Here is a 55,452-nt window from a genome sequence, read left to right as displayed (position 1 = left end):
AGCGGGGAGGCGTGGACCGTCTCGTCCAGTCCGGCCGCATCGACCGGGCCCATCAGGGACTCCGGGGCGCGCAGCCGGGTGGCGGCGACGGGCGTCGGGGCGCCGGTCTCGCTCAGCACGGTCACCACGGCCTCGCCGGTGCCCAGGCCGGTGAGCAGCTCCTCCAGGTCGTACGCCGACTTCGGGAAGGTCTGCACGGTCGCCCGCAGGGCCTTGTGGTCGTCGGGCGTGAAGGCGCGCAGGGCGTGCTGGACGCGGTTGCCGAGCTGGGCGAGGACGTCGCCGGGCACGTCCTCGGGGGTCTGGGTGACGAAGAAGACGCCGACGCCCTTGGAGCGGATCAGCCGGACGGTCTGGGTGATCGAGTCCAGGAACGCCCGGGAGGCGTCGTGGAACAGCAGGTGCGCCTCGTCGAAGAAGAACACCAGCCGGGGCTTGTCGGCGTCGCCGATCTCGGGCAGGTCGTGGAAGAGGTCGGCGAGCAGCCACATCAGGAACGTCGAGAACAGCAGGGGCCTGTCCTGGACGGCGGGGAGTTCCAGGACCGAGACGATCCCCCGGCCGTCCGGCGCCGTGCGCAGCAGATCCGCCGTGTCGAACTCCGGCTCGCCGAAGAAGTCCGCCGCGCCCTGCGCCTCGAAGGCCGTCAGCGAGCGCAGGATCACCCCGGCCGTGGCGCCGGACAGGCCGCCGATGTCCCGCAGTTCGGCCCTGCCCGCGTCGGAGGTGAGGAAGGCGACGACCGCGCGCAGGTCCTTGAGGTCGATCAGCTCCAGGCCCTTGGTGTCGGCGTAGTGGAAGATCAGGCCGAGGGACTGTTCCTGGGTGTGGTTCAGCTGGAGCACCTTGGCCAGCAGCACCGGGCCGAAGCTGGTGACGGTGGCCCGCACCGGGACGCCGTGGCCGAGGCCGCCGAGCGCGAGGAACTCCGCCGGGAAACCGGCCGGGGCCCACTCCTGGCCGACCTCCCCGGACCGCTTGCGCACCCGGTCGTCCGGCCGTCCCGGCCGCGCGATGCCGGAGAGGTCGCCCTTGACGTCCGCGAGGAACACCGGCACGCCCTGCGCCGACAGCTGTTCGGCGATCAGCTGGAGGGTCTTGGTCTTGCCGGTGCCGGTGGCGCCCGCGACCAGGCCGTGCCGGTTGAGCACCGGCAGCGGGACCCGGACCGACACGCCGGGGTGGCACGCGCCGTCCCACAGCAGGGCGCCGAGGTCGAGCGCGGGACCGGTGAAGGCGTAACCCGAGGCGATCTCCCGCGCCCCGGCGGGCAGCGCACCGGCCCCCTCGGGCCCGGCCGGCGGCACGGTCTCCCTGTCGCTCATCTCCGGCCCCCGTTCCCGTAGTAGCCCATTTGCCGGAATTGCTCCATCTTTTCAAGCGTTGCACTCCGCCGCCATGGCTGCGCCCGGAACGTCTTGACCGGTAGGCTTTCCGTGTGATCTTCAAGCGCATCGGAAACGGCCGGCCGTACCCCGACCACGGCCGGGAAAGCACCCGGCAGTGGGCGGACGTCGCGCCGCGCCCGGTCCGCCTCGATCAGCTCGTGACCACCAAGCAGCAGCTCGATCTGGAGACCCTGCTGGCGGAGGACTCGACGTTCTACGGCGACCTCTTCGCGCACGTCGTGAAGTGGCAGGGCGACCTGTACCTGGAGGACGGCCTGCACCGCGCGGTCCGCGCCGCCCTGCAGCAGCGCCAGGTGCTGCACGCGCGCGTGCTCGAACTCGACTGACCCCACACGGCGCGGCCGTTGCCCCTTTCGGGTTCCGCCGGGTGGCATCGACTGATCATCTGATAGGCATCGCACGCTCAGGCGCACTACGCTGCGCTCATGAGCATGCTGACTCCTCCCGGCATGGGCGGCCAGTACCGGATCACGGGGGACAAATACCCTCGGATGCGTCCCCCCCGGCGGCGCGGCAGGCTCGCGGCCGCCGTCGTGGCGTCCACCGCCGTGCTCGGCCTGGTCGGCTGGGGCACCCTGCAGCTCATCGACGTCTTCACGGGCGGCGGCGACACGTCCACCGCGGCCGGCGCCGGGACCCACTGCCGGACCAAGGCCGCGGCGGCCCCGGTGGCCCGGGTGAAGCCCCTGCCCGAGCCCGGCCGGATCACCGTGAACGTCTACAACGCCACCAAGCACTCCGGGCTGGCCAAGAGCACCGCGGACGAGCTGAAGAAGCGCGGCTTCAAAATCGGCAACGTGGGCAACGCGTCGAAGCAGTACGACAAGAAGGTGAAGGGCACCGGGATACTCCTCGGCGCCCCCGCCGCCCAGGACACCTCCCTGCGGGTCCTCGGCGCCCAGCTCGCCGGCGCGGAAGCACGCGCCGACGGCCGCAAGGGCGCCGACCTGGACCTGATCATCGGGGACGCCTTCAAGGGCCTGGCCGGCCGCGCGGCCGCCGACCGGACCATGACGGCCCTGACCGAACCGCAGCCCACGGCCACGCCGAAGAAGTCCTGCTGAACGGCGCCCCCGGCAGGGGCGGGCGGACTACTCCGCGGCCCCGTAGAGCCGGTCCCCCGCGTCGCCGAGGCCCGGCACGATGTACCCGAGCTCGTTGAGGTGGTCGTCCACGGCCGCCGTGACCACGGTGACCGGCGTACCCGCCAGCTCCCGCTCCATGACCTCGACGCCCTCCGGCGCGGCCAGCAGCACCACGGCGGTGACGTCGTCGGCGCCGCGCTTGATCAGCTCCTGGATCGCCGCGACCAGCGTGCCGCCCGTGGCCAGCATCGGGTCGAGGACGTACACCTGACGGCCCGAGAGGTCCTCCGGCATGCGCGAGGCGTACGTGGAAGCCTGCAGCGTCTCCTCGTTGCGGATCATGCCCAGGAAGCCCACCTCGGCGGTCGGCAGCAGCCGCACCATGCCGTCCAGCATGCCGAGGCCGGCCCGCAGGATCGGCACCACCAGCGGGCGGGGCCGGGCGAGCTTGACGCCCGTGGTCTGCGCGACCGGGGTATGGATGTCGACGGCCTCGGTGCGCACGTCCCGTGTCGCCTCGTAGGCGAGCAGGGTGACCAGTTCGTCGGCGAGCCGCCGGAAGGTCGCGGAGTCGGTGCGCCGGTCGCGCAGCGTGGTGAGCTTATGAGCGACCAGGGGGTGGTCGACGACATGGAGACGCATGCCCCTAACGGTACCTGCGCCACCGGCCACCCTCACGCTGGCGTCAAACCCGCCGTCGGGGGAAGGCGGTAGACGACGTGAGTGGGGTGGTGAGACGTGTCCGACCAGCCTGACCTGCCCGCGGACGCCTCCGGGACCGGCTACCCGACCGGCCCCGCCGTGCGGTCCGCGAGGACCGATCCCGACAAGCCCGAGAGCGAGGCCGAGCGCCGGCGGCGCCGCGCCCGGTTCCTGCGCGAACTCGCCGAGGCCCGCGCCCTGCGCGCCCGGGTGCAGCCCCGGCGCGCCAAGGCCGCCCGGCTGCGCCACGCGATGCGGATGCGAACGTTCCGCTGGTAGCCGTGCGGGACACCGCCGCACAGCGGAAGATCCACGCACGCGCCGGTGTTGGGGAGGCGGGCGTGCGTGAGCCCGGGCAAAGCCGCGTACGATCCGCAGGTGGCGGCAATGAGCGCGCTGGTGAGCCGATCACGGATCCGCGATCGAAACAGCCAGACACAGGGAGCCGAAGACGTCCCCTTGAGGCCTTGTTTCTGCCACGATTCCGAGTGGGTGGGGCTCGGAGCCCAGGCTCTCCCCGCCCAGTACCTCCGCCGGGGGGACCCCCAAACCGGCACGCCTATGACCAGTGGGAGAGTCACGGTGTACTTCGCCGCACTGCTCGCGCGCACCGAAGACGGGTGGGAAGCGAGCGACACAGAGCTGGACGATGTGGAGACCCTGTCGGATCTGGCCGACCTGGCCCGGGAAGCCTCTCCCGACGAGGACACGGTGCTCGTCCTGATCGAGCAGGAGGACTCCTGGTTCGGTGTCGTCCGCGTGGACGGCGAGGACGACCCTCGCATCTACGTCTCGGACGCCGCCGCCGCCCAGCGCAGCGCGTACGGGGAGCTGCTGCTCACCGACGAACTGCTCGGCCGGGAGCCCGGGACGGACGACGGCCCGGACCTGGACGCCCTGGACCTCGACGGCACGGAGGACGGGGAGTCCGACGAAGCCGACGAGGAGGAGGAGGGCGGCGTCGCCGCCGACGCCGTGCCGCACAGCCCGGTGGGCGACAGCGAGATCCTCGACGACCTGGGCATCAGCGAGAAGGAGCTGCGCGCCCTGGACGCCGACGACGCGCTGAACACGATCGCCGAGGCCCTGGGCGCCTCGGAGGTGCTGGAGACCGTCCGCTGACCACGCCACAGGACCCGCTGCCCACGGGGCGGATCCCGCGGGGCGCGCCCGATCCGGTACGGGACCGCTGGCGCGCCGCGATGCGGCACGCCCTGGCCGAGGCCGAACTGGCCGTCCGGGGCGGGGACGTCCCCGTCGGCGCCGTCGTGCTGTCCCCGGACGGTACGACGGTGCTCGGAACCGGGCACAACGAGCGGGAGGCCACCGGTGATCCGACGGCCCACGCGGAGGTCCTCGCGATCCGGCGGGCCGCGGCCCGGCTCGGCCAGTGGCGGCTGACCGGGTGCACGCTCGTCGTCACGCTGGAGCCGTGCACGATGTGCGCGGGCGCGCTCGTGCAGTCCCGGGTGGACCGGGTGGTCTACGGCGCCCGGGACGAGAAGGCGGGCGCGGCCGGCTCCCTGTGGGACGTGGTGCGCGACCGGCGGCTCAACCACCGCCCGGAGGTCATCGAGGGCGTGCTCGCGGCGGAGTGCGCCCGGCCTCTCACCGATTTCTTCCGGGACCGCTGACGGCGTCACCGACGGGGCGCCCGCCATCGATTTCAAACCTCGCCCCACCTTGCTGTAGGGTCTCCCTCGGTAGCGTGTCCGAGCGGCCGAAGGAGCTCGCCTCGAAAGCGAGTGTGGCGCAAGTCACCGAGGGTTCAAATCCCTCCGCTACCGCTTGCAGGAAGGCCCCGCCGACGCGCGGGGCCTTTCGCGTGTTCCGGGCACAACGCCCGCGCCCGGGCGGGCGGTTGGCCGTACGAGAAGGTCCGAAGGTTACACTCGCCGCCGGCAGGCAGGGGCCTTCGGGCACTGGCACAGGGGAGGCCGCGGTGGCGGTGAACGCCAAGAAGATCGCCGTGTACGTGCTCGTGGTCTTCGCGCTGTACGTGATCATCACGGACCCGGCCAAGGCGGCCGACTACGTCCAGATAGGGTTCGAGGGCATCTCGGACGCGGCCAAGGCCGTCGGCGACTTCATGACCTGGGTCGCCCACGGAGGAAAGAGCTGAGGTACCCCCATGATCCGCCACCTGGTCCTGTTCAAGCTGAACGAGGGCGTCGAGCGTGACGACCCGCGGGTCGTGGCGGGCGTGGAGGCCTTCCGGGCGCTCGGCGGCCTGATCGAGGAGCTGCGCTTCTGGGAGTGCGCCTGGAACATCAGCGACCGGCCGATCGCCTACGACTTCGCGATCAACTCGGCCGTCGAGGACGCCGACGCCCTCAAGCGCTACCTGGAGCACCCGGCCCACCAGGCGGGCGTCGCGCTGTGGCGCGAGTTCGCCACCTGGGTGATCGCCGACTACGAGATCGCCGGACAGTAACCCGGCCCCCGCACCCGCACCCGCCGCGCGCGACAAGCCCCCCGCCCTTTCCGGCGGGGGGCTTTTTCGGGCACTGCTTACCCCGAGTTGACGGAGTTTGAAACACAACACGGGGTTATCGGGTGCTTGCACACAGTGCACATGTCTTGTGATGCTATGACCGCTTTTGACGGATGATTGACCGATGAAGAGGTGGCGTTGACCTTGTCGGCCAGTACTGCGCCGCCCCAGGAAGAGGCGCCCACTCCGACCCCATGTGCCCCATCGGACCCACCGGACCCACCGGCCCCCGAGAAGCGCCGGGGCGCCGACACCCGCGCCCTGACCCAGGTCCTGTTCGCCGAGCTGAAGGAGCTCACCCCGGGCACGCCGGAGCACAACCGCGTGCGGGGCGCGCTGATCGAGGCGAACCTCCCGCTCGTACGCTACGCCGCCGCCCGCTTCCGCTCCCGCAACGAACCCATGGAGGACGTCGTCCAGGTCGGCACCATCGGGCTGATCAACGCCATCGACCGCTTCGACCCCGACCGGGGCGTGCAGTTCCCGACCTTCGCGATGCCCACCGTGGTCGGCGAGATCAAGCGGTACTTCCGGGACAACGTCCGCACCGTCCACGTCCCGCGCCGGCTGCACGAGCTGTGGGTGCAGGTCAACAGCGCCACCGAGGACCTGACCACGCTCCACGGCCGCTCCCCCTCCACCGCCGAGATCGCCGAGCGGCTCCGGATCAGCGAGGAGGAGGTGCTCAGCTGCATCGAGGCGGGACGCTCGTACCACGCCACCTCGCTGGAGGCCGCCCAGGAGGGCGACGGACTGCCCGGCCTGCTGGACCGGATCGGCTACGAGGACCCGGCCCTGGACGGCGTGGAACACCGCGACCTGGTCCGCCACCTCCTCGTCCAGCTCCCGGAGAGAGAACAGCGCATCCTCCTTCTGCGCTACTACAGCAATCTCACCCAGTCACAGATCAGCGCGGAACTCGGCGTCTCCCAGATGCATGTCTCCCGACTGCTCGCCCGTAGCTTCCAGCGACTGCGTTCCGCAAATCGGATCGACGCGTAGCGGCAGCAGAGTCCGTGGCGGCTGGTGCATAGCAGGCGCACGGAAGCACGGTTCGAACGGCACTGCATCGCAAACCCGATCGGGCCGTAACCGGCGCGAGCGAATCGCTCACCAGGGCAGTTGTGGCAGTTGGGCCCCGAAATACCGTCAGCACCCCTTTTTGCAGGGCCGATTCGGATCTGATGTGTCGACATGTCGGTACAGCGCGTTGCCGACATGTGACATTCTGCGGGAAGCGCGTTTGCCGTGGCTCCGGCTCCGGTATTCAGGTGAGGGCTGCGTTGCTCGTGAAGACAGCGCCGCCGCGACCGTCCCGCGACCCAAAGGGGGTGGCATGTCCGCAGACCAGGGCAGCTCGAAGGTGCTGACGCCCACGCTGAGCGAGGCAGCGCCCAAGGAGCTCGACGCTCTCGACGTCCTCGACGGCTTCGAGGGTGTCACGGCCCTCGAAGCCGTGCCGTCCCCGGCTGCCGACCCGGCCGCCGAAGCTGTCCCGGCCGCGCAGGCCACGGCGAACCTCGACACCCGCACCCTGTCCCGCTCGCTGTTCCTGCGCCTGGCCGCGCTGGACGAGAACAGCCCCGAGCGGGCCTACGTCCGGGACACCCTGATCGAGCTGAACCTGCCGCTGGTGCGCTACGCGGCGGCCCGGTTCCGCTCGCGCAACGAGCCGATGGAGGACATCGTCCAGGTCGGCACCATCGGCCTGATCAAGGCGATCGACCGGTTCGACTGCGAACGGGGCGTGGAGTTCCCGACGTTCGCGATGCCGACGGTCGTGGGCGAGATCAAGCGGTTCTTCCGCGACACCTCGTGGTCGGTGCGGGTCCCGCGCCGGCTGCAGGAGCTGCGCCTGGCGCTCACCAAGGCCAGCGACGAGCTGTCGCAGAAGCTGGACCGCTCGCCGACGGTGCCCGAGCTGGCCGCCGTGCTCGGTGTCTCCGAGGAGGACGTGGTCGACGGCCTCGCGGTCGGCAACGCCTACACCGCCTCCTCGCTCGACTCCCCGGCCCCCGAGGACGACGGCGGCGAGGGCTCCCTGGCCGACCGGCTCGGCTACGAGGACACGGCCCTGGAGGGCGTGGAGTACCGCGAGTCCCTCAAGCCGCTGCTGGCCAAGCTCCCGCCCCGGGAGCGGCGGATCATCATGCTGCGGTTCTTCGCCAACATGACCCAGTCGCAGATCGGCGAGGAGGTCGGCATCTCCCAGATGCACGTCTCCCGCCTGCTGACCCGGACGCTGGCCCAGCTCAGGGACGGCCTGATCTCGGACTGAGCCACGACAGCGGCTTCCGGTCTGACGATACGTCAGTCACCATGACCGGATGCTGCGTACCGGGATCCTTCGTACGACGACATGGACGCATGGCCGCCGAGGCGCCGTTACGGCAGCGTCGGCGGCCGTCGTCTGTCTGGGCGGGGCACTGGCCGCGTGCGGCGGCGGTCCGGGCGGCGGTTACACCGCGGTCGGCGCCGGCGGGGGCGGCCCGACCGCCGTACGGCCGTCGGGTTCGGTGACGCTGGTGCCGCTCGACGGGGGGACACCGCGCGCGGCGCGCTCCTCGCCGGCGGCGAGCGGTCCGGCCCGGCCCGGTGACACGGGCTCCGCCGCACCCGCGCGGCCCGGCCCGGCCGCGCCTGCCGGCCCGGTGGAGACGGCCACCCCCGGCACCCCGGCCCCCGCCGGTACCCGGAGCGGTCGTACGACACCGCCGGCGGCCTCGCCCGGCCCGGCCGGGAGCCGTACGCCGCCTCCCGCGACTCCCGCCGCCCTCTCCTGGGGCAGCCCGGAAACCGAGGACACCGGCCGGCGCTGGTGCCAGCGGGTGACCGTGGTCTTCCGGAACTCCGGCGGTACGGCGGTGCGTTCCGGCTCGGTGACGCTGGGGACGCACATCATCGGCGCGCTCGGCGTCGACTGGGGCACGGTCGGGTCGACCGTGGAGCTGCCCGTGCCGCTCGCGCCGGGGGCGCGCCGGGACCCCGCGTGGACGGTGTGCGTGGATGCCTGGCGGGTGCCGCTCGGCATGCACATCGAGACGCGGGACGTGTCCGTCGAGTGGAAGTGACCCCTGCGGGCCCTCGTTACATCGCCAGCCAGGCGACGCCGGCCACCACGGCGAGCGCCACGACGATGCCGATGATCAGCCCGATGCGGGGGCCGGAGGGAGCTGCCTGCTGCTGGCACCCCTGGGGGGCCTCGTCGACGAACGCGCGGAACATCTGGGTGCTGCCTGCGGGGTCGTAATTGCCCTGGGGGCCCTGGGTGTTAACCATGCCCCGAGACCCTAGCGAATCCGGGGGACCGACCCAAGTGCGGGGCCACCGGGACAGACGGGGGCACGCCACCCGCAGCCGCCTGCGTATTTACGTTCGCAATACTTGCCTTTGCCAAGTTTTTGCGCCGCCCCTCCCGGATTTGTTTGCCTGCAGCAACCAAGCACGTTTATGGTTGCCCTAAGCAACGATACGGGAGGTGTGATGGCCGGGCAGACGCAGTTCGAAGAGCTGGCGCGTCAGCTCAGCGCCGTCGGAGCCGTGAAACGGGACATGGGGCGGATCCTGCCCCACGACTGCCCGGCCGGCTCGGCCGCCGTGCTGACGCTGCTCGGCCGCCACGGCGGCATGCGCATGAGCAAGCTCGCGGAGCTGCTCGCCGTGGACATGTCGGTCACCAGCCGGCATGTCGCGCACGTCGCCGCACGCGGCTGGATCGAACGGCACCCGGACCCCGCGGACAAGCGCTCGCGCATCCTGCGCCTGACGCCCACGGGCCTGGAGCAGCTCGACGAGCTGTCCCGGCGGACCACGCATCTGCTCGCCGAGCGGCTGGCGGACTGGACCGACGAGGACGTCACCGAGCTGATCCGGCTGATGACGCGCCTGCGCGCGTCCTTCGGCGACTGCCGGTCCGCCCCGCTCCGGCTCCCCGAACCCGTATCGCACGAGACCACCCGTACACCCGCAAGCACATAAGAGAAGGAAGCCCATGGCAACGACCACACCAGCCGGTGTGCGGGCTCACGCCAAGCACGGGGGAGGCTCCCACGGCGATGCCCCGATGACGCACCGGCAGATCATGGAGGCCCTGTCCGGGCTGCTGCTCGGCATGTTCGTGGCGATCCTGTCGTCCACGATCGTCTCCAACGCCCTGCCGCACATCATCGGGGACCTCGGCGGCGGCCAGTCCGCCTACACCTGGGTGGTCACCGCCGCCCTGCTGTCCATGACCGCGGCCACTCCCCTGTGGGGCAAGCTCGCCGACCTGTACAGCAAGAAGGCTCTCGTCCAGATAGCCCTGATCATCTACGTGGTCGCCTCGATGGCGGCCGGCCTGTCGCAGAACCCCGGCATGCTCATCACCTTCCGGGTGTTCCAGGGCATCGGCGTCGGCGGTCTGTCCGCCCTGGCGCAGATCGTCATGGCCGCGATGATCTCCCCGCGCGAGCGCGGCCGGTACTCCGGCTACCTGGGTGCCACCTTCGCCGTCGCCACCGTCGGCGGCCCGCTGCTCGGCGGTGTCATCACCGACACCTCCTGGCTGGGCTGGCGCTGGTGCTTCTACGTCGGTGTGCCCTTCGCGATCATCGCGCTGATCGTGCTGCAGAAGACCCTGCACCTGCCCGTGGTCAAGCGGGAGGTCAAGGTCGACTGGGGCGGCGCGACCCTCATCTCCGCCGCCGTCTCCCTGCTGCTGGTCTGGGTCACCTTCGCCGGTGACAAGTACGACTGGCTGTCCTGGCAGACCTACGCGATGGTCGGCGGTTCGATCGTCCTCGGCGCGCTGTTCGTGCTCGTCGAGTCCAGGGCGAGCGAGCCGATCATCCCGCTGCGCCTGTTCCGGAACCGCACGATCACCCTGGCGTCGCTCGCCTCGCTGTTCGTCGGTGTCGCGATGTTCTCCGGCACCGTCTTCTTCAGCCAGTACTTCCAGCTGGCCCGCGACAAGTCCCCGACCATGTCGGGCGTCCTGACCATCCCGATGATCGGCGGTCTGTTCGTCTCCTCGACCGTCTCGGGCCAGTTCATCACCCGCACCGGCCGCTGGAAGGCGTGGCTGGTCAGCGGTGGCGTCCTGGTCACGGCCGGCCTGCTGCTGCTCGGCGGCATCCGGTACGACACCGACTACTGGAAGATGGCCATCTTCATGGCCCTGCTGGGTCTCGGCATCGGCATGATGATGCAGAACCTGGTGCTCGCCACGCAGAACCAGGTGGCGCCCTCCGACCTCGGCTCGGCCAGCTCCACGGTCACCTTCTTCCGCTCCCTCGGCGGTGCGGTCGGCGTCTCCGCGCTGGGTGCCGTGATGTCCCGCCGGATCACCCACTACGTCCAGGACGGCGTCGCCGACCTGAGCCCGAAGTACCAGAAGGCCCTGGCCGGCGGCTCCGGTTCGACCGACAGCATCCCGGACATGAACGCGCTCCCGAAGCCGATCCGGACGCTGCTGGAGAGCGCCTACGGCCACGGCATCGCCGACGTCTTCCTCATCGCCGGCTGCCTCGCCGCCGTCGCCTTCCTGATCACGCTGTTCATCAAGGAGGTCCCGCTGAAGACCCTGGGCGGGCTCGCCCAGGCCGCCGAGACCGACGCCCCCGTGACCGACCCGGCCGCCGCGCCGGCCGTCGCCGAGGCACAGGCTCCGGCCGCGGCTCCGGCCCCCGAGCGGGTGCCCGCCTGGGCCACCCCGGTCGTCGGCGAGAACGGCACCACGGCCACCACGGCCACCGTGCCGAGCGCCGTCGCCACGGTCGCCGAGCCCGGCACCGGTGGCGGCACCCCGGTGCACGGCTTCGTCCGCGGCGCCGAGAGCGCCCCGGTCCCGCAGGCCGCGGTCACCCTGATCTCGCTGTCCGGCCGCCAGCTGGGCCGCTCGGTCGCCCAGGCCGACGGCTCCTACGCGCTCGACGCCCCCGGCACCGGGTCGTACGTCCTGATCGCCTCCGCCGACGGCTACCAGCCGCAGGCCTCCACCGTCGTGGTGGGCGAGGAACCGCTGTCGTACGACATCCTGCTGAGCGGCACCAGCGGGCTGACCGGTGTGGTCCGGGCCGCCGGGAGCGCGCTGCCGGTCAAGGACGCCATGGTCATCGTCACCGATGTGCGCGGCGACCTGCTGGCCACCGCCGCCACCGGCGAGCAGGGCGACTTCGCCCTCACCGACCTGGTGCCCGGCACGGTCACCGTCGCGGTCAACGCGAGCGGCTTCCGGCCGCGCGCCCTGCCGGTCGAGGTCGGCGCCACCGGCGTCACCCGCGTCGAGGTCGACCTGGACGCCGGTGCCCGGCTCCAGGGTGTCGTCCGGGCCCCGCACGGTCCGCTGGCCGATGCCCGGGTGACCCTCGTCGACCAGGCGGGCAACGTGGTCGGCACCGCCACCACGGGCGCGGACGGCGCGTACGCCTTCACCGACCTGGACGGCGGCGACTACACCGTCATCGCGACCGGCTACCCGCCGGTGGCCACCGCGCTGACCGTGTCCGGCCCCGGCGTCGACGGTCACGAGATCGAACTCGCCCACCCCGGCGAGTAGTCCACACCCCGGCCCGTGGCGGTGCGCGCCCTGAGCGAAGGGCGCGCCCGCCGCGGGCCGGTCTCATACGACCATTTTTTGAGCTTTTTTCAGGGAGAAACGGGATGGGACTGACCGCGAAGATCCGTACGCGGGACGGGTGGGCCGTGTCGCACGCGGTCGTCACGGTGACCGACACGACCGGCACGCAGGTGCTGCGGGCCGAGGCGGACGCCGAGGGGGCCGTACGGGACACCACCGAGCTGGCGCCGGGCGCGTACACCGTGATCGTGACCGCCGTCGGCTACGCGCCCGCCGCGTGCAGCGCGATCGTCACCGCGAGCGGCCGGGCCGAGGTCGGCACGGTGACGCTGGCCCGGCAGGGCGGCACCGAGCTGCCGCCGCCCGGGCCCTGGACCATCGACCCGGTGCACTCCTCCGTCGCCGCGGTCGCCCAGCACCTCGGGATCTCCAGCGTGCACGGCCGGTTCACGGAGTTCGGCGGCACCATCGAGATCGCGCCCGACGACGTCGCCAAGTCCCGCGTGGAGGCGGTGATCCGGGCGGCCTCCGTCGACACCGGCAACGGCATGCGCGACACGCACCTGCGCTCCGCGGACTTCCTCGACGTCGAACGGCACCCGGAGATCACCTACCGCTCCACGGGAGTGACCCAGGCCGGCTCCGACCGCTGGACGGTCCACGGCGAACTGTTCCTGCACGGGGTCGTACGGCCGGTGGACCTGGACCTCGCCTACCTCGGCACCGGCGCCGACCCCTGGGGCGGCACCCGCGCCGCGTTCCGGGCCACCGCCGAACTGCACCGCGAGGACTTCGCCATGAACTACAACCAGGTCCTCCAGGCGGGCATCGCCGCGATCGGCACCACGCTGAAGGTGGAGCTGGACATCCAGGCCGTCCAGGGCGACTCGCTGCCCCAGGCGTAGACGTAGGCACAGCGGGGTCAGCCACCGGGGCACCCACTGCCCCTAGGCTGCCCCCATGGCACCGAACATCGCTACCAACACCCGTGTATCGCTGGACGAGCTGCTGGACTTCGTACGACCCCGCCACCGCGCCCTGCTGATCACCCGCCGGGCCGACGGCTCCCCGCAGGCGTCCCCGCTCACCTGCGGAGTGGACGACTCCGGCCGGATCGTCGTCTCCACCTACCCGGAGCGGGCCAAGACCCGCAACGCCCAGCGCGACCCCCGGGTCAGCCTGGTCGTGCTGAGCGACGAGTGGAACGGCCCCTGGGTCCAGATCGACGGCACGGCCGAGGTCGTCGACGCCCCCGACTCCGTGGAACCGCTGGTCGAGTACTACCGCAACATCGCCGGCGAACACCCCGACTGGGACGAGTACCGGCAGGCCATGCTGAGGCAGGGCAAGTCCGTCATCCGCGTCACCCCCCACCGCTGGGGCCCCGTGGCCACGGGCGGCTTCCCGGCCCGCCTGACCACCGACACCTGACCACCCCCGCTGGGGACCCGTGGCGACGGCCGGCTTCCGGGCGCGGCTGACCACCGACACCTGACCACCCCCACCGCTGGGGACCCGTGGCCACGGGCGGCTTCCCGGCCCGCCCTGACCACCGACACCTGACCACCCCCGGCACCCGGCCGACGGACGGAGTCCGGGTGCGGCTGGTAGCGGGGGCGTCGGGGGAGTGGTCAGCCGCGGGTGACCATCGCCTCGATGCCGGCGATCAGGAGGTCCAGGGCGAAGGTGAAGTCGCGGTCCAGCATCTCGCCCACCGTGTCACCGCCCCGTGCAGCCATCAGGTCCTTGGACTCCTTCATCACGTCGGCGGTGCCGGGGACCTCGTCCACCATGGACATGGCCTGCTCGAAGTACTCCTCCGGGGAGAGCCCGGTGTCCGCGATCCGGGCCTGGAAGTGCCCCTCGATCGTGCCGAAGCCGTACACGAACTGGAAGACGGCCGAGATCGCCCCGGTCACCCCGTGCGCCGGCAGCCCCGCCCGGCGGACGACCCGCTGGACCACGCGCGAGAACGCGAGCGCGTTCGGGCCGATGTTCAGGAAGCGCCCGGCCAGCGGGGACAGCCAGGGATGCCGGACCAGCAGCCCCCGGTACGCGACGGCCAGCGCCCGCAGCTGCTCGCGCCAGTCCCCGTCCGCCTGGTCCGCGTCCGGCAGCCGCAGCTCGGCGTACGTCGCGTCCAGGGCGAGTTCGAGCAGGTCGTCCTTGGTGTCGACGTACCAGTACAGGGACATCGCGGTGACGTTCAGCTCGGCCGCCAGCCGCCGCATGGAGAACTTGGCGAGCCCCTCCGCGTCCAGCAGCCGTACGGACGCCTCGGTGATCCGCTCCCGGTCGAGCCCGGACGGCTGCCCGCTGCGCCCGCCGCGCCGGACCCTGCCCTCCCGCCACACACTGTCCCGCGCCGACCGACCTGCCTGCTTCGTCACCGGCGGCCCTTCCTCGTTTGCGCTCACTGTCCCAACCTAGGGGCGCGAGGAACTGCGCGACCAGCCACAACGCACCCGCTCTCGCCCACTACCCCGTCCCCCGGGCCGCTAGGCGGACACCCGCTCCGCCCGCCGGAGCAATCCGGCCGCCAGGAACCCCCCGACGAGCACCGCGCCGGCCCCCACCAGCTGCCCCGCGCCCAGTGCGGCGGACAACGACTCCCCCGACGCCACGGAAGAGCTGAGCACAGCGCCCAGCACGGCGACACCCAGCCCGTTCCCGAACTCGGCCAGCGTTCCGCTGATACCGGCCCCCACCCCCGCCTTCTCCGGAGGGATCGCGCTCATGATGGCGTGCGCCATCGCCGGATTCGCCACCGCGCACCCCGCACCGATCAGCAGCAGCCCGAGCAGCGTCCCCGCATACCCCCCGCTGTCCACCTCGGCGATGGACACCAGACCCCCGGCCATGCAGATCATGCCGAGCGCGATCGACGCCGGCGTGCCCAGCCGCGCCGACCACTTCGCCGACAGCCCGCTGAAGTTGAGCACCACCACCGTCAGCGCCAGCGGGGCGGTGCGCAGCCCGGCCTCCAGCGGCGCGTAGCCGAGGACGAACTGCAGGTGCTGCGTCAGCAGGAACAGCGCGCCGCCCATGCCGAACACGATGAGCACGGCCCCGGCGACCGCACCCGTGAACCGCCGGTCCCGGAAGAAGTGGATGTCGAGCATCGGCTCCTCGGCCCTGCTCTCCCACCGGGCGAAGGCACCCAGCGCCAGCACCGCCACGGCCGCCGTGGCGAGCACCCGCGCCGACGTCCAGCCGTGGCCCGGTCCGGAGATGATCGCGTAGACGAGCGCGGCCATGCCGATGGTGGACAGCACCGCTCCCGGCAGGTCCGGGCGGTCGCCGCGCGGGTTCTTGGACTCGGGGACGAGGACCACCACGGCGACCAGGCCCAGCGCCGCGACCGGAAGGTTGATCAGGAAGATCGCGCCCCACCAGAAGTGGTCGAGCACGAAGCCCCCGATCAGCGGGCCGCCGGCGAAGCCGAGCGCGTTGACCGCGCTCCAGATGCCGATCGCCTTCGGCTGCTCCTCGGGGGAGAAGATCTGCATGGCCACGGCCAGCGTGGTGGTCATCAGCAGCGCGCCGCCGACGCCCATGCCGGCCCGCGCGGCGATCAGCTGGGAGGTGCCGCCGGCGAGTCCGGCGACGAGCGAGCCGACGCCGAACAGGGCGAGCCCGGTGATCAGCATCTTCTTGCGGCCGTAGCGGTCGGCGGCGCTGCCGGCGGTGAGCAGCAGACCGGACTGCACCAGGGAGTACGCGTTGATCATCCACTGGATGTCGGAGGTCCTCGCGTGCAGTTCGCGGGTGAGCGAGGGGATGGCCACGTTCAGGACGGTGTTGTCGAGCAGCACGGTGAGCTGCGCGAGACAGATGACGCCGAGGATCAGCCAGCGCTGGGGATGGCCTTGGGATGTCGACATGCCGTACACCGTATAGCGAACGCTATACGGTGTACAACGCGTTGCCCCGTCGCCTCAGTCGCTCGCCTTCCGTGTGAGGTCGTAGAACGTGGCCGATCCCACCGTCACCTTCGTGAAGGTGCTCTGGACCCAGGAGCTGATCCGGGAGGCCGTACCGCTGTTGCCGCCGCCGCCCATGCCGCCGCCGGCGATGAAGTAGTGGATCCTGCCCTCCGCGACGTACTTCTTGAACTGCGCCGGTGTCGGGGAGGGGTCGGTGCCGTTGAAGCCGCCGATCGCCATGACCGGGTCACCGGTGGCGAGCTGGTAACTGGCCGCGTTCTGGGAACCGACGGAAGCGGCGACCCAGGTGTACGACCCGGCGTCCTCCTCCAGCAGCTTCCTGGCCTCGGAGGTCACGCGGGCGCCGTTCAGCAGGCCGCCGGCGCCCCCGGCGCCACCGCGCTCGCCCATCGGGCCGCCACCGGGAAAGCCGTTGCCGGTGCCGGTGCCGTTCTGCTGCCCCGGCTGCCCCTGCCGGCCGTTCTGCCCGCCCGGCACGCCACCGCCGGGGAAACCTCCGCCCGGGAAACCGTTGCCCGGCTGGTTCTGCTGACCCTGCTGCCCCTGCCGGCCGTTCTGCCCGCCCGGCACGCCGCCGCCGAAGCCACCCCGCATACCGCCACCGCCACCGGGACCGCCGCCCCGGCCGCCCATGGCCCCGGCAACCGCCGGACCGGCCGTGACGATCGAACCGGTGTGGCCCTCCTGGAGCGTGCTCAGGGTGTACGCCGTCGGGCCGGCCAGCGCGGCCGCGAGGCCCACCGCCGCCGCCCCGAGGGCCAGTTGCCGGGCGAGCCGGCCGGCGAAGACCAGGCCGAGCGCCGCGACCAGCCCGCCGACCAGGACCAGCCACTTCAGCCAGGGCAGGTAGTCGGGGGTGCGGTTGAGCAGGACGTACCCCCAGGCCGCCGCCGCGACCACGGACCCGGCGAGCGTGATCGACGCCCACGGCTCGCGCCGCCGCTCCCACAGCAGCCCGGCGCCCATGCCGACGACGACCGCGAGGTAGGGGGCGAGGGCCACGGTGTAGTACTGGTGGAAGATCCCCGCCATGTAGCTGAAGACCGCCATGGTCGTCAGCAGCGAGCCGCCCCAGACCAGGAACGCGGCGCGGGTGACGGACGTCCTGCGCAGCCTGCGCGTGGCCACCAGGCCGGCGGCGAGCAGGATCAGCGCCGCCGGCAGCAGCCAGGAGATCTGGCCGCCGACCTCGGAGTCGAACATCCGGTTCCAGCCGGTCTCGCCCCACATGCCGGTGCCGCCACCGCCGCCACCGCCGCCCACGCTGCCGGTCTCCTCGCCGTTGAGCCGGCCGAGCCCGTTGTAGCCGAAGGTCAGCTCCAGGAAGCTGTTGTTCTGCGAACCGCCGATGTACGGCCGCGAGGAGGCCGGCCACAGTTCGACGACCGCGACCCACCAGCCGCCGGACACGACCAGCGCGAGCGTCGCCGCCGCCAGCTGCCCGAACCGCTTCCGCAACGACACCGGCGCGCACACCGCGTACACGATCGCCGGCGCCGGCAGGATCAGGAACGCCTGGAGCGTCTTGGCGAGGAACGCGAAACCGATCGCGACCCCGGCCCACACCAGCCACTTCGTCCGGCCGTCCTCCACGGCCCGGACGACGAGGTAGCAGGCCACGGACATCAGCAGGGCCAGCAGGGCGTCCGGGTTGTTGAACCGGAACATGAGCGCCGCGACGGGCGTGAGCGCGAGCACCGCACCCGCGATCAGACCGGCGGCGGGGCTGAACCGGCGGCGCACGGCCGCGTACACGACGGCGACGGTCGCCACGCCCATCAGCACCTCGGGCGCGAGGATCGCCCACGAGTGGAGGCCGAAGATCCGCACCGACAGCGCCATCGGCCACAGCGCGGCCGGCGGCTTGTCGACGGTGATGGCGTTGCCCGCGTCCAGCGAGCCGAAGAAGAACGCCTTCCAGGACGCGCTGCCCGCCTGGACGGCCGCCGAGTAGAAGGAGTTGGCGTAGCCGGAGGCGCTCAGGTCGTACAGGTAGAGCAGCAGGGTGGCGGCCAGCAGGCCGAGCAGGGCCGGGCGGGCCCAGCGTGGGTCCTCGGGCCGGCCCCGCCACATGCGGCGCGGGAACGGCAGCCCGGCCTCCCCGGCCCCGGGGGCGTGCGGGGGCGCGGTCGGGGGCGGCCCCCAGACGGTCGTACCGGTCATCGGGCGTCCTCCGGGTCGGTGTCGTGAGGGTGCACCGGCTGCAACCGCATGGTGGCGTCGGTGGTGCCCCTCCAGGTGTCGTCCGCGGCTTCACCGGCGCGGAAACGGGTGGTCGGGTACGGCTGTCCGGACGGCTCTCCGGACGGCCGCGCGGACGTCCGCTGCTGGTACGGCACCGGGCGGTGCGGCAGCGGGGCGTGCGGCGCCGTGGGCCGGTACGCCGGCGCGGACGGGGTGTGCGCGGCGGGCACCGGGGCCGGCGCGGCCTCCCCGCGGTCCGGGAAGACCCAGGCGCGGAAGAGCAGGAAGCGCAGCACGGTCGCCGCCAGGTTGGCCGCGATCAGCACCGCCAGCTCGGTCGAGTGGGCCGGGCTGCCGCCCGCCGCGTCCAGGGCGGCGAGCGAACCGCTGGTCAGGGCGAGGCCGATACCGAAGACGACCAGGCCCTGCGCCTGGTGCCGGACCGCGCCGCCCCGGCCGCGCACGCCGAAGGTGAGCCGGCGGTTGGCGGCCGTGTTGGCCACCGCGGAGACCAGCAGCGCGAGCGCGTTGGCGGGCTGCGAGCCGGCGAACTGCCGGAACGCGCTGTACAGCAGCAGGTAGAAGAGGGTGGACAGGGCGCCGACCACGCAGAAGCCGACCAGCTGGCGGGCGAGGCCCCCCGGCACGTCGGTCAGGTCGCGGTCGCGCGGATCGTCACCGAAGGGCCGGGTCAGCCGGTCCAGCGGCAGCGAGCCGGTGGCCAGTGCCCTGCCGACCCGCCACACGCCCCTGAGGTCGTCGGCGGCCGTCTTCACGATGTGCACGGTGGAGTCCGGGTCGTCCACCCAGTCGACCGGCACCTCGTGTATCCGCAGGCCCGCCCGCTCGGCCAGCACCAGCATCTCGGTGTCGAAGAACCAGCCGGTGTCCTCCACCAGCGGCAGCAGCACCTGCGCCACATCGCGCCGGATCGCCTTGAAGCCGCACTGCGCGTCCGAGAAGCGGGCCTGGAGCGAACCGCGCAGGATCAGGTTGTAGGCCCGGCTGATGAACTCCCGCTTGGGGCCGCGCACGACCCGGGAGGCGCGGGCCAGCCGGGAGCCGATCGCCAGGTCGGAGTGGCCGGATATCAGCGGCGCCACCAGCGGCAGCAGGGCGTTGAGGCCGGTGGACAGGTCGACGTCCATGTAGGCGAGGACCGGCGCCTCGGACGCGGACCACACCGTCCGCAGCGCCCGCCCCCGCCCCTTCTGCTCCAGGCGGACGTGGGCGACCTCGGGGATCTCCGCCTCCAGCCGCGCCGCCACCAGCGGGGTGGTGTCCGTTGAGGCGTTGTCCGCGATCGTGATGCGGAACGCGTACGGGAAGGTGCGCGTGAGGTGCTCGTGCAGTCTGCGGACGCACGGCTGGAGGTCTTTCTCCTCGTTGTACACGGGGATCACTACGTCCAGGACAGGCGTTCCGGCGTCTGTGGCCGGGAGGTGCTCCCGCGCCGGCAGGGTGCCGGGAGAAGAGTCGGTTCGCATGCCCCGACTCTCGTCAGGCGCCCTGTCGCACCCATGTGGTGGCCCTGTGCTGTGCCTGTGAGTCCGGCCGCCGGCTCATCCCCGGTTCCGGCCGGGGAGCCGCCGGGCCGGACGCGGGCAGGTGCACGGTGAACACCGTGCGGCCGGGCACGCTGTCCACGGTCACGGCACCGCCGTGCGCGGCGGCCACGGCCTGCACGATGGCGAGCCCGAGCCCCGTGGAACCGGTGGCCCGGGACCGCGCCGAGTCGCCCCGGGCGAACCGCTCGAAGACGTGCGGCAACAGCTCCGCCGGGATGCCCGGCCCGTCGTCCTCCACGTCCACGCACATCCACGGCCCGCGCCGCTGCACGCGCGCGGTGACGGTCGTACCGGGCGGGGTGTGGTTGCGCGCGTTGCCCAGCAGGTTGACCAGCACCTGCTGGAGCCGGGCCGCGTCCGCCGACACCGGCGCCGGCTCGTCGGGCAGATCGAGCCGCCAGATGTGGCCCATGCCGGCCGCGCGGGCGTCGCTGACGGTGTCCACGACCAGCGGGATGAGGTCGGTCTGCTCGAACTGCAACGGCCTTCCGGCGTCCAGCCGGGCGAGCAGCAGCAGGTCCTCCACGAGCAGGGTCATCCGCCCGGCCTCGGACTCGATCCGCCCGAGGGCGTGCCGGGTGTCCGGCCCGACCTGCTCGCGCCCGCGCCGGGTCAGCTCCGCGTACCCGCGGATGGAGGCGAGGGGCGTGCGCAGCTCATGGCTGGCGTCGGCGACGAACTGCCGTACCCGCGTCTCGCTCTGTTGCCGGGAGTGCAGGGCGCCGTGCACGTGGTCGAGCATGCGGTTGAGCGCGGCACCGACCCGGCCGACCTCGGTGTGCGGATCGCACTCCGCCTCCGGCACCCGCTCGCTGAGGTTCACCTCGCCGGTGTGCAGGGGGAGTTCGGAGACCCGGGTGGCGGTGGCGGCGACCTTGCGCAGGGGGCGGGTGGCGAGGCCGACCAGCACGTACCCGGCGATCCCGGCGGCGACGAGACCGGCGGCGGTGACGCTGACCTCGACGAGGATCAGGGTGCTGATCGTGTTGCCGACCGTCTCGGTCGGCAGGCCCACGTAGTAGGTGCCCCCGTCTCCGACGACATACCGCACGAGGTACTCGCCCAGGCCCGGGACGACGACGGTGTGCGTGCCCGTGGTGGGCACCTTGTCCAGGGCGGCCTTCTGCTCGTCGCCCAGGACGACGGCGTCGTTGCGCTGGAACGGGCCGTCGTCGGTGGAGGCCTGCCTCGCGATGACGGCCCGGGTGACCGTGCCGTCGGTGCCGACCTCGGCGGCGATGGTCTTCGGCTGCGTCGGCCCCCTGACGAAGCCCGTGAGCCGGTCCGTCAGCCCGGAGTCGTCCAGCCCGCCGGGCTTCATACGGCCCGACAGGCGCTTGCCCGCCTCCCCCACCTGCCCGTCCAGCTGGTCGTACAGGTGCGAGCGCAGCGCCAGCGTGGTGACCGTACCGATCACGGCGCACACCACGGCGATCAGCGTCACGGACGCGACGACGAGCCGGGTCCGCAGGGTGCGCGGCTGTCCGGCCCGTCGCTTCGGCCGTTTCCGCGGACGCGGCCGTCGTCGTCCGCTCATGACACGGCAGGCTTGATCAGATAACCGGCCCCGCGCCGGGTGTGGATCATCGGCTCCCGTCCGGCGTCTATCTTCCGCCGCAGATAGGAGATGTACAGCTCGACCACGTTGGCCTGCCCGCCGAAGTCGTACGACCACACGCGGTCCAGGATCTGCGCCTTGCTGAGCACCCGCCGGGGGTTGCGCATGAGGAAGCGCAGCAGCTCGAACTCGGTCGCGGTGAGGTGGATGGACTCCCCGGCCCGCGAGACCTCGTGACTGTCCTCGTCCAGGGTCAGGTCCCCGACGACGAGCACGGAGTCCGACCGCCGGTCGGCCGCCCCGGAGCGCCGGATCAGCCCGCGCAGCCGCGCGACGACCTCCTCCAGGCTGAACGGCTTGGTGACGTAGTCGTCGCCGCCCGCGGTGAGCCCGGCGATACGGTCCTCCACCGCGTCCTTGGCGGTAAGGAAGAGGACGGGCACGTCGGGTAGTTCGCGGCGCAGCCGCCCGAGGACGGCGAGCCCGTCCATGTCGGGCAGCATCATGTCGAGCACGACGGCGTCGGGCCGGAACTCGCGGGCCGTCCGGACGGCCCCCTGCCCGTCCCCCGCACTCCTGATCTGCCAGCCCTCGTAGCGAAGAGCCATGCTCAGCAGCTCGGTGATCGACGGCTCGTCGTCCACCACAAGCACTCGGACGGGGCTCCCGTCCGGCCTCAGCAGTTCGGTGCGCCCCTGGGGCGAGGTCGTGGTCATGGTGGCCACCCTGTCGGGGTCCTCTGAGAACACGCTTTCACGTATCTGTGAATCCCCTGAGAAACACACAGGCGGCTCTCAGCGAACCCCCGGGTCAGAACAAGCCGTCCGGCTCCCGCCTGAACTCCCTTACGGGAAAGCCGCATCCGGCGTCCGCCTGCCCCGGCGGCACCAGCTCCCAGCCGGTCATCAGCCGGGTGTCCAGCACGACGACCCCGCGACCGCCGACCGCCAGATGGAGATCGGGCCCGGCCGCGGCGACCAGTTCCCCGCCCACACCCGCACCGGGCACCAGCTCCACGACCTCGCCGAAGGCCCCCGGCCCCTCACCGATCCCGAAAACCCCTGTGTGGTCCGCGACTTCGCAGGGCTCCGGCCGCAGGGACTCCGGCCACCCGGCCAGCGCGACGGCCCGCGCGTGCAGCTCCCGCACCTCGGCGGCCCGCTCCTCCCGAGTCGCCGGCAGGGCCGCCCGCACCAACCGCTTCTCGGCGTACGCGATCCGGTCCGGCACCCGCAGCGCGGCCCGCAGCAGTTCCTCGGTGCGCCGGGCGGCCATCAGCGGGCCGGTGCCCAGCCAGCTGAAGCACACGGCCCCCTGCTCCAGCAGCCGCGCCGGACCCCGCTCGACGGCGGTGATGCCGACCTTCACCATGCCCGGCCCGAACCACGCCAGGTACACGCGGTACGGCCGGGGATCGTCGGCGATCGTGTCGGCGGCCACGGAGTGCGCCCGGTCCAGCCGCGCGCACTCCTCGCACCGGGCCCCCGTACTCCGCCCCGGTACGACCGCCCCCACCGCACAGGCGTGCCCCCGCGCCCCCACGCACCAGCGCACGCCCCCCTCCGGCACGGCGAAAGCGATCCGCTTCCCCCGGGGCAGCGCACTGCGCCGCCCGCCGCTCCACTCCAGCACCGGACCACCGTCCGCCGACCAGCGCAGCCCCGAGCATTTCCACACCTGTGCCATCACTCGTGAGGGTAGGGGGTGGGTCTGACAATGGATGCGGGCGACGAGGGGGAGTACGGTGTGCGAGGGCCCGAAGCCGCAACCTTGTTTTGCGGCTTCGGGCCCTCTTCAGCCGGTCCGCTACGGCAGCACGTACACCGGGGTGCCCCCGGCCCCCAGCCCCGTCTGCCGCATGCAGCCCCGCTTGATCAGCATCCGCACGCAGTCGTGGACCCGGTCGAGCGTGAGCCCCGTCCGGTCCGCGACCTCCTCCAGCCGGCAGTGCACCGGCCCGCGCACCAGCCCGGGGGCCAGACAGGCGGCCACGGCGTGCACGTCCTCGGTCACGACGAGGTTCTTCGCCCGCCAGCCGGCGAGGAGCTGCTGGGGGGTCAGGACGGGGTGGCCGGCCGCCGGGGGCCGCAGCCGGTCGGCGATGAGATCGAGGGTGTCGGCGATCCGGCCGAGCACGTCGTGCACACCGCCTACGCGGTCGGTGAGGGCACCCAGGTGGTCGTTGGCCCGGCCGAGGTGGTCGGTGGCCCGGCCGAGGTGTTCGCTGGTGCGGCCGAGGTGCTCGCTGGTGTGGCCGAGGTGCTGGTTGGCTTCGCGCATCCGCTCGATCCGCTCGATCTGCGCGACCGCCAGCTCCTCGTCCGCCCGGATGTTCCGCTCCTCCAGCCGGACGATCGCGTCGGCGACCTGCCGGGGCACGAGGTAGGCGGTGGTGCCGTCGGCAGCGGGCTGTACCGGGGCGGGGTCGAGGGAGTAGAAGCCATCGCGCTGGACGGTCTCGATGACCTCGCAGACCCAGGTCTTGAAGGGCTGGCACTCGGGCTTGGTGCAGCCGTTGACAAGCGCGATCAGGCCGCGGAGATTCACCATCCGCATCGACTTCTTGAGCCTGTGACCTGCAATTTTGCGCAAGGCGTCTGCTCCATAGACGCTTCGTGCAAGATCCTCAAGCGACTGCTGGAAGTCCGGTGCAACATGCCACAACAAGGCTTGTCGCGTGTTCGCGTATCCCAGATGCACCGCCACATCCACCGCCGGGAACCAGTGCTCCCCCGTCGGCGTGGTCAGCCTCCGCACCCGCGCCCCCGTGGCCGCGAACACGAAGTCGTTGATGTCGATCGCGTCCTGCCCCTGTCCCGTCGGCTGCTCCGGCGGGGTGTCGTTCTGCTCGTGCATCGAGCATCACCTCCACCCCGGAAGCTAGGGTCGGCGATCGGCAACTGCCGTTCGAAGAAAGCTCGTTCACCCGATAGGGGACAGAGGGATCGATTCGGCAGGAACCGTACCCGGCGCCGGGGCGGAAAAGGGCTGGCCGGTCCGCTGACCACGCTGGTAGCTTCCACCTGCCCGTGACCCCGGCCGAGGAGGTGAGACCCATGAACGCTGTACCGACGTGGGTGCTCCCCCTTCCCGTCACGGCCTGGCGATCGACGTAGGTGTCGCCGGGAGCGCCCGACAACAAGGCACTCCCGAAGGGCAACACCTGTGCACTCTCTGCGATTCACCGCCGATTCCTCGTCGGACGGCATGCGCGAACGCGACTTCACCGTGGGCGACGTACCCGGAGTCCTCTGGTCACCGGCTTCCGGTGCCGGACGCGCGCCCCTGGTCCTGATGGGCCACGGCGGCGGCAACCACAAGAAGTCGCCCGCGATGACCGGCCGCGCCCGGCTCCTGGTGACCGGCTGCGGATTCCACGTCGCCGTCATCGACGCGCCGGGCCACGGCGAACGCCCCCGCACACCGCACGACGACCAGGAGATCGCCATGATGCGGCAGGCGATGGCGGCGGGCGAGCCGGCCGGCCCGGTCATCGTCCGCTACAACGCCCACCTGGCGGAGCGCGCCGTGCCCGAGTGGCAGGCGACGCTGGACGCCCTCCAGCGGCTCCCGGAGATCGGCGCCGACGGGCCGGTCGGCTACTGGGGCATCAACATGGGCACCGCGATCGGAGTACCGCTCGTCGCGCGCGAACCCAGGATCACGGCCGCGGTCTTCGGCCAGCACTGGCCCGACGTCCTGGCCGAGCCGGCGAGGCGGATCACCGTCCCGATCGAGTTCGACATGCAGTGGGACGACGAGCACATCCCCCGCGAGGCCGGTCTCGCGCTGTTCGACGCCTTCGCCTCGAAGGAGAAGACGCTGCACGCCAACGCGGGCACCCACAAGCAACTCCCGAGGTTCGAGGCCGCCAGCGCGACCCGCTTCTTCGCCCGCCACCTGATCTGACCCCGCCCCGCCGCCCAGCCGGCACCTGAAACGCGAGGGGCCCCGGGAGCAACCTCCCGGGGCCCGTGACGTCCTCAGCTCACAGCGCCGGCGTCAGTGGTCGTTGACCCACGAGTGGTCGATGGTCTTGTCGACCGTTGCGCCGCCCCACATGGACACGCCGATCTTGGCGCCCTCCGGCAGGTTGTACACCCCGCCGTACTCGGCGTCGCGGACCGAATGGGCGTAGTCCTCCATCGCCCAGAGCGTGTAGCGCGCCTGGCCGAGGCGAGCGAACCTGCAGCCTCGTGCTCACAGGTCAGCCGAGATACGGCCGCTCACGGTGCTCCAGGAAGTGAAGGATCCGCAGCCGCTGCGTGTGGTGCATCGGCAGTTGATCGATCTTCTCCGGCTGGACGAACCGCAGCTCCGTGGACTCGTCCGAGATCGCGAGCCGGCCCCCGATCACACGGGCGGTGAAGCAGACGTTGACCTGTCTGCGCACCTCACCGTCCGAGTAGGCGATGACGTGACGCCAGGCTGTTCGGCTCCGGTGCCGCCGGGTCGTCGTAGTACTCGGTCCGCGCCATGGTCACCCTTCTCGTACCGGCGTCGCGGTTTCCGAGACCGCGTCGAAGCTGCCGGCGTAGGTGTCGAACATGCCGCCCTTTCCGCTGCGCCGGAGATGCCACACGGGAGCACCGTAGGCGTTCACGCCCCAGACATGGGCGTTGACCAGTGACTGGTCATCCGCACGACAGATCGAGTTGTAGAGCGTGGTGGCATGGGTGCGCATCCTGATGCCACGTACCTCGGCAAGGGGGCGGTAGTCCAAACGCAAGAGGCCCCGGATCTCTCCGGGGCCTCTTGCTCTGTGTGCACTCGGCAGGATTCGAACCTGCAACCTTCTGATCCGTAGTCAGATGCTCTATCCGTTAAGCTACGAGTGCTTGTTCATTTGTTGTCTTCGCTCCCGGCCCTTTCGGCCCGCTCGCGGCGACAGGAAGAACATTACATGACTGCCGCCGTCATGTGAAATCCGATCCGCACACCCCTTGTGACCTGCGAAAACGTCCAGGACGGGGGGAGAACGACGAAGCCCCGGTCCTGGGGACCGGGGCTTCGTGTGGGGCGGAGGCGGAGGGATTTGAACCCTCGATGGGCTTTAAGGCCCAAACCGCATTAGCAGTGCGGCGCCATAGACCGGACTAGGCGACGCCTCCAGCACAACCGCTCACGCGAGCGCGCGAATGGTGCGTGCAGATGATGACACAGGCAAGCGCCGCGTCACCAATCGCCCCCCACGGTACTAGGCAGGCGGGCCGCAGGGCAAAGGGCTTCGCCGGGCGGGGCGGGAAGGGACCGGAGGCAAAAGGGGGAGCCCGGCGCAACGTCTCGGCGGGAGCGGCGTTGGACCGGGCATGGTCTCTGTACTGCCGGGCGCCGGGCGGCGCCTCCTGTGGGCGTCGCTCTGCGCCGCCGCGTCCCTCGTCCCGCTCACCGCCACCGCCGTACCCGCCGCCGCGGCCCGCGCGCTGCCGCCGCCGGTGCGGCCGGAGGACGCGCCCGATCACCTCACCGTCGTGGTCCGGCACGCCGGGGCGGGCCGGGACGGGACGTACGAGGTGTCCTGCCATCCCGCCGCCGGCCGGCATCCGGACGCCGCCGGGGCCTGCCGGCTGCTCGACGAGCACACCCGGTGGGGCCGGGACCCCTTCGCGCCCGTGCCCTCCGGCACGACCTGCACCATGCTCTACGGCGGCCCGGCCACCGCCCGGGTCACCGGGATCTGGGCCGGTCGCCCGGTCGACGCCACGTACGACCGCAGCAACGGGTGCGAGATCGGGCGGTGGGACCGGATGGTGCCCCTGCTGCCGAAGCCGGGCGGCCCGGTGTAGGGCCGGGACACGGGTCCGCGGGGGGTGCGTGGCGGACGCATTGGTTCCGTAAAGGTCCGGCGGAGGAGTCGGGGAGCGGACCGTGCGGTCACGCGTTCGCCGTCACTTCCTCGTGGGACCTCCCTCTCATCCGGCGCCGCGAGCGCAACCCGTGCCCTTAGACTCCCTCGCGTGACACGTCGCGGGCCGGTTGGCAAGATGGCCCGAGCGGTCGGCAAAGTGCGGTAACAGGGAGGAAGGCGACTCGTGAGCAGCAGGCCATCCCGAGGCGCTGCTCGCCTCGCAGCCATACTCGACGCGCTGCCTGACGCGTTGGTCCTGGTCAACGCCAACGGAACGGTCGTCAACGCCAACACCATCGCGCTGGAGGCCTTCGAGGCGCCCGGCACGGCTCTCGTGGGGCGTGGGCTGCTCGATCTGCTGCCCGAATTCGACTCCCGGCTGATCCCCGGGTCGATGCGGCGGCCCGATCACATGGATCCGACGGGCCGGACCAAACCCACCCGGATGGTCGCGCGGCGGACCGACGGGACCGAGTTCCCGGTCGAGGTCACCAGCGCGAACCTGGAGAACGGGCAGCAGGCGTACGACGGTTACGGCTACACCGGCGACGAGCTGCTCATGATCGTGGTCCGGGACCTGTCCGGGACCGTGGACACCGAGGCCGAGCTGGCCCGCTCGCAGCGGCAGACCGAGATGATCCTGCGGGCGGCCTCGGAAGGCGTCGTCGGCACCGACACCGACGGGCGGATCGTGCTCGTCAATCCGGCCGCCGCCCAGATCCTGGGGTACCGGGCCGGTGAGCTGGGCGGCAAGGAGCTGCACACGCTGGTGCTGCACTCCCGTGCCGACGGCTCCCCCTTCCCGTACGACGAGTCGCCGCTCGCCGACACCCTGCGCTCCGGGCGCAAGCACCGGGTGCGCGGGCAGGTGCTGTGGTCCAAGGGCGACAAGAGGGTGCCGGTCGACCTGACCACCGCGCCGGTGCGGGACGGGGACCAGCTCGTCGGCGCCGTGATGACCTTCACCGACCGGCGGCCGTACGACGCCCTGGCCGAGGAGAAGGCCGCGCTGGAGAAGGCGCACGCCAAAGAGCTGGAGCGGCTCTCCGAGGAGCACGCCTCCGACCTGACCGCGCTGCGCCAGCAGCACGTCACCGAGGTCGAGGAGCTGCGCGAGGAGCACGCGGAGGAGCTGGCCGCGGGCGAGGAGCGGTACGCCTCCCTGGCCGAGCGGGAGAAGGACCGGTACGAGGCGCTCGCCGGGCGGCACGAGCAGCTGCTCACCCTGCTCGGCGAGTCGCTGCGCGGGCCGCTGGACGAGCTGCGCCGCGAGCTGTCCGCGCTCGCCGCCGACGACGCCGGTCAGCTGTGGCCCGAGGCCAACCAGGTACTGCACCACCTCTCCGCCGGGTACGCGCGGATCACGACCCTGATCGACAACGTGCTCGGCTACCAGCGGCTGGACGCGGGCAGCGAGGACATCACCCGTACGAAGGTGATGCTGGACGCCGTCGTCGCCGCCGGTGTGGACGGGGCCGTCGAGCTGATCGGGCCGGGACGCGTGCAGTTCGCCGTCCACGCCCCGCCCATCGAGGCCGAGGTCGACCCGCAGCGGCTCGCCACCGCGCTCGCGCACCTCGTCGCCGATGTCGCCGGGGTCGACGCCACCGGCAACACGCCCGTCTCGGCGGGCGGTTATCTGGACAACACCGTCGTCGTGGCCGCCGCGCAGCGCGGCGAGGTCGCGCGCATCGAGGTGCGCGGGCCGTACGCCGGCGGGGACCCGGTGCACGAGCCGATCGTGCGCGGGATCGTGCGCGCCCACGGAGGCGTGCTGCAGACGCACGAGGTGCCGGGCATGAGCGGCAGCGCGTACGTGCTGGAGGTGCCGCTCGGCGGCGGGGCGGGCGCGGTCGCGGCCGACGCCCCCGGCGCGGCGCTGGTCCCGGGCGGCGCGGAGGGCGCCACGGACGACTCCGGCGCGGCCGGGCAGGCCGGCGCGGGCGGCCGGCGGCGGGCCCGGCGGCCCTCGACGGACGCCTTCCTGGACGGTGACGCGGCCGGCGCCGGTGACGCCGGTGAGGCGGAGGCGCCGGTACCGACCGGGCGGCGCCGGCGGCGGGCCGGGGCGCCCGCCGAGGAGGCCGCCGTGGTTCCGGCCGAGGCCCCGGAGGGCGCGTCCGGCGGGACCGGGCGGCGCCGCGGGCGGCCCGCCGAGATCGGCGCCGGCGGTGCCGGTGACGGCGGTGACGGCGAGGGCGTTGCCGAGGGTGCCGTGATGACCGCGGCTGAGCAGAGCGCGGGGGCCGCCGCCGCGGGGACGGGACTCGGTGGCACCGTGCCGCCGCAGGGCGTGCCCGCGCCCACGGGCCGGCGGGCCCGCCGCGACACCGACGCGCCGCAGGCCGCCCTGCCCCCGGCCCTTCCCGCGGCCGGCGGCGAGCCGGCACCGGGCGCGCAGGCCGGTGCGGCGCAGGAGGGCGAGACGGGCGGCGCGCAGCCGGGCGGACGGCGCCGGCGGGCGCTGGCCGCCGCTGCGGAGCGCGCCGCGGCGCAGGACGCGGGCGCGCGTACGGTCTTCGCCCTGCCGCCGGCCGAGGCCGACCGGACCGCGGCCGGTGCCGGGCCGGTGAACGACGCGGCCCCCGCCATGGGGCCGGCCGTGCCGGTGACGCCGGGTGCGAGCGCGTCCGCGGGGCCGGACGCCGGTGTTCCCGGGGCTCCGGCTGCCGGTGCGCCGTCCGTCCCGGGACCGGGTACGGCTGCCGACGCGGGGCCGCACGCCGGTCCGGCGGCCGGTGCCGGGCCGCTGCCCGGCCGGGTGCAGGTGCCCGCGCAGATGCCGGTGTCCGCCGGGGGGCTCCCGGGTGACGAGGGCCGGCACGACGCCGTACCGCTCGACCAGGCCGGGGACCACACCCCGCCGCAGCCGCATCCCACCAGCGCCCCGACCGGCCGACGGCGCCGGGCCGTGGCCCAGCCGGCCGAGACCGCGCAGCCGGTGGCGCCGGGAGCCGGGCCCGGACAGACCCCGTCGCAGCCCCTTCCGGCGCCGGCCGCTCCCGGCCGGGCCCCGCAGGGCACGGCCGTACCGCCGACTCCCGGCGGCCAGCCGGCACCCGGCGTTCCGTCGCCCGGCGTCCCGGCGCAGGGCACGGCCGGACCGGGCATCGCCGTCCAGGCGGGTCCCGCCCCCGTGGTTCCCGGTGCGCAGCCCGGTGCCGCCGTTCCGGGCCAGGCGGCCGTACCCGCGCAGGGCACCGCCCCACAGTCCGCCCCCGCCGCGCCGGTCCAGGCGGCCGTGCCCGCGCAGGGCGCGGCCCCGCAGTCCCCCGCCGCCGCACAGCCCGGCACCCCGGCCGCCGCCGGCACCCCGGTGGCCGCCCCGGGTGCGCTGCCGTTGCCCGCCGAGGCCGGGGCCGGGCAGGTGCCCGCGGGCTCGCAGGGCGCGCCGGCCGTGCCGCCCGGCGGCACCCCGGCGGCCGGTGCCCCGCAGCAGTGGCCCGGCGCCGGTGACGCCGCCGGCACCCCGCTCCGCCCCGGGGCCAACGGGGTCGGCGGGGCCGCCGTACCGGCCGCGCAGCCGTTGCCCGCGCAGGCCGCCGGCGGGGTGCCGGTCGACCCGGACTCGACGCAGGGACGGGCGATCAGCGTGCGCACGCTCGGGCAGGGTGTGCCGTTCGCGCGGCAGGCCGCCCAGGTACAGCAGCCGACGGCCACCCCGCCGCCGCACGCGCCGGGCGGTTCCGGCCGGCGCCGCAAGCTGGGCACGCCCCCCGACCCGGCCACCCGCCCGGAGCCGCAGCCGCAGCCGCAGGCGGCCCGGCCGCACCCGCCGGCCGAACCGGCACCCGCGCGGCCGTCCCTCGGCGGACAGCCGTCCCTCGGAGGTCAGGCGCCGCTCGCGGGGCAGCCGGCGGTGGCGCAGCCCGCGCCGGCCGGCCCGGTGCCCGGGGCGCAGCCCTCGCTCGGCGGGCAGTCACGGCCGGCCGCGGGCACCGAGGGGGCCGGGCGGTCGTACGCCATAGGCGCTCCGGAGCCCGACGCCGCCGAGGGGCCGGAGCCGCTGGACGGTCCCGGCGGGGCCGTGGAGGTGGCCGACACCCCGCGTCCGCAGCCGCTGGACGACGAGCTGCCCCCGGAGCCGCTGGACAACCCGCGCCGGCTGCTGGTGTGGCCGGCGCCGGACGTGACGACCCAGCAGGCGCTGAGCGACCGTGGCTACCGGCCGGTGATCGTGCACTCGCGCGAGGAGGTCGACGCGCAGATCGCGGCCTTCCCCGCCGCGCTGTTCGTGGACCCGCTGACCGGGCCCATCACGCGGACCGCGCTGCAGTCGCTGCGCCAGGCCGCGGTGGCCGCCGAGGTGCCGGTGCTGGTCACGGCCGGGCTGGGGCAGGCGACGCGCGAGGCGGCGTACGGCGCCGATCCCGCCGTCCTGCTGAAGGCGCTGGCGCCGCGGGACAGCGAGCAGCATCCGCCGCGGGTGCTGCTCATCGAGGAGCACGCGGAGATCGCGCTGGCGCTGACCTCGACGCTGGAGCGGCGCGGGATGCAGGTGGCGCGGGCCGCGAACGACAACGACGCGGTGACGCTGGCGGGGCAGTTCCGGCCGAACCTGGTGGTGATGGACCTGATGCAGGTGCACCGCCGGCGGGCCGGGATCGTGGACTGGCTGCGGGCGAACGGGCAGCTCAACCGCACCCCGCTGGTCGTCTACACGGCCGCGGTCGACCCGGCCGACCTGCCGCGGCTGGCCTCGGGCGAGACGGTGCTGTTCCCCGCGGAGCGGTCCACCAGCACCGAGGTGCAGTCGCGGATCGTGGACCTGCTGGCCCGGATCGGCACGAACTAGGCGGCGACTGCCGTCAGCGGGCGACCAGCCTGCGGGCCGCCTCCTTGACGGAGGCCCGCAGGCGGTCCTGGTCGGAGTCCCGCGTACCGGCGAGGATGCGCCGCATCTGCGGGACCACGGCCATCCAGTTGGTCAGCGCGGTGATCAGGATCAGCAGGTCGCCGGCCGGGATGGCGTCCGTGATGACGCCCCGGGCCTGGCCGTCCTCCAGCGCGGCGACCTTGCGGGCGTAGTGGTCCTGGCGGGCCGGCTCGTCGGGGAGTTCGGCGCTGCCGTACTCGATGCCCTCCCAGAAGAGCAGGCGCAGCAGTTCGGGGTGGGTGGCGTGGTAGTCGAGCAGGCGGTCCACCCAGCCCTCGATGTCGTCGGGGTCGACGGGTACGGCCGCCGCCAGGCCGACCATGCAGGTGCCGAGGACCTTGCTGAACAGCTCCGCCTTGTTGCCGAAGTAGGCGTAGATCAGCTGCTTGTTGGCCTTGGCCTCGGCGGCGATGCGGTCGATGCGGGCGCCCGCGATGCCGTGGCGGGCGAACTCGGCGACGGCCGCGTCGAAGATGCGGGCCTTGGTGGCCTCGGGGTCCCTCACTGGTGCCATGAGGACAGGGTAGGTCGGTCGACGGGCGATAACCAACTGGTTGGTTGACTGGGAATGCCGGGGCGGTGCACCCTGTTGGAGAGTTTCAACCAACCAGTTAGTTGTGCGAGTCGGCTCTAAGGAGTGCCTCCCCCCATGCCGTCAGCCACCAGCACCCGCCGAGCGCCCGGGGTCCGGATACCCGCCCGCGACGGGTCCGCCTCCGGCACCCTCTTCCTCCTGCTCATCGCCGTCTGCACCGCCGTCACGGCCGCGAACATCTATCTCGCGGCCCCGCTGCTGCCGCTGATCGCCCACGACTTCGGCACCGTCCCCGCGGCCGTGGCCTGGATCGCCTCGGTGGCCCAGCTCGGCTACGCGGCCGGTCTGCTCTTCTTCGCCCCGCTCGGCGACCGCGTCGACCGCCGTCCGCTGGTCGCCTGGCTCTCCGTGGCCACCACGGTGGCACTGCTCGTCGCGGCCGTCGCCCCGGGCACCGCGGCCCTGGCCGCCGCCGTGTTCGTCGCCGCCGCGGCGACGGTCGTACCGCAGCTGCTCGTGCCGCTGGTCGCCGCGCGCGCCCCGGCCGACCGGCGCGCCCGGCATGTCGCGGCCGTCATCGCCGGGCTGTTCACCGGCATCGTCGCGGCCCGCGTGCTCGGCGGGCTCGCCGGGCAGGCCTTCGGCTGGCGTTGGGTGTTCGCCGGGTCCGCCGTGCTGACCCTCGCCCTGGGGCTGGCCACCGCGGCGGCACTGCCGGCCGAGCGGCGGGTGCGGCAGGGCGGGCTGTTCTCCGGCATCGCCAAGCTGCCGGGGCTGCTGCGCCGCTCGCCCGACCTGTGGCGGGCGTGCCTGCGGCAGGCGGGGATGTTCGGGGCGTGGAGCGCCCTGTGGACCTCACTGGCGCTGCTGCTGACCGGTCCGCAGTACGGGCTGTCCACCGCGACCGCCGGGCTCTTCGGTCTCTTCGGGCTGACCGCCAGCGCGGTGGCGCCGCTGGCGGGCGGGCTGGTGGACCGGTTCGGGGCCACCCGGGTCGTCGGCGCGGCGTACGTGCTGGCCGCCGTCGCCGTGCCGCTGTTCTGGCTCGGCGGGCAGGTGCTGCCGGCGCTGTTCGCCGCCGCGATCGCGGTCCACGCGGCCCTGGTGGCCTCCCACGTCGCCAACCAGACCCTCGCCCTCACGACGACCTCCACCCCGGCCACCGCCAACACGGCCTACGTCGTCTCCGGCTTCGCCGGCGGCGCCCTCGCCTCGGCCGTGGCAGGCCCCGCCTTCGGCCACTGGGGCTGGTCCGGGGTGTGCGCGGTGGCGGGGCTGTGGCTGATCCTGGGGTGGACCACGACGGTACGGGGCGGGCGCCGCTGACGCCGTACGGCGCCCGGGATTCCTTCCGGCGGGCGGGGCCGGGAGCGCCGGTCGCTCCCGGAACCGGCCCACGGCCCAACGACCCGGTCCGGCAGCACGGTCGCGGATGACGTCGGCGTCCGTGCCGTACATGGTCAGGACCAGGCCCTCGGCAAGGGCAGCCGCCTGCCGGCCGAGTACCTGCCGCCGGACGGCCTGGACGGACCGTCCCCGGCGGCCGGCACCCACGCGCTGCGCGGGGCCCGTCGCCGCCGGCAGGCGGGCCGCCACCGGTCCGGGCGGCAGGCCGCGCGGCCCCCTGGCCGCCCGCGGCGGGCCCGGGAGGCCGGCGGGGGGCGGAGCCGGGTCCGGCCCCCCGCGGTGAAGCCCCCTCAGAGGCGGGTGATGTCCAGCTCGCCCTCCGCGTACTGGCGCCGGAGGACCTTCTTGTCGAACTTGCCCACGCTCGTCTTCGGGACCGACTCGATGACCGTCCAGCGCTCGGGCAGCTGCCACCTGGCGATGCGGCCCTCCTCGGCGAGGAAGGTGCGCAGTGCCGTGAAGTCGGTGGTCGCGCCCGGCCGGAGGACCACCGTGGCCAGCGGCCGCTCGCCCCACTTCTCGTCCGGTACGGCGACCACGGCGGCCTCGGCGACGTCCGGGTGGGACATCAGCGCGTTCTCCAGCTCGACCGAGGAGATCCACTCGCCGCCGGACTTGATGACGTCCTTGGCCCGGTCGGTGAGGGTGAGGAAGCCGTCGGCGGAGATGGTGCCGACGTCCCCGGTCTTCAGCCAGCCGTCCGCGCTGAACTTGTCCGCGGGGCGCAGGGGTTCGGCGCCGGGGCCGTTGTAGTAGGCGCCCGCGATCCACGGCCCGCGCACCTCCAGCTCGCCCGCCGACTCGCCGTCCCAGGGCAGGCGGGCGCCGCCGGGCCCGGTGAGGCGGGCCTCGACGCTCGCCGGGAAGCGGCCCTGGGTGAGCCGGTAGCCGAACTCCTCGTCGGTGCCGACCGCGTGGGCCGGCGGGCGGGCCACCGTGCCCAGCGGGGAGGTCTCCGTCATGCCCCAGGCGTGGCAGACACGCATGCCGAGCTCGTCGAACGCCTCCATGAGGGAGGGCGGACAGGCCGAGCCGCCGATGGTGACCTGGGTGAGCGAGGAGACGTTTCGCGGTCTGGCGTGCAGCTCGCCGAGCAGGCCCTGCCAGATGGTCGGGACGGCCGCCGCGTGGGTGGGCCGCTCGCCCTCGATCATCTCGGCGAGCGGGGCCGGCTGCAGGAACCGGTCCGGCATCAGCATGTTGACGCCGGTCATGAACGTGGCGTGCGGCAGGCCCCAGGCGTTGACGTGGAACTGCGGGACGACGACGAGCGAGGTGTCCTGGTCGGTCAGGCCCATCGACTGGGTCATGTTGACCTGCATGGAGTGCAGGTAGATGGAACGGTGGCTGTACACCACGCCCTTGGGGTCGCCGGTCGTGCCGGAGGTGTAGCACATGGCGGCGGCCTGGCGTTCGTCCAGCTCCGGCCAGTCGTAGTGGGCGGGCCGGCCCGCGATCAGTTCCTCGTACTCGTGGACCCGCGCGCCGGCGCCGGCCAGCGGGGCCCGGTCGCCGGGCCCGGACACGACGATGTGCTCGACCGTGGGCAGCTTCGGCAGCAGCGGCGCGAGCAGCGGGATGAGCGAGCCGTTGACGAGGACGACCTTGTCGGCCGCGTGGTTGACGATCCACACCAGCTGTTCGGCGGGCAGCCGCAGGTTCAGCGTGTGCAGGACGGCGCCCATGGAGGGGATCGCGAAGTACGCCTCGACGTGCTCGGCGTTGTTCCACATGAGCGTGGCCACCCGGTCGTCGCCGGTCACCCCCAGCTCGTCGCGCAGGGCGTGCGCGAGCTGCGCGGCGCGGGTGCCGATCTCGGCGAAGGTGCGCCGGTGCGGTTCTGGATCCCCGGTCCAGGTGGTCACCCGTGAGGAACCGTGGACCGTCGACCCGTGGGTCAGGATCCTGGAGATCAGCAGCGGTACGTCCTGCATCGTGGCCAGCACGGCGTCCTCCCGGGCGACATTGCCTACGCGGTGGTCCTACGCGGTGGTAGGGGTGCGCTGATTCTGCGCACATACCGAGCGGTATGTCACTAGGGGATGGGTCACTGAGCGGTCACGTTGCCGTCGAAGAGCGTCTCTAGCGGACCAGGGTCAGCTCCGGGTCCTCGCGCAGTTTGCCCAGCGCGCGGGAGACCGCCGACTTCACCGTGCCCACCGACACCCCGAGCACCTCGGCGGTCTGGGCCTCGCTCAGGTCCTCGTAGTACCGCAGGACGACCATCGCCCGCTGGCGGGCCGGCAGCCGAAGCACCGCCCGCCACATGGCGTCGTGCAGCGCCTGCCGCTCGGCCGGGTCGTCGCCGCCGGGCACGGTCTCCGGCTCGGGCAGTTCGTCGCAGGCGAACTCGTCCACCCTGCGCTTGCGCCACTGCGAGGTCCGGGTGTTCACCAGGGCCCGGCGCACGTAGCCGTCGAGCGCCCGCTGGTCCTCGATCCGCTCCCAGGCCACGTAGGTCTTGGCGAGCGCGGTCTGCAGCAGGTCCTCGGCGTCGTTCGGGTTCGCGGTCAGCGAGCGGGCGGTGCGCAGCAGCACCGGCTGGCGGGCGCGCACGTAGGACGCGAACGACGGGTAGGTCTGCCGCGCGGGAGCGGCGGCGGCCGAGGCGCTGGTGCAGACGGGTGTGGTCATGGCTCCACGCTAGGAGCGACGCCCACCGCGGCGGATCGCCCGCAGGTCCCGAAGGCGAGTCCCCCTCAGGTTGTAGGGGTGGGGCTGTCTCCACCTCCTGAAGGTGGAGTACGGGACCGTACCGTCTGCGGGTACGACCCCGAGGAGGTCAGCCGTCCGCCGTCAGGACCAGGCCCGATGTCGGCACTCCGGTGCCGGCCGTCACCAGGGTGCGGGCCGCCCCCGGGACCTGGTTCACGGCCGTGCCCCGCAGCTGCCGCACCGCCTCCGCGATGCCGTTCATACCGTGCAGGTACGCCTCCCCGAGCTGGCCCCCGTGGGTGTTCAGCGGCAGCAGCCGCTCGGCTACGAACTCCGCCGCCTCGCCCCGGCCGCAGAAGCCGAACTCCTCCAGCTGCATCAGCACGAACGGGGTGAAGTGGTCGTACAGGATCCCCACGTCGACGGCGTCCGGGCCGAGTCCGCTGGTGCGCCACAGCTGCCGGGCCACCGCGCCCGCCTCCGGCAGGCCGGTCAGGCCGTCCCGGTAGAAGCCGGTCATCTGCTCCTGCGCCCGGCCCGCGCCCTGGGCCGCCGCCGCGATCACGGCGGGGGGCCGCGGCAGGTCCCGGGCCCGCTCCAGGGAGGTGACGACGACCGCCTGCCCGCCGTCGGTCTCCTGGCAGCAGTCCAGCAGCCGCAGCGGCTCGGCGATCCAGCGGGAGGCGGCGTGGTCGGCGAGGGTGATCGGGCGGCCGTGGAACCAGGCGGCGGGGTTGGTCGCCGCGTACTCCCGGCCCATGACGGCCACGTGCCCGAACGCCTCCGGTGTCAGGCCGTACGCGTGCAGGTACCGCCGGGCGGCCATCGCCACCCAGGAGGCCGGGGTGAGCAGCCCGAACGGCAGCACCCAGCCGAGGGCCGCCCCTTCCGCCGACGGCTCCCGGTGCTGCACGCCCGCGCCGAACCGGCGGCCCGAGCGCTCGTTGAACGCGCGGTAGCAGACCACGACCTCCGCCACGCCCGTCGCCACCGCGAGCGCCGCCTGCTGGACGGTGGCGCAGGCCGCCCCGCCGCCGTAGTGCACCCGGGAGAAGAAGGACAGCTCGCCCATCCCGCAGGCCTGGGCCACGGTGATCTCCGGGCTGGTGTCCATGCTGAAGGTCACCAGTCCGTCCACGTCCGCCGGGGTGAGCCCGGCGTCGTCGAGGGCGGCCCGCACCGCCTCCACCGCCAGGCGCAGCTCGCTGCGGCCGGAGTCCTTGGAGAACCCGGTGGCCCCGATGCCGGCGATCGCCGCGCGTCCGCCGAGGGTGTCGCGCTCGCGCAGGCTCATGATCCGGCCCCCGGGAGGGTGACGGTGACCGTGGCCGTCACATGGGTGCCGAGGCCGTTGGCACCGACGACCCGGACGACGGCCGTGTCCCCGTCGACCTCCTCGACGCTGCCGGTCAGCACCATCGTGTCCCCGGGGTGGTTGGGCGCGCCCAGCCGGACGGCGACCTTGCGGAGCACCGCGGCGGGGCCGAAGTGGTCGGTGACGTACCGGCCGACCAGGCCGTTCGTGGTCAGGATGTTCATGAAGATGTCCGGTGCGCCCTTCCGCCGGGCCAGTTCCGGGTCGTGGTGCACGTCCTGGTAGTCCCGGGAGGCGATGGCGCCGGCCACGATCAGGGTGCGGGTCACCGGGATCTCCAGCGGCGGCAGCCGGTCCCCGGCCCTCACCGCTCCACCACCCGGAACACCGGCACCGTCAGCTCCTCGTCGCACCGCTGGAACTCCAGCCGTACCGGCAGCCCGATGCGCACCTCGTCGTACGGCACCCCGACCACGTTGCTCACCATCCGCACGCCCTCGGCGAGTTCGATCAGGCCGACCGCGTACGGGGGGTCGAAGGCCGGGAACGGCGGGTGGTGCAGCACCACGTACGAGTAGACCGTGCCCTCGCCGCTCGCCTCCACCGTGTCCCAGTCCGGGCTGCCGCAGGTGTTGCAGCCCGGCAGCCACGGGTGGCGCGGGGTGCCGCAGGCCGTGCAGCGCTGGACGAGGAGCCGGTGCTCGGCCACGCCCTGCCAGAAGCCGGCGTTGTCCCGGTTGACCACAGGGCGGGGGCGGCGCGCCCGGGGGGCGCGGGGTACGGGGGCGTACTTCAGGATGCGGAAGCGGTGGGTGGCGACCGGCTCGCCGCCGGCCCGGACGTCGGTCCGGGTGGTGACGAAGTAGCCCGTGCCGAGCCGGGTCGTCTTGCGGCCGGAGACCTCCTCGATCACCGTGTCGAACGCGACCTCGTCGCCCGGCCGCAGGGGCCGCAGGTACTCCTGCTCGCAGTCGGTGGCCACCACGGCGGTGCAGCCCGCCGCGTCCAGCAGGCCGAGGAGTGCGTCGTACGCCCCGGTGCGGGCCCGGGGTCCGGCCAGACCGGCCATCGTCCAGGCCTGGAGCATGGTGGGCGGGGCGATGGCGTCCGGGCCGGTGTAGGCGGGGTTGGTGTCGCCGAGCGCCTCGCACCAGTGCCGGATCATCGGCGCGTTCACCGGGTCCCTGCCGACGCCGGTGACGGCGGCCGGGCGTCCCTCGAACTCCTTGAGCCGCACGGCCAGTTCGTCGTCTTCCTGCTCCTCGCGCACCGCCACCCCCAGATTCCGGGAACGGTTTCTGACTGTCCGTCAGATCGGGTGGGGTGTCAAGGGGAGGGCTGTCGAGGCGGGACCCCGCCGGAGGCGCCCGCGCACGCGACTGCGCGGCGGCGCCGAGGCGCCGCCGCGCGGACGTGATGCGACCCTTGAAGCACATCCCGCGAGGACCCTCCCCACGAGGGGCCTCGCCCGAGGCTCACCGGATGTTCGCCATGTGTTCCTCCAGAACCGGGTGTTCAGCGGCCTCGCGGCCGGGGGCGGACGAACCGCGGTGCGCGTCAGGGCGGTTGGCCGGCCGCCTTGACCTGTGATGGACGACGTCGCGCCTCCAGAGTTGCCCACCACAACCCCGGCGAACCCCCACGGAAGCCGTGATTCGCACGGACGCGTGACGACGAGTCGATAAACCCGGATGAACCCCTTTCACCCGTTCTGCCACGGAGACGAACCAGCCCGAATCCCCCTGTACAGGCTCCACCAGGGATGAATCGGTGCTGCACGGTTCCGGCCATTCGCCCCGCACCGGCGCACGCCGTCCGGTCCACCCTTCCCTTTTTCGAACGTGCGTACGAACATGGAGCCATGGCCACCACCGACCGGCAGGCCACCACGCTGGCCCTCGCGCACGCCCTGTCAGCCGCCGAACGCGGTCTGGCCGTGATCCCCCTGTCCCGGACCAAGCTCCCGGCCCTGCGCTCCCCGCACCGCGACGACCCCGCCCCGGGGCACCCCTGCCACGGCGCCTGCGGACGCTTCGGCCACGGCGTGTACGACGCCTCCAGCGACCCCGTCCGCATCCGCGAGCTCTTCGCCGCCGCGCCCTGGGCCACCGGCTACGGCATCGCCTGCGGGCTGCCCCCGTACCACCTGATCGGCGTCGACCTGGACACCAAGTCCGGCACGGACTCCTCGGCCGCACTGCGGGAACTGGCCCTGCGCCACCTGTTCACGATCCCGGAGACGGTCGTCGTCCTCACCCCGAGCGGCGGCCGCCACCTGTGGCTGACCGGCCCGCCGGACACCGTCGTACCGAACTCGGCCGGCCGGCTCGCCCCCGGCATCGACATCCGGGGCGCCGGCGGTTACCTCGTCGGCCCCGGTTCCCGTACCGGCCACGGCGTCTACACCGCCGCGCCCGGCACCGCCCACCTGCCCCCGGCCGCCTGTCCGCCGTCCCTGCTCCGCCTGCTGCTGCCCCCGCCGCGCCCCCACCGGCCGGCTCCGCCCGCGCCCGGCGACCACGGCCGCGGCCTGGTCCACTTCGTCCTGACCGCCCACGAGGGCCAGCGCAACACGCGCCTGTTCTGGGCGGCCTGCCGCGCCTACGAGAACGGCATCGGCCCCGCCCTGGCGGACCCCCTCGCCGAGGCGGCCCTGCACACCGGCCTGACCGAACAGGAGGCCCGCGCGACGATCGCCTCGGCGGCCCGGATGACGGGCCACCAGCCGTGACGCCCGGGCCGGGACCTACTGGGCGACCGGGTTCCCGGCGCGCTCGGTCTCGTCCCGCACCAGCAGGGACAGCAGGGAGGCCACGGAGAGGCCGGCCTCCGCGGGATGGCGCAGCACCTTGTCCGGCTCGATGCGGTAGGTGTTCGTGCGCCCGTCACGGGTGTGGGAGAGGTAACCGTCCTGCTCCAGATCGGAGATGATCCGCTGGACGGCGCGCTCCGTGAGCCGGCAGCGGGCGGCGATGTCACGGATCCGGACGTTCGGGTTGTCGGCGATGGCCGCCAGTACGCGCGCGTGGTTGGTGATGAACGTCCATCCGGTGTGAGGTTCGGGCACTCCAACCATGCCCAGCATTTTAAGGTACCCCGTTGCCGGAACCCAGATACGTGACATACTTTTCCGGTATTCGCTGACCTGGTCCCGCGATGAAGCGCCACGGAAGGAGCCTCAAGGTGTCCTGGGATGAAGCCGTCATGCCAAGACTCACCAGCAGCGCCGCCGGGGAGCGGCGGTCGGACCAGGCCGGCGGGCACACCGCGCAGACGGCTACCACGCAGACGGCTGTCGTCCAGTACGAACGGCACGGCGCCTGGGTCGTCGCCCCGCACGGCGCCTACGACCTGCACTCGATCACGCCCCTGGCGGACGCGCTGGACGCCGCCGCGAAGCGGCACCCGACGGTGGTCCTGGACGCCTCCGGTGTCGTCTTCGCGGACTCGACGTTCCTCAACCTGCTGATCCTCACCCACCACACGGGCACCCTGCGCGTGGCAGCGCCGCCCCGGCAGCTCCGGCGGCTGTTCGAGATCACCGGCGCCGACGGCGTCCTGGAGATCCGCGAGACGGTGGACGCCGCCGTCTCCTGAGCCCCGCACCGGAGGCGCGGCCGGCCCGGGACGGCGCCGTGCGGGCCCGCGGCCGGGGTGCCGTACGATGCCGCGAGACCGGATGCCCGGCCCGTCGGGCCCCGGGTAGCCGGAGGGTGCGCACAGCACCAGCAAGGATCCTCGCCACTGGTAAGGCAACAGCAATGGCCATCCCGCTTGGGCAGAAGGCGGCAGATGACCAGGCCGGGAAGCGGCATGAGCCCGTGCGGTTCAGCGCGGCTTTCGCCGGGGGTGCCGCACGCGCGGCCGACGGGCGGAAGGCGCTCCGGGCCGTCCTGGCACGCGCCGCGGACGTCGGGCACCCGCCCCTCTCCCCGACCGCGGTCATGGACGCCGAACTCGTGATCAGCGAGCTGCTGACCAATGCCATACGGCACGCCCCCGGCCCCTGCGGGGTGGTCCTGGAGCTGTCCGGCACCGAAGTGTCGATCACCGTGTGGGACACCTCACCCAGGGAACCCGTACCCAGGCCGCCGGACGAGGGGCGTATCGGCGGGCACGGCCTGCGTCTCGTGAACGTCCTCAGCCACCGCTTCGTGACCGTGTCGCACGCTCTCGGCAAGCAGGTCGTCGCCCACGTGCGCCTGCTCCCCGACCGGACGCAGGGTGCCCTGTCCGGTCCGTGACCCGCCCGGCGGTGTCCCCCCGCCGGGCGGGAGACCGGATCCCCGCCGCGGGGCATACGGGAAGGGACACCTGAAGACGTCACGCGGCGCGCCCCCTGCGGCACCGCGGACGGGGACCGACCTTCCGGAGGCGAGGACATGACGGAGCCGAAGACCGCCGGGACCGGCCCTGACCGGTCACGGGGAGTGTCCGACGCCCGGCTCACCGACGCACTGAACGCCATCGGCACGGGCGCCTACGTCGCCGACGAGCAGGGCCTCATCGTCGCCGTCAACTCCCTCACCGAGCGGCTGCTGGACCGGCCCGCCGAGGACCTGATCGGCCAGGACGCCCACGAGCTGCTGCACCGCGGGCCCCAGGGCCAGCCGCTGCCCACCTCCCGGTGCACCATGCGCCAGGCGTTCCACGCCGGGCAGCCGGCCCAGGGCGAGGAGGAATACTTCGCCCGTGGCGACGGCTCCCTGCTGCGCATCTCGTGGCTGATCACCCCCTACACCATCGCCGGCCCCGGAGCCGGCACCCTCGTGGTCTTCCACACTCCCGAGGCGGGACCGCCCACCGAGCCGGGCCCGGAGCGGGCCGAGCGGATGAGCGATCTGGAGCGGCTGGCCCTGCTGGCCGAGACCACCACACAGCTGACCTCCACCTTCGACGTCGAGGAGGCACAGCGCCGGCTGGTGCGGCTGGTCGTGCCCCGGCTGGCGGACTGGGTCGTCATCGACCTGATCACCGAGCGCGACGAGGTGTGGCGCACCGCCGTGGTCCAGGCGGACGGCGACACGCTCGTGCGGCACGAGGACCTCCAGGGGCCCATGCCGCCGATCCCCACGGAATCCCCGATGCCCCTGTCCCGGGCCCTGCGCGGCGTCGCCTCCACCCTGGCGGGGCCCGAGACCTACCAGGGCGCCCCGGACTCCGGGATCGCGGTGGAGCAGCGCCGCCTGTTCGACGCCACCGGCATCCACTCCGCGGCGATCGCCCCGCTGCGCAGCACCCGTGAAGTCCTGGGCGCCCTCACCCTCGGCCGCGCCGAGAAGCCGGGCAACTACACCATCGCCGACCTGCCGCTGATCGAGGACATCGCGCGCCGCGCCGGGGTCGCCCTGGACAACGCCCGCCTCTACCAGCGCCAGCGCGCGGTCGCCGAGACCATGCAGAACCACCTGCTGCCGCAGATGCCGAGCGTGCCCGGCCTGCAGATGACCGTCCGCTACCTGCCCGCCCCCGACGCCTCCCAGGTCGGCGGCGACTGGTACGACGCCTTCACCCTCTCCGACGGCGCCACCGCGCTGGCCATCGGGGACGTCGTCGGCCACGACCTGGAGGCGGCGGCCGGCATGGCCCAGCTGCGCAACATGCTCCGCGCCTACGCCTGGTCCCAGCGGGAACCCCCCAGCCGGATCGTCGAACGCCTGGACGAGGCGGTCATGCCGATCACCGACGTCAGCATGGCCACGCTCATCTTCGCCCGGGTGGCCGAGACGGACGACGGACACTGGAAGCTGTCCTGGACCAACGCCGGCCACCCCCCGCCCCTGCTCATCGACCACAACGGCCTGGCCCGCTACCTCACCGAAGGCCACGGTCTCCTGCTCGGCACCGGGGTCCTGGGGCCCCGCCCCGACGCCAGCACACCGCTGCCGCCCGGGTCCACGCTGCTGCTCTACACCGACGGCCTCATCGAGGCGCCCGGCCAGACCCTGGACGAGGGCCTCCACCGGCTCCGGCAGCACGCCGCCGCCCTCGCCCACCGGCCCCTGCCGTCCTTCACCGACCAGCTCCTGCGCCGCGTCCAGCCCCCCGGCATCGACGACGTCGCCCTCCTCACCCTGCGCACACCGCCGAGAGAGGACGCCGGCTGAGGACGTGTCAGGAGGCGAGGACGGAGATGCCGTCCCCCAGCAGTTTCAGCCCGAGGACGAAGAACAGGACGGCCATCACGGCGACGTTGTGCCGAGCCGCCCAGTCCTTCCAGTTGCCGAGCGTGGTCCTGGCCCCTTCCCCGCCGAGGAGGAAGACACCGAGCGGGACCAGCAGTCCCAGCGTGGCGATCACGACGAAGACCGCCAGTGACCCGATCTGCTGGCCGACCGGAAGACCGGCGGAGCCGATGGCGGCGCCCGCGGCGATGGTCAGCGGGGCGTTCTTGGCGTTGAGCGCGGCCAGGGCCGTACCGAGCCCGAAGACCTTGACCGGCGTGAGGCGGTCGATCGCGCCCATCCACTTCGGCAGCTTCGCCTGCGAGGGATCCTTCGGGCGCCGCCGCCACTGCCGGGCACCGAAGAAGAGGAGGAGCAGGCCGAGAGCGGTCTTGAGGGCCCCGACCCAGGTGGCCGGGTGCTTGTGCGCCGAGGCGTGCGCCGGGGAGGCGATCGCCAGCATCACGGCACCCAGGACCGAAAGCCCGATGATCCAGCCGACGGTGAAGAGGATCCCGTTGAGACGCCCCCGGGGCGTGGCGAGGATGAGGATGACGGCGATGACCGGGAGGGGGCTGACCGCGACGCCGGCCGCGAGACCCAGCACGTCACCGAGAACTGCGCCCATGGTTGCCTCCCGTTGCGGTGGGGGTGACGGCCCGTCCGGCAGGAATCCGGCGGGGCGTGGATGCCCCGGCCGCCCGTACGGCGCGAGGGGCTCTCCCGCGCAAGCTCGCGCCGCGGCCGCACGGCCGCGTGGCACCGGCGGACCGGCGTGGTGACGACCCCGTTCCCGGCACACACGGCCCGGTCCCATCTTCCTGCGCCCGGCCCGGTCTGTCCTCGGCAGCACCGGCTCGTGCGCGTTCCCCGGTCGCCGGGATGCGAGACCGCGCGCCGGTGGTGAGCATGGACAGGTGAGGGCGATGGCGCCCTGTGGCCGGGTGCCGGGTGGACCTCACACCGATCCGTGGCAGGGGATTCCCACGATGACGTCAACAGCACGAACACCCCAGTCGGCTCACCCCGAGCGTCCGGGCAGGTCGGACGGGGTGAGCAGCGAATTCACCGTGTTCACCGAGATCAAGCCCGGCCATGCGGACGCGCTGCGGGAGGATCTCGACGTCATGGCCGACGCGGCGGAGAGCGAGAGGGTCCACGCGGCCGTGCGCCAGATCGGCACCCTGCACGACGCACGGCACGTGATCTTCGACAACGACACCCGGTTCATGTTCGCCAGCGTCTTCGACGGCTCGTGGGACGCCTACATCGACGACTTCGCCAAGACGGTGGTCGGGGAACGCTTCGACAAGGTCTTCTCGCACAGCGTGGGGTTCCCCGGCGTCAAGGATCCCGGGGTGAAGGACTGGTTCGTGGCCCGTCAGGCGCCCGCGAACGTGTTCCTCAGCGCCTACCCCGAGCTGACCGTCCAGCAGATCTACAAGGACCACCGCGTGGAGGAGGCGTTCGAAGAGGTGCTGGACACCCCCGAGTTCCACGCGGCGCTGGAGAACCCGGCCAACGCGGAGCTGGTGAACACCCCCGCTTTCCAGAAGCTGCTGGAAGAGGCCTCGGCCTAGGGCCTCTCGTTTGGATCATGCCGGGTCCCCTTCGGTGGAGCGCGCCGGCGGACGCGGACCAGCCGCTGCGGAGCTGCCCGGACCGGAACCGATGCGGAGGCCCACACGATCATGAGCACGGCAGACAGCGACAGCACGGCCGGCGTACGCGTCGAGATCGAGGATGTGCAGAGCGGGGCACTGCGCCCCCGACCCGTGCCCTACGAGGGGAAGTTCCTCTTCCTGCGCGTCGACGACCCCCGCGCCGGGCGCGCCCTGCTGCGGCGATTGCTGCCGCTGACCTCGGGCGGTCTGCCGAGCACCGACCGGCACCGTGACGCCTGGGTGTCCGTGGCGTTCACCTGGCAGGGGCTGCGGGCCCTCGGGGTGCCCCAGGAGTCGCTGGACAGCTTTCCGCAGGCGTTCCGCGAGGGCATGGCCGCCCGGGCGGCACTGATCGGCGATGTGGGCGACAACGCCCCGGACCACTGGGAGGAACCGTTCGGATCGGGCGACGTCCACGTCGCGCTGAGCGCCCTCGCCTCGGACGCGGCGCAACTGGACCGTGACCTGGAGCAGGTCCGGGTCGCCTACCAGGAGACCCCCGGTGTCCAGGTGATCTGGGCACAGGACGTCCACCAGCTGCCGACCGGACGCACCACCTTCGGCTTCCGGGACGGCATCAGCCATCCGAACATCGAAGGCGTCGGACTGCCCGGCTCCAATCCGCGGGAAACTCCCATCAAGGCCGGCGAGTTCATCCTCGGCTACCCCGACGAGACCGGCAATCTGCCGCCCATGCCCACCCCCGAGGTGCTGGGACGCAACGGAACCTACGTGGCCGTTCGCAAGCTCCGCACCGACGTGGCGGCCTGGCGCCGGTACCTGCGCGCCAACAGCTCCGACGCCGCGGAGGAAGCGCTCCTGGCGGCCAAGATGGTCGGACGCTGGCCGAGTGGCGCGCCGCTGGCGCTGGCGCCGGAGCACGACGACCCGGAGCTGGCGGCGGATCCGCAGCGCGTCAACAACTTCCTGTACCGGGAGGACGACGACCGCGGACTGCGGTGCCCCGCCGGCGCGCACATCCGCCGGAACAACCCCCGTGACGCCACCATCATCGGCGACGCACGGATGCACCGGCTCATCCGCCGCGGCACCACCTACGGCCCGCCGCTGCCCGAGGGCGTACTGGAGGACGACGGCGCCGACCGGGGGCTGGTCGGAGTCTTCATCGGGGCCCACCTTGAACGGCAGTTCGAGTTCATCAAGTCCGAGTGGGTCAACGACGGCAATTTCATCGGCTATCCCGGCGAGAAGGACCCGGTGGCCGGCCATCACGACGGAACCGGCAGCGTCACCATTCCCGCCAAGCCGGTCCGGCGCCGCCTGCGGAACCTGCCCAGCTTCGTGGCGACCCGCGGCGGCGAGTACTGCTTCGTGCCGGGTCTGCGTGCCCTGCGCTGGCTCGCCGAGCCGGAGGACTGAGAGTCATGGCAGCACAGTTCGTCCCCTACACGCCCGACGTCGAGGCACCGGACCCGGACTTCGACCGGCACGTGCGGACGGTGATCGAGAAGACCGAGCAGTACATCGCCGAATCCGTCCGGGCCGGTGGCACCGGGGAGGCCCTGCGCGACGCCCACGCCAAGGGATACGGACTGGTCCGCGGTGAAGTGGAGATCCTGGACGGGCTGCCGCCCGAGTACGCCCAGGGCATCTACGCGACACCGGGGACCCACGATGCGCTCATCCGCTTCTCCAACGGCTCGCCGCACGCCGGAGCCGACGCGCGGCTGGGCGCCGCCACCGGCCTGGCGCTGAAGATGTTCGGCATCCCCGGCCCGACCCTGCTGGAGGACGAACCGGACACGGGCACCTTCGACTACGCCAACATCAACGGACCGGTCTTCTTCTGCAACACGGTCGAGCACTACCTCTTCATCCAGGACCTGTTCCTGAACGCACCGGACTACTTCTCCCAGGGCCGCCCCGGCGCCCACCGCTTCTTCACCGAGTTCCTGACCGGCAAGGGAACCCTGGACCAGGACGACTGGGCATGGGACGAGTTCCTGGCCTTCCTCCGCCTGTCGAAGACCCCGCCGGCCAACCTGCTGCTGTCGAGCTACTGGACGATGGGCGCGGTCAGGCACGGCGACCACATCGCCAAGGTGCGCATCACTCCCGACCCGGAAAGTGCCGCCGCGGTGGTCCGGCGCACCATCGACCCCTCCTCCGCGCAGGAGGTGTTCCGGCCCGCCCTCCAGGCCGAGTTGCAGGAGCGGCCCTACGCCTTCGACATCCAGGTCCAGCTCTGCACCGACCTGGCACGCATGCCGGTGGAGGACACCACCGTGGAGTGGCCCGAGTCGCTGTCGCCGTCCGTCACCGTGGCCAGGCTGCGACTCCCGCGCCAGGACATCTCCGGCCCGGAGAACCTGGCGAAGATGGACTCGCTGTCCTTCACACCCTGGCGGGTCACCGCCGAGCACGCGCCCCTCGGCAACATCATGCGGGCCCGCAAGGAGGTCTACCGCCGCTCCTCCATCGCCCGCCACCGGCTCAACCACCAGACACGCACCGAACCGCGCAGCGCCGACCGGGTGCTCGGCCCGGCCCCGTGACACGTCCCACGCGGCGGCCGGGCCCGGCGGAGCCGGTCCGTCGCCCCACGCAGAAGGGGCGCCCCTCGGCGAGGGGCGCCCCTTCCGGCGTGCACATCCATGACCTGCGCGGAGGCGGTGGGATTTGAACCCACGGTGACATCGCTGCCACGACGGTTTTCAAGACCGTTCCCTTAGGCCGCTCGGGCACACCTCCCCGCGCCGCCCGAGATCGACGGCGCGGGTACAGATTACCGGCCCGCCGCCGGATCGCGGGGCGGTGGTAGCCGTACGGGGGTGGTCAGCTGTCGCCCTCGCGTGCGGCCAGCGTCAGTTGCGCCGTGTGCTCCTGGCCGCCCCGCTTGTAGGTGATCGTGACCTTGTCGCCCGGCTCGTGGGTCCAGATCTCGCCGATCAGGGTCGGGCCGCTGTCGATCACGTGGTCGTCGAGCTTGGTGATGACGTCACCGGGCTTGAGGCCGGCCTTGTCCGCCGGGCCGCCCGACTCGACCGCGGCGGAGCCGCCCGTGCCCTGGTCGGTGATCTGGGCGCCGTCGCCGGAGTCCTCCAGGGAGACGGAGGCGCCGATCTTGGCGTACACCGGCTTGCCGGTCTTGATCAGCTGCTGGGCGACGTACTTGGCCTGGTTGATCGGGATGGCGAAGCCCAGGCCGATCGAGCCGGACTGGCCGGAGCCGAAGCCGCCGCTGCCGGTGGACTGGATCGCGGAGTTGATGCCGATGACCGCGCCGGAGGCGTCCAGCAGCGGGCCACCGGAGTTGCCCGGGTTGATCGACGCGTCCGTCTGCAGCGCGCTCATGTACGACGCCTTGCTTGAGGAGCTGCCGTCGCTGGAGGCCACCGGGCGGTTCTTGGCGCTGATGATGCCGGTGGTCACCGTGTTGGACAGGCCGAAGGGGGCGCCGATGGCGATCGTCTCGTCACCGACGGCCACCTTGTCGGAGTCGCCGAGAGCGAGCGGCTTGAGGTCGGAGGGGGCGTTCTTGAGCTTGACGACCGCCACGTCGTAGCCCTGCGCGTGCCCGACGATCTCGGCGTCGTACTTCCTGCCGTTCGGGAAGGTGGCCGTCAGCTTGCCGCCGTCCACGGCCTCCGCCACCACGTGGTTGTTGGTGACGATGTGGCCCTGGGTGTCGAAGACGAAGCCGGTGCCCGTGCCGCCCTCGCCGTTGTTGCTCTCCGCCTCGATGGTGACCGTGCTGGGCAGCGCCCTGGCGGCCACGCCCGCGATCGTCCCCGGCGCGCGCTTGACCTGGGTGGCGCTGCTGTCGGAGGAGACGGTGGTGGAGCCGCGGTCGTCCCGGTCCTTGGCCAGGGTGTAGCCGAGGCCGCCGCCCAGGCCGCCCGCGACCAGCGCCGCCACCAGGACCGCCGCCACCAGGCCGCCGCGTCCGCTGCGCGGCTTGGGGGCGGGCTGCTGGTAGGAGGCGCCCCAGCCGGCGCCCGGGCCGCCCGCGCCGCCGTCGCCGTAGGCCGGGGTGGCCTGCGGCGGGGGCCAGGAGCCGCCGGGGGCCGCGGGGGTCTCCTGCGGTACGGGAGGCAGGGGGGCCGTCGGCGCGTTCCCCTCGGGGGCGTGCCCCTGCGGGGAAGCGGTGGGAGAGGCCATCGGCACGGGAGGTGCGGACGGCGCCGGGGGTACCGCGTTGCCCTCGTTCTCGGTGCTCACAGGTCTTCTCCTCGGTCCACGCCTGTTGTCTCGGTCACGCTGGTCGCGCTGCTCTGCAGTCAGCTTTTCCCACGGGCCGTCAGAGCACCATAAGCCGTGGCTGTGGGTCCGCCGGTCCTCTTTATATCGGTTTATCTGGGATCTTTCGCGCAAAGGTTTTATAAACGGGCGCCTTGCGCGGTGTGCCGTGAAGGAGCTGCCCGCGCGCGTTCCACGCGCTCCTGCGCCCACCCCGCCACGTCTACCCGCCGACGGTGGCACCATGACGCGGTGACCCACGCACGACAGCACACCATCCGGGTGGTCGCCCACCGCGGCGCCTCCGAGGACGCCCCCGAGCACACCCTCGCCGCCTACCGGAAGGCGATCGAGGACGGCGCGGACGCCCTGGAGTGCGATGTACGGCTGACCGCGGACGGACATCTGGTCTGTGTCCACGACCGGCGGGTGAACCGTACCTCCAACGGCCGCGGGGCGGTCTCCGCGCTGGAGCTGGCCGATCTGGCCGCCCTGGACTTCGGCTCCTGGAAGACGCGCGAGGCCTGGCGCGGGCGGGACGAGGAGCCCGACTGGGAACACCGGCCGGAGGACCGCGAGGAGACCTCCGTCCTCACCCTGGAGCGGCTGCTGGAGCTGGTCGCGGACGCCGGGCGGCGGGTGGAGCTGGCCATCGAGACCAAGCACCCCACGCGCTGGGCGGGCCAGGTCGAGGAGCGGCTGATCGCGCTGCTGGAGCGGTTCGGCCTGGACGCGCCGGACTCCGCCGCCGAGTCGCCGGTCCGGATCATGAGCTTCTCGGCGCGCTCGCTGCACCGCGTGCGGGCCGTGGCGCCGACGCTGCCGACGGTCTACCTGATGCAGTTCGTCTCGCCGCGGCTGCGCGACGGACGGCTGCCGGCGGGTGTGCAGGTGGCGGGCCCCTCGATCCGCATCGTGCGCAACCACCCCGCCTACATCGAGCGGCTGAAGCGGGCGGGGCACCAGGTCCACGTGTGGACCGTGAACGAGCCCGAGGACGTCGATCTGTGCGTCGGGCTGGGCGTCGACGCCATCATCACCAACCGCCCGCGCGCAGTGCTGCGGCAGCTGGGCCGCTGAGCCGTCCGGACGGCCGCCGGCGCCCCCGCGAACCGCACCGTACCGGCCGCTTCCGGACGGGTTCGTCACAGGGAGTGCACCGGCGCGTTCGCTGCGTTCACCTTCCTGTCGAATGCGTCAGCGGAAGGGGACTGGCCGGTTTCCGGTACAGGCCAAGAGGGCATCCACTCCGTGGCGTGGGGCGAAGGAGGTCTCGGGGGTGGCGTTGGTGGTGGCACAGGAGGTGCCCACGTCGTCGAGCATGGCCGTACCCCATGGCCCTGCGGGCGTGGGCGAGGCACGGCACCGGATGCGGGCGCAGCTGCGCAGCGGTGGCGTATCGGAATCGGTCATCGACGACGCCGTACTGATCCTTTCCGAACTTTTGAGCAACGCCTGCAAGCACGGGCGCCCCTTGGGGGACGCGCCGGCCGGGGACGGGGACGTCCTCGCCGCATGGCGCGTCGACCCGCGCGGGCGGCTCATCGTGGAGGTCACGGACGGCGGCGGCCCGACCCGCCCGGCGCCGGCCACTCCGTCGGTGACCGCGCACGGCGGCCGGGGACTGAACATCATCACGGCCCTCGCCGACGACTGGGGCGTCCGCGACGACGCCCAGGGCGAGGTGACGGTCTGGGTGGTGGTCCACGACGACGTCCATGATCCCGACGCCCGCTGCCACCGCGACGCTTTCGCTACGCGCGTCACGCACGCGCCGCTGCCGAGCCTCCCGGACCTGCCCGGCCTGGACTTCGCGGACGCGTTCGAGGACATGGACTGACGGCGACACGGACTGACGGCGACACGGGCAGAAGGCGGCACGAGCTGACGGCCCGCCACCGCCCGTAACACGCCCCCGGCTTCACACCACCGGCGTCGAGCGCGCGTGCGTTGTCCACAGGTTCCCGTCGGTCGTGGTCCGAACGGCTAGGCTCCCGACGTACGAGAAGAGCCGTAACCGGGAGACACCCACCATGGCCAAGAAGCGACCCCAGACGAAGGCCAAGCCGCAGCCGATCGACGGGGAGATCCCGGTTGTCGGCGCCCGCGAACCCTGTCCGTGCGGCAGCGGCCGGCGCTACAAGGCCTGCCACGGCCGAACCGCCGCGCACGCCGCGACCGAGCTGGTGCAACGCCCGTTCGAGGGGCTGCCCGGCGAGTGCGACTGGGTGGCACTGCGCGAGCTGGTCCCGGCGGCGACGGCCGGGCTGACCCTGCGGGAGGGCCTGCCCGAGGGCGTCCCGTCGGTCACCCTGGCCACGGTGCTGCCGATGGCCTGGCCCGCGCTGCGCCGCGACGACGGCTCGGTCCTGATCGGCCTGCAGAACGACACGGCGTCCGGCGACATCAGCCGCGACCTGGCCGACACCCTGCTGCGCGCCCTGGAGGCCGAGCCCGGCACCCCGGTGCAGGGCCGCCGCGCCCCCGCCGACGGTCCGCGGCTGCAGGACCTGCTCGACCCGGAGGGCGTCTTCGAGCCCGTCGTGCACAGCGGCTTCGAGTTCTGGGTGCCGGACGCGGAGAACGCCTCCCCGGAGGTGGCCGCCTCCCTGGAGCGGGCCAACGCCGCTGCCATCCCGACCGTGAAGCTGGCCGGCGTGGACGCGGCCTACTGGTGCGAGACCCCGGAGAAGAACCACCTGCGCTGGGTCATGCCGCACCCCGAGGAGCAGCTTCTGGACGCCCTCGCGCGCCTGCACGCGGCGGGCCGCTCCAGCCTCGGCGAGGGCACCCGGCTCGTCGGCTCCTTCCGTGCTCACGGCCTCACCGTGCCGGTCTGGGACCTGCCGAGCGGGGTCTTTGCCGAGGACGTGGAGAAGCCGGCCGCCGAGTTCGCCGAGCGCCTCGCCGCGGCCCTCGCCGTCCGCGAGCCGCTCACCCCGGACGAGCGCCGGGCGCGCGGCGGACTGACCAACCGGCAGGTCACGCTCAGCTGACGTCCCGCGCGCGCCCGTCACGGCTGACCGGCCGGTCAGCCGTGGCACCCGGCCGTGCGGCAGGTGACTCCTGTCACAACTCCCGGTTCGGTCAGGGAAATCGGTGTCCGAATAGCCAACCCGGAATTTGCGAACCGCCGATCTCTTGTTACCGTTCCAGTAGCCCGGTTGCTGGTGCATCCCCCGTCGCCAGCAACCGGGCCTTTCCATGTCCGCGTCCGGCACCGGTGCCGCCGTCGGCAACTCCCTCGACGGCCTCAGGAGTTGCTGCCCGAGCGGAGCAGCAGCGGCCCGTCCGCGCCGGGCTCGGCGAACTCGGCGAAGGCCGTGTAGCCGTCCGGTCCGCCCCGGCTGTGCTCGCGCGGTGTCTCGCAGGTGGCGGGCTCGTCGTCGGTCCCGGTGGCGCAGTGCATCTGCACGTTCCGGCCGCCCGGGCCCATCAGGCTCAGCACGGAGTCCAGCGACTCGCCGGTGGCGTTGCGGTAGTAGGTGCGCGCCCAGGTGTCCTCGCCCTGCGTCAGCACACAGGTCTGCGCCTCGATGCCGTCGGGCGAGGTCAGTTCGGGGCCGCAGCGGGCGGCGGTGGCGAGCCCCAGGCCGAGCGCGAAGGGGGAGCGGTGCGCGGTGCCCGGGCGGGGCCCGGCGTCACCGCGGGAGGCAGCCGGTGCGGAGGCCCGGCCGGCGTCGCCCGCCTGCCCGGCGGAGGCCATGGTCAGCGGCAGGGCGACCACGGCCGCCACGACGCCCACGAGGAGGAGCAGAGGCAGCCGTCGGGGATCCCGCTGGGGGGCACGGTGGCCGCCGGAATGTCGCAGCATGTGCGGAAGATAACGAGCGAGCGGGGCCCGGCAGCCCCGCCCGCGCCGACACCCCCTACAACTCGGGCGCGCTCACACCCGTACGAGTGAGGGCGTCGACCACGGCGTCCACCACGGCCTCCACATCGGGCACCCAGGGCGCGGCCGAGCCGGGCAGCGGTGCCCGCTCCCAGCGGACGGCGCCCTGGCCGGTCTCGGACGGGGGCAGCGCGACATAGCCGCCCTCGCCGTGGAAGCGCAGCGAGCCGGGGACGAAGTCCTTGGCGTACAGCAGTTCGCCGAGCTGCTCCATCGAGTAGGGCTTCACGAGCAGCGACCAGCGGGTCGGCGCGGCGATCACCGGGCCGAGTCGCATGCCGCGCCGGTCGAGCAGGGCGAGGGCGCGGGACGCGGCGAGCGCCGGCAGGCTGACCGCGCAGGGCGCGCTGCCGCCCGTGGCCAGGATGACGGGCGCGCTCGGCCGGTTGGTCCACCACCAGCGCACCATGCGCGCGTCGGTGGTGGCCGCGAGCAGGCCGGGGTCGAAGGGGTGCGCACCGGGCACCGTGCACTCGGGGTCGGGGCAGGCGCAGCGGGCCCGCCCTTGCGGGTCCGGCGCCACACCGGGGAGGACCGGCCACTGCCACTCCGTCGCGAAGGTCAGGGCCGCGCCGATCAGCTCGGGCTTCCCGCCGTTCCGCCTGGACAGAAGCCTGCGTCGCCTTCCGAGGATCTCGCGCATGAGCGCTCGTTCCTTTCCGTTGCACCGCTGGCAACACCGTGGGCAAATATCACACCATGTGTCGATCTCTTTACTGTGCGTACCTATGGGCGCATCACACCCCTGTGCACGGCATGGGGATCCCCGAGGGGTCGAGCGTGGGCCGTGTCCGCGTCCATAGTGCGTCTAATCAAAAGCACGGGCGCGGCGTGGGGGTGGCGAAGTCTGGCGTTTTGCCGCCGCGCGTATTTCTCTCCGCCTCCGCCACGGGAGGATGGGGCTCGGTCGTCGGTGGCTATGACGCCCGGGTCCGTCGCCAGGTTCCGGGTGGTCCCCAACCACCCCTGGCCTTCTCCGAGTACGTACCCATCACGACCGCTGTGACGCTCCGTCGAGCAAGGCCAGTCGACCGCAATGGACCGTTACCTGAGGCAGTTTTTAGCCAACTTGGCAGTAAGGCAAGGGGTTCGGGAAAAACCCTTCCACAACTCATGGACACCAGGAATCCCAGCAGGACAATGCTGGACATCCCCTCACGAGTGCGTGTACATGTGGAGACACTGCTAGCGGCGCAGAATGACATGGGGGTTTGCGATGCTTCTGAGCAATACGCACTGGTCTGAAGGCCGGACGCCATGAACGCCCCGCACCCTCCGAAAGTGGCTGGAATCGATCCTACGGTCCCCACGCCCGCACACACTGCGCCCTCCTCCCCCGCCGTCGGCGCCGCCTCCGTCCCCGCCCCCCACGCCCCCGCCCCCGGTGCCCTCC

General features: G+C 72.9%; 51 protein-coding genes, 4 tRNA genes and 2 pseudogenes (1 of these 57 only partly in view). 29 read left to right on the top strand and 28 right to left on the bottom strand.

Going from position 1 to position 55,452, the window contains the following annotated elements; translation table 11 throughout:
- A protein-coding gene (locus tag IG05_RS0137790) for a helicase HerA-like domain-containing protein (RefSeq protein WP_030348643.1) crosses the window boundary here: on the bottom strand, positions 1-1,325 show its 5' portion. The gene continues 229 nt to the left of window position 1, outside the view; the window shows 1,325 of its 1,554 coding nt (coding positions 1-1,325); it begins with the start codon at positions 1,323-1,325; its stop codon lies off the left edge, out of view.
- Between the two features lie 113 nt (positions 1,326-1,438).
- Here IG05_RS0137790 and IG05_RS0137785 point away from each other — a divergent pair, with 113 nt between their 5' ends.
- Together IG05_RS0137785 and IG05_RS0137780 are read left to right on the top strand one after the other, a co-directional pair.
- Complete coding sequence (locus tag IG05_RS0137785) at positions 1,439-1,735, top strand: type II toxin-antitoxin system VapB family antitoxin (RefSeq protein ID WP_004943146.1); 297 nt, start codon at positions 1,439-1,441, stop codon at positions 1,733-1,735.
- Between the two features lie 99 nt (positions 1,736-1,834).
- The gene (locus tag IG05_RS0137780; protein WP_234336191.1) at positions 1,835-2,473 is read left to right on the top strand and encodes a LytR C-terminal domain-containing protein; all 639 of its coding nucleotides are present in this window, start codon (positions 1,835-1,837) and stop codon (positions 2,471-2,473) included.
- Between the two features lie 27 nt (positions 2,474-2,500).
- On the opposite strand, the gene upp is transcribed toward IG05_RS0137780, so the two are convergent.
- Positions 2,501-3,136, bottom strand: coding sequence for a uracil phosphoribosyltransferase (gene upp / locus IG05_RS0137775; protein ID WP_030348641.1), 636 nt, complete (start codon positions 3,134-3,136; stop codon positions 2,501-2,503).
- 96 nt (positions 3,137-3,232) lie between these two features.
- Here upp and IG05_RS42825 point away from each other — a divergent pair, with 96 nt between their 5' ends.
- The 9 genes from IG05_RS42825 to IG05_RS46095 all read left to right on the top strand — a co-directional run bounded on the left by IG05_RS42825 (position 3,233) and on the right by IG05_RS46095 (position 8,761).
- On the top strand, positions 3,233-3,475 hold the full coding sequence (locus IG05_RS42825) for a hypothetical protein (protein WP_037815500.1): 243 nt from the start codon (positions 3,233-3,235) through the stop codon (positions 3,473-3,475).
- A gap of 303 nt (positions 3,476-3,778) precedes the next feature.
- A complete protein-coding gene (locus IG05_RS0137765) occupies positions 3,779-4,318 on the top strand; it encodes a hypothetical protein (protein WP_030348639.1) in 540 nt (179 codons plus the stop codon).
- 80 nt (positions 4,319-4,398) lie between these two features.
- Positions 4,399-4,830 carry a tRNA adenosine(34) deaminase TadA gene (gene tadA, locus IG05_RS0137760; RefSeq protein WP_030348638.1) on the top strand — a complete coding sequence of 144 codons (432 nt, stop codon included), beginning with the start codon at positions 4,399-4,401 and terminating at the stop codon, positions 4,828-4,830.
- 68 nt (positions 4,831-4,898) lie between these two features.
- Positions 4,899-4,983 (top strand) — tRNA-Ser (locus IG05_RS0137755).
- 155 nt (positions 4,984-5,138) lie between these two features.
- Positions 5,139-5,318, top strand: coding sequence for a hypothetical protein (locus IG05_RS0137750; RefSeq protein WP_014673639.1), 180 nt, complete (start codon positions 5,139-5,141; stop codon positions 5,316-5,318).
- A 9-nt stretch (positions 5,319-5,327) separates the two neighbouring features.
- Positions 5,328-5,630, top strand: coding sequence for a Dabb family protein (locus IG05_RS0137745; protein WP_030348637.1), 303 nt, complete (start codon positions 5,328-5,330; stop codon positions 5,628-5,630).
- Between the two features lie 198 nt (positions 5,631-5,828).
- The gene (locus IG05_RS0137740; RefSeq protein ID WP_030348636.1) at positions 5,829-6,692 is read left to right on the top strand and encodes an RNA polymerase sigma factor SigF; all 864 of its coding nucleotides are present in this window, start codon (positions 5,829-5,831) and stop codon (positions 6,690-6,692) included.
- A gap of 334 nt (positions 6,693-7,026) precedes the next feature.
- Positions 7,027-7,968 carry an RNA polymerase sigma factor SigF gene (locus IG05_RS0137735; RefSeq protein ID WP_030348635.1) on the top strand — a complete coding sequence of 314 codons (942 nt, stop codon included), beginning with the start codon at positions 7,027-7,029 and terminating at the stop codon, positions 7,966-7,968.
- 49 nt (positions 7,969-8,017) lie between these two features.
- On the top strand, positions 8,018-8,761 hold the full coding sequence (locus tag IG05_RS46095) for a hypothetical protein (protein ID WP_199808455.1): 744 nt from the start codon (positions 8,018-8,020) through the stop codon (positions 8,759-8,761).
- Between the two features lie 16 nt (positions 8,762-8,777).
- Here IG05_RS46095 and IG05_RS0137725 read toward each other — a convergent pair whose 3' ends face one another.
- A complete protein-coding gene (locus IG05_RS0137725) occupies positions 8,778-8,969 on the bottom strand; it encodes a hypothetical protein (protein WP_030348633.1) in 192 nt (63 codons plus the stop codon).
- A gap of 204 nt (positions 8,970-9,173) precedes the next feature.
- On the opposite strand from IG05_RS0137725, the gene IG05_RS0137720 reads away from it, so the two are divergent.
- The 4 genes from IG05_RS0137720 to IG05_RS0137705 all read left to right on the top strand — a co-directional run bounded on the left by IG05_RS0137720 (position 9,174) and on the right by IG05_RS0137705 (position 13,677).
- Positions 9,174-9,668: a MarR family winged helix-turn-helix transcriptional regulator gene (locus IG05_RS0137720; protein ID WP_030348632.1), complete on the top strand. Its 495-nt coding sequence runs from the start codon at positions 9,174-9,176 to the stop codon at positions 9,666-9,668.
- 13 nt (positions 9,669-9,681) lie between these two features.
- Positions 9,682-12,225: an MFS transporter gene (locus IG05_RS0137715; RefSeq protein WP_030348631.1), complete on the top strand. Its 2,544-nt coding sequence runs from the start codon at positions 9,682-9,684 to the stop codon at positions 12,223-12,225.
- Between the two features lie 104 nt (positions 12,226-12,329).
- Positions 12,330-13,151, top strand: a complete 822-nt coding sequence (locus IG05_RS0137710) for a YceI family protein (RefSeq protein WP_030348630.1) — start codon at positions 12,330-12,332, stop codon at positions 13,149-13,151.
- 55 nt (positions 13,152-13,206) lie between these two features.
- A complete protein-coding gene (locus tag IG05_RS0137705) occupies positions 13,207-13,677 on the top strand; it encodes a PPOX class F420-dependent oxidoreductase (protein ID WP_030348629.1) in 471 nt (156 codons plus the stop codon).
- 200 nt (positions 13,678-13,877) lie between these two features.
- Here IG05_RS0137705 and IG05_RS0137700 read toward each other — a convergent pair whose 3' ends face one another.
- From IG05_RS0137700 to IG05_RS0137665, 8 genes are all read right to left on the bottom strand, one after another.
- A complete protein-coding gene (locus IG05_RS0137700) occupies positions 13,878-14,636 on the bottom strand; it encodes a TetR/AcrR family transcriptional regulator (protein WP_030348628.1) in 759 nt (252 codons plus the stop codon).
- A 108-nt stretch (positions 14,637-14,744) separates the two neighbouring features.
- The gene (locus tag IG05_RS0137695) at positions 14,745-16,130 is read right to left on the bottom strand and encodes an MFS transporter (RefSeq protein WP_234336190.1); all 1,386 of its coding nucleotides are present in this window, start codon (positions 16,128-16,130) and stop codon (positions 14,745-14,747) included.
- A gap of 54 nt (positions 16,131-16,184) precedes the next feature.
- On the bottom strand, positions 16,185-18,356 hold the full coding sequence (locus IG05_RS0137690) for a glycosyltransferase family 39 protein (protein WP_199808454.1): 2,172 nt from the start codon (positions 18,354-18,356) through the stop codon (positions 16,185-16,187).
- Complete coding sequence (locus tag IG05_RS0137685; RefSeq protein ID WP_030348625.1) at positions 18,353-19,864, bottom strand: bifunctional glycosyltransferase family 2/GtrA family protein; 1,512 nt, start codon at positions 19,862-19,864, stop codon at positions 18,353-18,355. The genes IG05_RS0137690 and IG05_RS0137685 overlap by 4 nt, the downstream gene beginning before the upstream one ends.
- Before the next feature lie 13 nt (positions 19,865-19,877).
- Complete coding sequence (locus tag IG05_RS0137680; protein WP_030348624.1) at positions 19,878-21,482, bottom strand: sensor histidine kinase; 1,605 nt, start codon at positions 21,480-21,482, stop codon at positions 19,878-19,880.
- Entirely contained in the window at positions 21,479-22,219 is a 741-nt protein-coding gene (locus IG05_RS0137675) for a response regulator transcription factor (RefSeq protein ID WP_199808453.1), read from the bottom strand. Before IG05_RS0137675 ends, IG05_RS0137680 begins: the two co-directional genes overlap by 4 nt.
- A gap of 94 nt (positions 22,220-22,313) precedes the next feature.
- Positions 22,314-23,189: a DUF2797 domain-containing protein gene (locus tag IG05_RS0137670; RefSeq protein WP_078894781.1), complete on the bottom strand. Its 876-nt coding sequence runs from the start codon at positions 23,187-23,189 to the stop codon at positions 22,314-22,316.
- Positions 23,190-23,309: 120 nt separating this feature from the next.
- Positions 23,310-24,359 carry a Bro-N domain-containing protein gene (locus IG05_RS0137665; protein WP_030348621.1) on the bottom strand — a complete coding sequence of 350 codons (1,050 nt, stop codon included), beginning with the start codon at positions 24,357-24,359 and terminating at the stop codon, positions 23,310-23,312.
- Between the two features lie 309 nt (positions 24,360-24,668).
- On the opposite strand from IG05_RS0137665, the gene IG05_RS0137660 reads away from it, so the two are divergent.
- Positions 24,669-25,412 carry an alpha/beta hydrolase gene (locus IG05_RS0137660; protein ID WP_030348620.1) on the top strand — a complete coding sequence of 248 codons (744 nt, stop codon included), beginning with the start codon at positions 24,669-24,671 and terminating at the stop codon, positions 25,410-25,412.
- 93 nt (positions 25,413-25,505) lie between these two features.
- Here the strand turns inward: IG05_RS0137660 and IG05_RS48105 are convergent, their stop codons facing one another.
- From IG05_RS48105 to IG05_RS0137635, 5 genes and pseudogenes are all read right to left on the bottom strand, one after another.
- The gene (locus IG05_RS48105; protein ID WP_158839103.1) at positions 25,506-25,649 is read right to left on the bottom strand and encodes a hypothetical protein; all 144 of its coding nucleotides are present in this window, start codon (positions 25,647-25,649) and stop codon (positions 25,506-25,508) included.
- Between the two features lie 61 nt (positions 25,650-25,710).
- Positions 25,711-25,926, bottom strand: a pseudogene (locus IG05_RS0137650) (DNA mismatch repair protein MutT); the annotation flags it as partial.
- 57 nt (positions 25,927-25,983) lie between these two features.
- Positions 25,984-26,235: pseudogene (locus tag IG05_RS42820) on the bottom strand (XRE family transcriptional regulator); the annotation flags it as partial.
- A 33-nt stretch (positions 26,236-26,268) separates the two neighbouring features.
- A tRNA-Arg gene (locus tag IG05_RS0137640) sits at positions 26,269-26,341 on the bottom strand.
- A gap of 182 nt (positions 26,342-26,523) precedes the next feature.
- A tRNA-Ser gene (locus tag IG05_RS0137635) sits at positions 26,524-26,614 on the bottom strand.
- A gap of 198 nt (positions 26,615-26,812) precedes the next feature.
- On the opposite strand from IG05_RS0137635, the gene IG05_RS0137630 reads away from it, so the two are divergent.
- Both IG05_RS0137630 and IG05_RS0137625 read left to right on the top strand, forming a co-directional pair.
- The gene (locus IG05_RS0137630; RefSeq protein WP_030348617.1) at positions 26,813-27,289 is read left to right on the top strand and encodes an SSI family serine proteinase inhibitor; all 477 of its coding nucleotides are present in this window, start codon (positions 26,813-26,815) and stop codon (positions 27,287-27,289) included.
- Between the two features lie 246 nt (positions 27,290-27,535).
- Complete coding sequence (locus IG05_RS0137625) at positions 27,536-32,146, top strand: PAS domain-containing protein (RefSeq protein ID WP_078894779.1); 4,611 nt, start codon at positions 27,536-27,538, stop codon at positions 32,144-32,146.
- A 13-nt stretch (positions 32,147-32,159) separates the two neighbouring features.
- Here IG05_RS0137625 and IG05_RS0137620 read toward each other — a convergent pair whose 3' ends face one another.
- Positions 32,160-32,741, bottom strand: coding sequence for a TetR family transcriptional regulator (locus IG05_RS0137620; protein WP_030348615.1), 582 nt, complete (start codon positions 32,739-32,741; stop codon positions 32,160-32,162).
- 135 nt (positions 32,742-32,876) lie between these two features.
- On the opposite strand from IG05_RS0137620, the gene IG05_RS0137615 reads away from it, so the two are divergent.
- On the top strand, positions 32,877-34,088 hold the full coding sequence (locus tag IG05_RS0137615) for an MFS transporter (protein WP_030348614.1): 1,212 nt from the start codon (positions 32,877-32,879) through the stop codon (positions 34,086-34,088).
- Positions 34,089-34,459: 371 nt separating this feature from the next.
- Here the strand turns inward: IG05_RS0137615 and IG05_RS0137610 are convergent, their stop codons facing one another.
- The 5 genes from IG05_RS0137610 to IG05_RS0137590 all read right to left on the bottom strand — a co-directional run bounded on the left by IG05_RS0137610 (position 34,460) and on the right by IG05_RS0137590 (position 39,415).
- A complete protein-coding gene (locus IG05_RS0137610; protein WP_030348613.1) occupies positions 34,460-36,115 on the bottom strand; it encodes a long-chain fatty acid--CoA ligase in 1,656 nt (551 codons plus the stop codon).
- Between the two features lie 136 nt (positions 36,116-36,251).
- Positions 36,252-36,803 (bottom strand): SigE family RNA polymerase sigma factor, encoded by a 552-nt coding sequence (locus tag IG05_RS0137605; protein ID WP_030348612.1) that lies wholly within the window; start codon positions 36,801-36,803, stop codon positions 36,252-36,254.
- A gap of 148 nt (positions 36,804-36,951) precedes the next feature.
- Entirely contained in the window at positions 36,952-38,118 is a 1,167-nt protein-coding gene (locus tag IG05_RS0137600) for a lipid-transfer protein (protein ID WP_030348611.1), read from the bottom strand.
- Positions 38,115-38,507, bottom strand: coding sequence for a MaoC/PaaZ C-terminal domain-containing protein (locus IG05_RS0137595; RefSeq protein ID WP_030348610.1), 393 nt, complete (start codon positions 38,505-38,507; stop codon positions 38,115-38,117). The genes IG05_RS0137600 and IG05_RS0137595 overlap by 4 nt, the downstream gene beginning before the upstream one ends.
- Positions 38,504-39,415 (bottom strand): bifunctional MaoC family dehydratase N-terminal/OB-fold nucleic acid binding domain-containing protein, encoded by a 912-nt coding sequence (locus IG05_RS0137590; protein ID WP_030348609.1) that lies wholly within the window; start codon positions 39,413-39,415, stop codon positions 38,504-38,506. The genes IG05_RS0137595 and IG05_RS0137590 overlap by 4 nt, the downstream gene beginning before the upstream one ends.
- A 585-nt stretch (positions 39,416-40,000) precedes the next feature.
- Between IG05_RS0137590 and IG05_RS0137585 the strand changes: the two genes are divergently transcribed.
- Positions 40,001-40,870, top strand: a complete 870-nt coding sequence (locus tag IG05_RS0137585; protein ID WP_030348608.1) for a bifunctional DNA primase/polymerase — start codon at positions 40,001-40,003, stop codon at positions 40,868-40,870.
- Between the two features lie 15 nt (positions 40,871-40,885).
- Here the strand turns inward: IG05_RS0137585 and IG05_RS0137580 are convergent, their stop codons facing one another.
- Positions 40,886-41,215 carry a helix-turn-helix transcriptional regulator gene (locus IG05_RS0137580; protein ID WP_030348607.1) on the bottom strand — a complete coding sequence of 110 codons (330 nt, stop codon included), beginning with the start codon at positions 41,213-41,215 and terminating at the stop codon, positions 40,886-40,888.
- A gap of 128 nt (positions 41,216-41,343) precedes the next feature.
- Here IG05_RS0137580 and IG05_RS0137575 point away from each other — a divergent pair, with 128 nt between their 5' ends.
- The 3 genes from IG05_RS0137575 (at position 41,344) to IG05_RS0137565 (ending at position 44,246) form a co-directional block, all read left to right on the top strand.
- Positions 41,344-41,736, top strand: a complete 393-nt coding sequence (locus IG05_RS0137575; protein ID WP_078894783.1) for an STAS domain-containing protein — start codon at positions 41,344-41,346, stop codon at positions 41,734-41,736.
- A 164-nt stretch (positions 41,737-41,900) separates the two neighbouring features.
- Positions 41,901-42,383: an ATP-binding protein gene (locus tag IG05_RS0137570; protein ID WP_030348605.1), complete on the top strand. Its 483-nt coding sequence runs from the start codon at positions 41,901-41,903 to the stop codon at positions 42,381-42,383.
- A 138-nt stretch (positions 42,384-42,521) separates the two neighbouring features.
- Complete coding sequence (locus IG05_RS0137565) at positions 42,522-44,246, top strand: SpoIIE family protein phosphatase (protein WP_030348604.1); 1,725 nt, start codon at positions 42,522-42,524, stop codon at positions 44,244-44,246.
- A 7-nt stretch (positions 44,247-44,253) separates the two neighbouring features.
- On the opposite strand, the gene IG05_RS0137560 is transcribed toward IG05_RS0137565, so the two are convergent.
- Positions 44,254-44,931: a GAP family protein gene (locus tag IG05_RS0137560; protein WP_030348603.1), complete on the bottom strand. Its 678-nt coding sequence runs from the start codon at positions 44,929-44,931 to the stop codon at positions 44,254-44,256.
- A 424-nt stretch (positions 44,932-45,355) separates the two neighbouring features.
- Here IG05_RS0137560 and IG05_RS42815 point away from each other — a divergent pair, with 424 nt between their 5' ends.
- The 3 genes from IG05_RS42815 (at position 45,356) to IG05_RS0137545 (ending at position 48,483) form a co-directional block, all read left to right on the top strand.
- A complete protein-coding gene (locus tag IG05_RS42815) occupies positions 45,356-45,883 on the top strand; it encodes a hypothetical protein (RefSeq protein ID WP_234336188.1) in 528 nt (175 codons plus the stop codon).
- 111 nt (positions 45,884-45,994) lie between these two features.
- Positions 45,995-47,347 (top strand): Dyp-type peroxidase, encoded by a 1,353-nt coding sequence (locus IG05_RS0137550; RefSeq protein ID WP_051790666.1) that lies wholly within the window; start codon positions 45,995-45,997, stop codon positions 47,345-47,347.
- A gap of 5 nt (positions 47,348-47,352) precedes the next feature.
- Positions 47,353-48,483, top strand: coding sequence for a catalase family protein (locus IG05_RS0137545; RefSeq protein ID WP_030348600.1), 1,131 nt, complete (start codon positions 47,353-47,355; stop codon positions 48,481-48,483).
- Positions 48,484-48,592: 109 nt separating this feature from the next.
- Here IG05_RS0137545 and IG05_RS0137540 read toward each other — a convergent pair.
- Both IG05_RS0137540 and IG05_RS0137535 read right to left on the bottom strand, forming a co-directional pair.
- A tRNA-Ser gene (locus IG05_RS0137540) sits at positions 48,593-48,679 on the bottom strand.
- 84 nt (positions 48,680-48,763) lie between these two features.
- Positions 48,764-50,149 (bottom strand): S1C family serine protease, encoded by a 1,386-nt coding sequence (locus IG05_RS0137535; protein ID WP_030348599.1) that lies wholly within the window; start codon positions 50,147-50,149, stop codon positions 48,764-48,766.
- Positions 50,150-50,419: 270 nt separating this feature from the next.
- On the opposite strand from IG05_RS0137535, the gene IG05_RS0137530 reads away from it, so the two are divergent.
- The 3 genes from IG05_RS0137530 to IG05_RS0137520 all read left to right on the top strand — a co-directional run bounded on the left by IG05_RS0137530 (position 50,420) and on the right by IG05_RS0137520 (position 53,163).
- On the top strand, positions 50,420-51,247 hold the full coding sequence (locus tag IG05_RS0137530) for a glycerophosphodiester phosphodiesterase (RefSeq protein WP_030348598.1): 828 nt from the start codon (positions 50,420-50,422) through the stop codon (positions 51,245-51,247).
- A 112-nt stretch (positions 51,248-51,359) separates the two neighbouring features.
- Complete coding sequence (locus IG05_RS0137525; protein WP_030348597.1) at positions 51,360-52,007, top strand: ATP-binding protein; 648 nt, start codon at positions 51,360-51,362, stop codon at positions 52,005-52,007.
- 193 nt (positions 52,008-52,200) lie between these two features.
- On the top strand, positions 52,201-53,163 hold the full coding sequence (locus IG05_RS0137520; protein WP_030348596.1) for a DUF5926 family protein: 963 nt from the start codon (positions 52,201-52,203) through the stop codon (positions 53,161-53,163).
- A 257-nt stretch (positions 53,164-53,420) separates the two neighbouring features.
- On the opposite strand, the gene IG05_RS0137515 is transcribed toward IG05_RS0137520, so the two are convergent.
- On the bottom strand, positions 53,421-53,981 hold the full coding sequence (locus IG05_RS0137515; protein ID WP_234336186.1) for a hypothetical protein: 561 nt from the start codon (positions 53,979-53,981) through the stop codon (positions 53,421-53,423).
- Between the two features lie 55 nt (positions 53,982-54,036).
- Positions 54,037-54,702 (bottom strand): bifunctional DNA primase/polymerase, encoded by a 666-nt coding sequence (locus IG05_RS0137510; protein WP_030348594.1) that lies wholly within the window; start codon positions 54,700-54,702, stop codon positions 54,037-54,039.
- Positions 54,703-55,452 lie beyond the last annotated feature (750 nt).

The organism is Streptomyces sp. NRRL S-1022 (assembly GCF_000720135.1).
In the GTDB taxonomy this organism is placed as follows: Bacteria; Actinomycetota; Actinomycetes; order Streptomycetales; family Streptomycetaceae; genus Streptomyces.
The sequence above is the reverse complement of the archived record's forward strand: the minus strand, read 5'-3'. Positions and strand labels throughout refer to the sequence as shown.

What these genes read in the sequence shown, in the direction of transcription:
- IG05_RS0137780 (WP_234336191.1), top strand. Translation starts at nt 1,835, where the DNA reads ATGAGCATGCTGACTCCTCCCGGCATGGGCGGCCAGTACCGGATCACG.
- upp (WP_030348641.1), bottom strand. Translation starts at nt 3,136, where the DNA reads ATGCGTCTCCATGTCGTCGACCACCCCCTGGTCGCTCATAAGCTCACC.
- tadA (WP_030348638.1), top strand. Translation starts at nt 4,399, where the DNA reads ATGCGGCACGCCCTGGCCGAGGCCGAACTGGCCGTCCGGGGCGGGGAC.
- IG05_RS0137745 (WP_030348637.1), top strand. Translation starts at nt 5,328, where the DNA reads ATGATCCGCCACCTGGTCCTGTTCAAGCTGAACGAGGGCGTCGAGCGT.
- IG05_RS0137735 (WP_030348635.1), top strand. Translation starts at nt 7,027, where the DNA reads ATGTCCGCAGACCAGGGCAGCTCGAAGGTGCTGACGCCCACGCTGAGC.
- IG05_RS46095 (WP_199808455.1), top strand. Translation starts at nt 8,018, where the DNA reads ATGCTGCGTACCGGGATCCTTCGTACGACGACATGGACGCATGGCCGC.
- IG05_RS0137725 (WP_030348633.1), bottom strand. Translation starts at nt 8,969, where the DNA reads ATGGTTAACACCCAGGGCCCCCAGGGCAATTACGACCCCGCAGGCAGC.
- IG05_RS0137720 (WP_030348632.1), top strand. Translation starts at nt 9,174, where the DNA reads ATGGCCGGGCAGACGCAGTTCGAAGAGCTGGCGCGTCAGCTCAGCGCC.
- IG05_RS0137715 (WP_030348631.1), top strand. Translation starts at nt 9,682, where the DNA reads ATGGCAACGACCACACCAGCCGGTGTGCGGGCTCACGCCAAGCACGGG.
- IG05_RS0137710 (WP_030348630.1), top strand. Translation starts at nt 12,330, where the DNA reads ATGGGACTGACCGCGAAGATCCGTACGCGGGACGGGTGGGCCGTGTCG.
- IG05_RS0137705 (WP_030348629.1), top strand. Translation starts at nt 13,207, where the DNA reads ATGGCACCGAACATCGCTACCAACACCCGTGTATCGCTGGACGAGCTG.
- IG05_RS0137695 (WP_234336190.1), bottom strand. Translation starts at nt 16,130, where the DNA reads ATGTCGACATCCCAAGGCCATCCCCAGCGCTGGCTGATCCTCGGCGTC.
- IG05_RS0137690 (WP_199808454.1), bottom strand. Translation starts at nt 18,356, where the DNA reads ATGACCGGTACGACCGTCTGGGGGCCGCCCCCGACCGCGCCCCCGCAC.
- IG05_RS0137685 (WP_030348625.1), bottom strand. Translation starts at nt 19,864, where the DNA reads ATGCGAACCGACTCTTCTCCCGGCACCCTGCCGGCGCGGGAGCACCTC.
- IG05_RS0137680 (WP_030348624.1), bottom strand. Translation starts at nt 21,482, where the DNA reads ATGAGCGGACGACGACGGCCGCGTCCGCGGAAACGGCCGAAGCGACGG.
- IG05_RS0137675 (WP_199808453.1), bottom strand. Translation starts at nt 22,219, where the DNA reads ATGACCACGACCTCGCCCCAGGGGCGCACCGAACTGCTGAGGCCGGAC.
- IG05_RS0137670 (WP_078894781.1), bottom strand. Translation starts at nt 23,189, where the DNA reads ATGGCACAGGTGTGGAAATGCTCGGGGCTGCGCTGGTCGGCGGACGGT.
- IG05_RS0137665 (WP_030348621.1), bottom strand. Translation starts at nt 24,359, where the DNA reads ATGCACGAGCAGAACGACACCCCGCCGGAGCAGCCGACGGGACAGGGG.
- IG05_RS48105 (WP_158839103.1), bottom strand. Translation starts at nt 25,649, where the DNA reads ATGGAGGACTACGCCCATTCGGTCCGCGACGCCGAGTACGGCGGGGTG.
- IG05_RS0137630 (WP_030348617.1), top strand. Translation starts at nt 26,813, where the DNA reads ATGGTCTCTGTACTGCCGGGCGCCGGGCGGCGCCTCCTGTGGGCGTCG.
- IG05_RS0137620 (WP_030348615.1), bottom strand. Translation starts at nt 32,741, where the DNA reads ATGGCACCAGTGAGGGACCCCGAGGCCACCAAGGCCCGCATCTTCGAC.
- IG05_RS0137615 (WP_030348614.1), top strand. Translation starts at nt 32,877, where the DNA reads ATGCCGTCAGCCACCAGCACCCGCCGAGCGCCCGGGGTCCGGATACCC.
- IG05_RS0137605 (WP_030348612.1), bottom strand. Translation starts at nt 36,803, where the DNA reads ATGACCACACCCGTCTGCACCAGCGCCTCGGCCGCCGCCGCTCCCGCG.
- IG05_RS0137600 (WP_030348611.1), bottom strand. Translation starts at nt 38,118, where the DNA reads ATGAGCCTGCGCGAGCGCGACACCCTCGGCGGACGCGCGGCGATCGCC.
- IG05_RS0137585 (WP_030348608.1), top strand. Translation starts at nt 40,001, where the DNA reads ATGGCCACCACCGACCGGCAGGCCACCACGCTGGCCCTCGCGCACGCC.
- IG05_RS0137580 (WP_030348607.1), bottom strand. Translation starts at nt 41,215, where the DNA reads ATGGTTGGAGTGCCCGAACCTCACACCGGATGGACGTTCATCACCAAC.
- IG05_RS0137575 (WP_078894783.1), top strand. Translation starts at nt 41,344, where the DNA reads ATGCCAAGACTCACCAGCAGCGCCGCCGGGGAGCGGCGGTCGGACCAG.
- IG05_RS0137570 (WP_030348605.1), top strand. Translation starts at nt 41,901, where the DNA reads ATGGCCATCCCGCTTGGGCAGAAGGCGGCAGATGACCAGGCCGGGAAG.
- IG05_RS0137565 (WP_030348604.1), top strand. Translation starts at nt 42,522, where the DNA reads ATGACGGAGCCGAAGACCGCCGGGACCGGCCCTGACCGGTCACGGGGA.
- IG05_RS0137560 (WP_030348603.1), bottom strand. Translation starts at nt 44,931, where the DNA reads ATGGGCGCAGTTCTCGGTGACGTGCTGGGTCTCGCGGCCGGCGTCGCG.
- IG05_RS0137550 (WP_051790666.1), top strand. Translation starts at nt 45,995, where the DNA reads ATGAGCACGGCAGACAGCGACAGCACGGCCGGCGTACGCGTCGAGATC.
- IG05_RS0137545 (WP_030348600.1), top strand. Translation starts at nt 47,353, where the DNA reads ATGGCAGCACAGTTCGTCCCCTACACGCCCGACGTCGAGGCACCGGAC.
- IG05_RS0137525 (WP_030348597.1), top strand. Translation starts at nt 51,360, where the DNA reads ATGCGTCAGCGGAAGGGGACTGGCCGGTTTCCGGTACAGGCCAAGAGG.
- IG05_RS0137520 (WP_030348596.1), top strand. Translation starts at nt 52,201, where the DNA reads ATGGCCAAGAAGCGACCCCAGACGAAGGCCAAGCCGCAGCCGATCGAC.
- IG05_RS0137515 (WP_234336186.1), bottom strand. Translation starts at nt 53,981, where the DNA reads ATGCTGCGACATTCCGGCGGCCACCGTGCCCCCCAGCGGGATCCCCGA.
- IG05_RS0137510 (WP_030348594.1), bottom strand. Translation starts at nt 54,702, where the DNA reads ATGCGCGAGATCCTCGGAAGGCGACGCAGGCTTCTGTCCAGGCGGAAC.